Here is a 56,778-nt window from a genome sequence, read left to right on the forward strand (position 1 = left end):
TATCAAGACAAGGGCTGTGACCGGGATCTGGTATCCGATTTCCATGTTATTCTCCTCCCACCGTTTCAGCTATTTCGTCTTCGATGGCGTTGGCCTTGCCCACATACCAGATGAACAGGACCCAGGTGATGGGATAGATGGCAATGGCCACCAGCCAGTAATGGAGCGGAAAGCCCATAATGCTGATCTGGGTTACTGTTGCGCTTGCCAGGTAGACGAGAAGAAAAATGCCGATGACGAAGGCAAAGTATGGAATGCCAATGCCCAGAGCAAATTTGAGTTGTCGTGTCCGAATCCTTTCGATCTGATCCATGATACTACCCCCTATCCTGTTGAAAGTTTGCCGTTACAATCCTTTTACAGTAGGGAAAATGGAGAGACATTTCTTTTCAGGTAAACGGTCAAACTCGTTAGGTCGCGGGTTTGGTCCATGGTGAACAGACGGCAAACGGGTGGTTTTTTCCGGTCAACGGTCAGGGAAAAACGCTTCGGAGTGTGCAGTGAGCAGCGAATCAGACGGTAAACGGTCCATGAACGGTGGTCTGGGGATACCCAGGGGACTTGATGCCGAGCTGTTGATCATGGCCCGTGAGGGCAAATTGGTCGGCATCAGTAGAACCCGTTTGGAGCTGGTGCAGGAGTGGCTTGACCAGGGAATGACCGCTGAACAGACCTGCAAGCGGCTCACCCTGTTCAACCGTGACGTGATCATGGCTGTGCTTGAGGCGCACGCCCTGGAGTATCCTTGGCTCAGGGAATGCACTTTCCTGGAATTCGGTTCCGGTGGCCGCGAGGAGCAGGTTCTCGGATCCGATCAGGACAACGGGTTGCTCATGGCGGTTTCTCCCGATCCCGAAGAACTGGATGACTGCACCCAATCCGTTGTCATTGCCCTGGACGGCGCGGGGCTGTCGCTCTGTGACGGCGGGGTGATGATCAGCAATGAAGAGTGGAGAGGGGACTTTGATGTCTGGTTGGCCAGGTTGACCAACTGGTTGTCCAATCCGGCGGAAAAGGGACCGTGGCAATCCGGCCTCATCCTTGACTTCAAGGCTGTTTTCGGCGCGGAAGAGGACGTCAGGCGTCTGCGTGAACGGTTATGGGAATACGTGCGCGCCAAACCCATTGCCGTTTCCCTGCTCATCCGGGAATTGACCGACTATCGGCTGCCCCTGACCTTTTTCGGGGCGTTCGTCACGGAGAAGGAGGGGCTGTGGCACGGGTTTCTCAACATCAAGAACAGCGTGCTGGCCCACCTGACCAACAGCGCTCGTATCCTGGCGCTCAAATATAATCTGTTTCCTGCCAATACCTGCGACCGTATCCGCGTCCTGGCCGAGGCCGGGCATGTTTCGAAACGGCATGGAGAGGGACTGCTGGACGCCTGGGAATATCTTCAGCGGAAGCGGTTGGAGATCGGGCTTGAGTGCGACCGGGCAGGCGTTCCGCCGCATAACTACGTGAACCCCACGGCCCTGGATGCCGAAGAAAAACAGCGACTCAAAGCAGCTATTCAGGCCGTGGAGAAGTTGGTTCGCCTGGTTCAGGCCGGGACCGGACTGTGAAATAGGCTTTAATATTGCAACACATGTTAGAACGGCAACTTTTCGACGGTGTTAAGTATATAATGTAAGGATACGGATCGTGAATGTTCTGCTTATCAATCTGACCCGATTCGGCGACCTGATCCAGACGCAGCCCGTGATTGCAGGCCTCAGGGAGCGCGGTCATCGGATCGGGCTGGCCTGTCTTGAAAATTTCGTGTCGGCCACATCCCTGCTGAAAGGGGTGGAACGGGTCTTTTCCTTTCCCGGCGCCGGACTGCTTTCCGGGCTGGACAGTGATTGGCGGCTGGCTGTCCGGGATGTTGCGGCGTTCAGGCAGCATGTTTTTGATACGTTTTTACCTGATATTACCATCAATCTGACGCCCTCGGTGGCATCCAGACTCCTGGCGTTCGACCTGACGCCGGAAAGCGGTGTGACCAGGGGATTTACGGTGGACGAGTTCGGATTCAACGCGGACACCTCATCCTGGGCCGCCTTCCTCCAAATGGCCGGAGCCAATCGTGGAGCCAGCCCGTTCAACATCTGTGATCTTTTTCGGCGAACGGCAGGATTGGACCGGGAAGGGAATTCTCTGAATTTGGCCGTACCCGATGAAGTCGCGCTGGCACGGGCTGACCAGTTGTTGGGACAGGCTGTGGACAAGGGAACAGGATTTATTGCCTTGCAGATGGGGGCCAGTGAAGATCGTCGCCGCTGGCCCGTGGAGAATTTCGCGGCTGTTGCCCGCATGTTTCACGAGCGGGACGGATTGATACCTGTCCTGCTTGGCACGAAGGCCGAAACGGCGTTGGGCGGCCGGTTTGCCGGACAGGTTGATTTTCCCTATATCAATTGTATCGGACGGACCTCTCTGGCCGAACTGGCTGGCATCCTGGTCAGGTCCAGGATGTTGCTGACCAACGACACCGGCACCATGCATCTGGCTGCGGGGTTGGGTGTGCCTTTGTGTGCGGTTTTTCTGGCAACGGCTCAGCCGTGGGATACCGGGCCGTATCGTTCCGGCAATATCTGTCTGGAGCCGGACATGGACTGTCATCCCTGTGAATTCGGCAAGCCGTGTCTTCATGGAGAGTCCTGTCGCAGGGCCGTGAAACCCGAAGCCATGTATGCGTATGCGGCCTCGTTGCTTGGTGGCGATAAGGTGGACTCGTCCCTTGGCGCCAGGGCTTGGTGCACCCGAACAGGCGAGGACGGTTTCATGGAACTCGTTCCGCTTTCGGGGCACGACGCAACGGACCGGGCCGCCTGGATCGGCTTGCAACGGGTTCATTTCAGCGCATTCCTCGATGGTCGGGTCAAACCGGCAAGAACAGGTCTAGGCGGGTGCATTCGGCCGGAAATGCGAGCGGAAATATCCAAAACATTGACGAATGCGCGGGACATGCTTTTTCTGCTTTCCCAGCAGGGTATGCTATTGCAAAAGAATCCCCGCCCTCAGGCAAAAAACAAATTTCTGGCTTCCTGGCAGCGTTTGCAGTCCATTTTCTCATCGAATAAGTCGTTGAATATCCTTGGATTGTTGTGGGTGTTTCAGACGCAGCAGCAAGGAGGCGATTTCGGTGCGCTTCTTGATCTTGCCGAACGCTACTCGGCGTTGATGTCCTCTCTGCTTGATGAGTTTTCCTAGACGGCATGGATTTTGAATGATCCGGTCAACACCGGATTAAACGGCAAATATTGTCATACCCTTTGGAGAAGGAGATCAACATGATCATTATTGACGGCAAACAATATGACATTGGTTCGCAGAATTTCGAGAACCTGGAACAGGTTTTCAATAAAGTGGTCGAAGACGGTCACCTTGAGGATCGTATCGTGACCGATGTCAAGGTCAACGAACAACCCTTTACCGAAATCTATCCTCACCAGGCCGAGGACATCGAGATGTCCGAAGTGGAAAGCGTCGAGATCGTGACCATGGCCACTGAAGACATGGCCGTGGAGATTACTCTTGAACTCTACAAGGTCGTGAACATCATGGCTGAGGGCGGCAAGCGCGTGACCCAGCTTTTCCGCCAGGCAGACGATGCCGAGGCCCTGGAGACGTATCAGGATCTCATTGATGTCATTCGTAATTTCCTGAACATGATCGGCGTCCTGCGTGACGAATATTCCCTGAAGGATCATGTTGATTATTTGCAGAATGCCGAAGAGTTGAACACTCTGTTTACCGAAATGGGAACTGTCCTGGAAAACGAGGACTGGATTCTGCTGGCCGATCTGATTGAATACGAATTTCTGCCTGCGGTGGAAAAATGGAAAAAAGTCATCAAGCACATTCGAGACGATATCCGAACCGCGAAGAGATAGATATGAGACAGCGCCGCCAGATGCTGGAAAAAGCCATGTCCATTGGTCAGAAGGAGCTCCAATTGCTGATCAAGGGGGACGTGTTCGAAGCGGAGAAGCTTGCCGAGTCTCGTGGGCAGATTGTTGATGAGGCCGTCAAAGGGTTGTCTCGTGATAATCTGAACGATCTGGCTGACACGCTAAGAGCGCTGAAATCCCTTCATGAAGAAATTACCGGTGAAGCCAAACGGCTGCATAAGAGCTTGAGGCAGGATTTGACCAGCATGAAAAAACAGAATCGTCGTATTGCCGGTTACAGTGTCGGTTCCGGTAATATCCCGAAATTGGCTACTGAACGATTCGTCAGCAAGAAAGGTTGATCTTCGTATACATCCAAAAGACAAAGCCCCGGTCAATGGCCGGGGCTTTGTCTTTGTTGTCAGTATTGTCGGTTTCTACATGTCGCCCCAGAGCAGTCGGCCCGTGGTCGGGTCGGCCTGGGCCGTAGCCGTGAATTCGATGCCGATGCGGGTGAAGCCGGGACGGCCTTCCTCCATGGAGCGGACAAGTCCGGCATACCAGTATGGCTTGAAGGTCTTTTCCCTGAAGTTGAACATGAACAGGTTCATGACCACGGGGGTATCCTGGGTGCACGTTTCAGGCAGCAGTCGGTTGAGAACGTTCAATCCGATGCCGCCGTCGGAGATGTTGATGACAGCATTGGCGTTCTGGTCCTTGCCGCCCGAGGCAAAGGAATTGACACCGATCTGCGGCATGGCGTCTTCGAACTCAAGGTCTGATGATTCCGGGTTTTCCATCCAGAGTTTGACCCTGATGAACTGTTGGTCGGCCACGCGTTTGCGGCTGTATTTGCGTCTGGGAATCATGGCGAAGTCCGTGGGACCGGACAGAATCAGTTGATTTTTCGAACGCCCTGTTCGGTCGGATTCAACAAGCAAGGCGGTGAAGGAGTTCACCTTGCCGTCTCTGGTCTTCAATGGAGCGAATACACAGACAAGGTCATTGCCTGGGCGTGTTTTGATCACGTCGAGACGCTCGATGATTTCGCATTTGATCTTGCCGGATTTGGCCGAGGTTATGACGCATCTTACTGAAACGGTTTCGTCGTCAGGACCCGCCTGCACGTCGATCACAACTCCTTTCTGTTGGAGCAGGTGAGGGATGGCGGATCGGGTTGAATGGATGTTTCGTGCCTTGGGGCGAGCCAGAAGGCGCAGTGCGACGATGAGCAGGGTCAGGGCCAGGAAAGCCAGCAGCCCGGCCCCGGCATAGCGGATGTATTCCGGCGGCATACCTGGAAATAAATCGTTGATCAACTCGGTGATCCGAAGTCCGATGGACGTGAGTGTTTCTTGTATGGGCATGGTGTGGGGTGACTAGAAGTTGACGAACTGCTTCTTGGCTTCAAGAACCTTGCCAAGATAGCGTTTTGTTTCGTCATGGGGAAGCTGTGAGCGCAGGGTGTCGTAAACCTTGGCTGGTGGCAGGCTGTTGATGGTTGAAGCCGCGCGCTTCTTGTTCTTGTCGAATGTTCGCAGAACCGAGCCGGCCCCGCCGTTGTATCCGGCGATCATGCAGTACTCCCGAGACACGGGGTCATTTATATCCGCCAGAAATCGGGTCTGGAGCAGGTGGAGATAGGCCGTGCCGTAGGTAATGTTGGTGGTTGGCCGGAACAGGTCGTCCCGCGAGGGCTGCCCCTGCTTGCCGTGCAGGTAGTTGTAAACGTCGCTTCCTGCGGTGGCAGGGACCACCTGCATGAGACCCACGGCCATGGCCGGACTGATGGCAAACGGGTTGAAGTCCGATTCCACCTGCATAATCGCATAGATCAGGTTTTTACTGACGTTGAATCGTTTTGCCGCACTTGTGACCAGATTCCGGTATTTGCCCGCTCTGATGTTCAGGTGATCCCTGACCATGGGAATGGTCACGTAATGGGCGGTTTTCCCCTTGACGGTGCGGGTCCTGAGGTCATGCCCAATGAGGTGATCGGCAAATTGTTCAGCCCGCCAGGCCCATCGGATATTCTTGTTCTCAGAGTCCTTGACTTCGCCCAGGAGAAACGGGGTGTCGCCGAGTTTGACGGTTTTGGCGGAATAGAGGTCAACGGCGCGCGGGTCGCCAGGGGTGAGCAGGGTGGTGACGATGGCGTTTCGCAGGCTTCCAAGGGGGTTCTCGGTGGCCAAGGTTTCTACGGTGATTTGTCCGGTGTCAAAGTCCACACTGGCACGGGACAGGTAATTGTCCGTGTATTTCACGTACTGTTTTGGTTCGGGAATTCGTACGTTGTCGTCACCCCAGACCCCTGCGATGGATTCGATGAAGGATTCGATCAGTTTTGAAAAATTCTTCAGATCGTTGCCGAGCGCAGCCGGATTGGTGGCATAGCCCACGGCCTTGTCGCGGGCCAGTGCCTCGGCAGCCGCTGCCGGGTTGCCGGTGGCGGCGGCCCGAGCCAGGCGTACGGCATCATACCTTGTGCAGGAGCCCGTAAGGATAAGAAGTATGGTTAGGGCAACGGATCGCAGCATAGTGGATTAATTCTGTTTATAATTGACTGGCACTAAATGACTGCTAATAATTAATATTTATATATTCTAATTTTCAGAAACTCAACCAAGTGCATTGAACTGCACTTCGGAAGCATGAATGCCGAAATATCCGATAATAGAACGTATAGATCCTGATCTCGGAGAATTGCTGGATCGTTTCTTCGATGTCTCGCACAAGGATCTGGAAGCAATGCAGGGAGCGCTTGCCGTCCTGGATTTCGAAGAGTTGGTTCGGTTGGGCCACACTGCAAAGGGAACCGGTAGCGGCTATGGGTTCAAGGGGATGGGCGACATCGGTCATGGGATCGAGCTTGCTGCCAATGCTCGGGATTTGCAGGCGGCAAAGGAGCAGGTTGAGCATTTGGCCCGGTATCTTGATACCGTCCAGGTTGAGTTCAATGACTATCCGGGTGGTAATAAAAAGTAGTTTCCGTTACCCCGGTTGCCGCCGCAGGCTTCAAGCCTACGGCAGCAGCCGGAACGACATGGAACGGTTACAGTAATTCCATGGCGGCATCCACATCCCAGTTTTCGTGCACTACCTTGTTCAGCGCGGCCACAATCTTGGATGGGGCAGTGTGCTGGAAGATGTTTCTCCCCACCGAGAGGCCGGAACCGCCGGCCTGGATCGAATCGTAGACCATCTGTACCAGGTCGCGTTCGCTTTCGAGCTTCGGGCCTCCGGCTATGACTACGGGGACACAGCAGCCTTCCACCACTTTCGAGAATGATTCAGTGTCGCCGGTGTAGTTGACCTTGACAATGTCCGCACCCAACTCCACGCCCACGCGGGCGCAGTGCGCCACTATCTGCGGGTCGTATTCATTTTTAATTTTTGGGCCGCGCGCATATACCATGGCCAGTACCGGCATGCCCCATTCCGACGCCTCGGAGCAGAGAGAGCCCAGGTCGGACAACATCTGCATTTCGGTCTCGTCGCCCAGGTTGACGTGTATGGATACGGCATCCGCACCGAGTTTGATGGCGTCCGTGACCGAGCCGACCAGGGTCTTGGCATTGGGGAACGGGGACAGGACTGTGGATGCGGACAGGTGAATGATCAGCCCGATGTCTTTACCGCCGGCACGGTGGGAACAGCGGGGAATACCCTTGTGCATGAGCATGGCATTGGCACCGCCTTCGGCCACTTGGTTGACGGTGTCGCGCAGGTCGATAAGTCCGTAGATGGGGCCCACAGTGACGCCGTGATCCAGAGGGACCACGATGGTGCGGCCGTTATTGCGGTTCATGATCCTTTCGAGACGAATGGCTTTTCCGAGATGCATGGTGCTGCTCCTTGCTTTTTGGCCGGGTTGCGGCCCAAAATAAAAGAGGCCGCGGATTTCCCCGCGGCCTCTTTGGTTGTGTTTTTTCGTTTGATTAAAACTAGCGCACACCAAGACCGCAGGTGTTTCTGAAATAAAAGCTAAAAAAGAAAAAGAAACGGGCGGTGATGTTGTGCATGTTTTTTGGGTATCCGTTTTCACAAAGCCCTGTCAAGTAAACTTTCCGTGACAGGCCTTGGCTTGTGAAGGGTTTTAGTCTGTTGTCGCCACGCATTTGAGTTCTACCAGGCCGCCCAGGGGGAGTCCGCCCACCTGTATGGCTGCGCGGGCAGGTTTGTGGTCGGTGAAATATTCGGAATAAATGGCGTTGAGGTCTGCAAAGCGGCCCATATCCATGACGAATACGTCGACTGCCAGAACTTTGTCCAGGGAGGATCCTGCTGCCTCGACGATGGTCTTCATGTTTTCCAGGGCCTGTCGGGTCTGGGCCTTGAATCCTTCAGCCAGTTTGCCCTGGCCGGGGATGATGCCGAGCTGGCCGGACACGAACAGCAAGCCGTTGGCAGTGGTTGCCTGGGAATAGGGACCGACCGCAGCCGGAGCGTTTTCGGTATGGATGAGTTTGATTTGCGACATGGATATCTCCTTGCGGTTAAAGGTTTATTTTTCCACCCATAAGTAGGTGGTCTGTATATGCTTCGGCATTTTGCGAACGATCTGGACGGTGCCGGCCATGGCTATGATGGCGAATATGAGTCGACCCCAGAAAATCCCGCTCATATGGCCCCCTATGAGTATGAGGAGCAGGGTGTCTTCGATCAGGGAATGGCACAATCCCATGAGCGTGAGAGAGTAGAAAATGTCTTCCTTGCTCACCTTGCCGTTCCTGGCTTCGTTGATGATCAGTCCGCCGCCGTAAGAAAGACCCATGGTCAGGCCTATGACCGTGATGGCGGAGGCCTTGGGACCAATTCCGATGAAGTTGAGCAGCGGGCGCAAAATCCTGTTCATGAGGTCGATGGCCTTGATGGCGTAGAGAACGCGCATCAGGGCCAACAGGCCAAGGATGATGAACATGATGGAGACCATGTTTTTCACTTGTCCGATGATCCAGGCCGTAATTGACGGGTCGGCTGTTTCTACCGTGAACAGCATCTTGGCTGGGGTCTGGAGGGTGCCGGTGGCGGAATAGATCAGGTGGAGCAGCCAGGCGAGAATAAAGGCCCCTGCCAGACGGGCAACCGCCTGAAACAGGAATCTCGCTCCTGATTTGCGGGAAATGGCGCATTCGACCGGCAAACCGTGCGCCACCAGCATGAGCACGGCGAGGACGGTGGCCTGGGCCGCCGTCAAAGGGGTGTCGCCTGTAAGGGAGGCCAGGACGATCATGCCGGTGTATATGTTGTTGATGATGGCGGAAGCCCAGACAAGGCCCATCTCGGCGGGAAGGCCCACAAGCCTCATGACGGGCTCAAGAGGCCAGGCGAGATACGTGATCAGTCCCAGTTCCTGAAGGATTTTGACCAAGATGAGGATCGGGACCATGACTTTGAACAGCTCCAGGCTGGCGGCGACCGCATCGTGCAGGAGTTCTTTCAGTATTAGAATGATTTTGGCCATTATTCCCTTGCCTTGTGCCGGTTCAGATGCATTGTTCCAGCCAGGTCAGGAGTCGTTTCGCTTGTCCTTCCTGGGAGAACGTCTTGCCGGCATGGGTGTGAAAATCCCGCTTTAATGCCAGAAGGTCCACATCAGCCATGTCCAGCAACCCGGCAATGGCTTGTTGGAATCCTATTTCGTTACTCAATGGTTCAATGAGCAGATTGGTCCATTGAGGATGCCAGATTTCCGTGGGGCCGCCGATGTTGCGCGCTATCGGGACCAAGCCGTTTGCCATGGCTTCCTCCAGGGCGATGCCGAGCGGTTCGCAGCCGGTGGGCAACACGAATATGTCGGCCCGTTGCAGTTGCGCACGCACGTCCGTGACGAATCCTGTCCATTCAACGAGTTCGTCCAGTCCGAGCCTGTGGCAGGCTTGTTTGAGGTTGTATTCGTCTTTGCCTGTGCCGACGATTATACAACGGAATTCGTAGCCGTTTTTGTTGAGTGCGGCTAGCGCTTCAAGCAGATCCATATGCCGCTTGTCTTGGTTGAGCTGACTGGTGGCGATGATTACTTTGGGCGTCCGAACTGTTTCTGGTGGGACGGGATTGATCCGGGTGCCGGGAAAGATATAGTCGAATATACAGGACTGGTAGAGGGGGACGGATTGCAGCAGCCTTTGACGGACATAATCGCTACATGCCAGGAGGCATGGTCGCAATAGCCGTTGGGTCAGTCTGGTTTTGAAATTGTTTTTCACATCGCCGGGAGATCCCAGGTGCTGGATTATGGGGATCCCGGCAAGCCGTGCCGCGACACCAGCTGTCCGCAGATCTTTTGAGATATTGCAGACGACTGCATCTGGTCTTTGTTTTTTGAACAGGTTGAGGAAAAAGGCTATGGAGGCTGGATTGAAGTCGAAGCCGAATGCATGGTCCCAGGCCGAAATCTCTAGGCTGCGGGCTTTGTCTACGAATGGACCGGGTCTTCCGACAATACCGCTCTTGTGACCCATCTGGCGAATGGCTTGTGCCATATCGATAGACCATGTTTTGACCCCGCCCCATTTACGTGTCGAATTGACGAAAATTACGTTCATACGATTGATTTTGTTTTATTGATTGTAGGAGGAGTGGTTTTGTCTCTACGCTGCCGTTGCTATGGCTGTTTTTGGGGTCGGGCAGTTTTTGAAAGCGTATGTATACAATTTTTACAGAGCGGACCATAGGGGATATTTTGCCAAAAGAAAAGGGAGCCCCGAGGGACTCCCTGAATGCCATATGGTGAGGAGGTTACAAGAATGCCTTGGAAACGTTGAAGGCCAGGACCGCCATGCCGAAGGCCAAGGTGGTGGAGCCGATTACGCTGAACGCGGCCCAACCCCAGCTCGATTCACGGGCCATGGTAACCACGGTCACGAAGCAAGGCGCATAGAGCATGGTGAATATGATGAGGGCAATGGCCGAAGCTGGGGTGAACAGGGGGTCGGCCACCAGCTTCATCGCCAGGGGTTGGGAATCCTCCGCATCGACTTCTCCCAGAGAATAGGCTGTTCCCAGGGTGGAGACAATGACTTCCTTGGCCGCAACGCCGCCGGTCAGGGCAATGTTCACACGCCAGTTGAATCCGGCCAGTTGGGAGACTGGTTCAAGAGCGGTTCCCACTCGTCCGGCCGCAGTATGGCGGATGGCCTCTTCGGCTTCGGCGTTGTCGATGTCTGTGACCTGCTCCCCGGACTGGGCAGAGGCCCGTTGGGCTTCATAGTAGGCGAGACGGTCCTCGGGCAGTTGCGGGAAGGTCATCATGGCCCAGATGAGAATGGAGATGCCGAGGATGACGGTACCCGCCTTCTTGGCATATTCCCAGGTACGCTCCCAAGTGTGGATGAGCACGCCCTGCAGGGTGGGCATCCGGTAGGGCGGCAATTCCATGACGAACGGAGTGGATGCGCCTTTGATGACCGTGGAGCGAAGGACTCGGGCCACTATCAGGGCCATGGCCCAGGCGCTCAACGTGATGACCAGCATGACCGTGGCGGAATGGTTCGGGAAAAAGGCCGCGGCCAGCATCAGGAAGACAGGAACTTTTGCGCCGCAGGTCATGTATGGAGCCACGAACAAGGTGGCCAGCTTTTCCTTGGGGCTGCGCAGGGTGCGGGCAGCCATGACGCCGGGGACGGCGCAGCCTCCGGCAATGCCGCCTGAGACGATGAAGGGCAGCACCGAGGTGCCGTGCAGACCGAAGATTTTGAACACGCGGTCGAGCATGTAGGCCATTCTGGCGATGTACCCGGAATCTTCAAGGGCGGAAATCATCAGGAACATCAGCATGATCAGCGGTACGAATCCGAGCACCCCGCCTACGCCGTCGATGATGCCGGAAACGATAAGGGACTGCAGGAGTCCTTCCGGCAGGGCGGCCGTTGCTGCATCGCCTAGCCAACCGAAGAACATTTCCAGCCAGCCCATGGGTATTTCGCCGAGGGAAAAAGTCACCTTGTAGATCAGGTAGACGATGCCGAGCATGATGGCCGGGCCGAGGAACTGGTGGGTCAGCACCTTGTCCATCTTGTCGGAGCGCGAGATGCGGTCGGCGTCCAGAATCGGATAGGAGACCACGTCCTTGATTATGCTGGCGATAAAGCCGTAGCGGTGGTCGGCGATCAATGCGTCGGGTTTGGCGTTGAGGGTTTTTTCCGTGTGTGCCGACACTTCCTTGGCCATGGCCTCTAGCTTGTCGGACAATCCGGTGTTGGCCATGCGTCCTCGGATAATCACGTCTTCGTCCCGTTCCAGATATTTGATGCCGGTCCAGCGGGACGGGACCTTGTCGGTCAGGAAGTTCTCGGCTTCGATGAGTTTTTGCATTTGGTCGAGGACCGGGTCCAGGTCAGGGCCGTAGGTGATGTTCAGGGGAGTCCACTCGCCCTGGTTGTTCCTGGCCAGTTCCAAGGTGGCTTCAAGGAGGTGGGAAGCACCCTGACCGCTGCGGGCCACGGTTTCGACCACGGTGCACCCGGAAAGCTTGGCCAGTCGTTCGCTGTCGATCTGTTTTCCCGATGTGTGCACCTCGTCCATCATGTTCAGGCCGAGGACTAGCGGGACTCCAAGCTCCATTATCTGGACGGCCAGATAAAGGTTCCGTTCCAGGGCGTTGGCGTTCATGACGTCGATGACGGCAGCAGGCCGTTCCTCCACCAGGAAATTGCGGGCCACCAGTTCTTCCTGTGTATAGGCGGTCAGGGAATAGGTGCCGGGGAGGTCCACCAGTTCAATGGAATCGATTCCGGTTTTGATGTGGCCGACTTTTTTCTCGACGGTTACCCCCGGCCAGTTGGCAACATGTTGCCGTGCGCCGGTAAGGGCGTTGAACATGGTGGTCTTGCCGCAGTTTGGATTGCCCGCGATGCCGATGATATATTTACCCATGCGTTAATCCTCCAGCGGGGTGACAGTGATGTGGTCGGCCTCGCTGTTGCGCAAGGTCAGGGTGAAATCCCTCAGCCGCAGGGCCACGGGGTCGCGCAGGGGGGCCTTGCCTATGACGCGGAATTCGGTTCCGGGGATCAGTCCCAGGTCGCGGATACGGCGACCGAGTTCGCCGTCGGCGGATACGGTCTTGATCTTGAGTTTCTGATTGACCTTGGCTTTTCGTAAGCACATGTCTTGAGCCATTGAATGTACCTCAAATTTGTTTTGTTGATAGTTCATATCAACTTTAAGTCTAAAAATTACTTTTTCCCGCTGCAACCGGGCGTGTTCGGGTTGCCCTGGATGGTGGAGCACGATCCGGACTGCCCGCAGCCGCTACAGCCGCATGAGGCATTCTTGGATATGAAGGGCTTCAAAAGCCTTCTGGCTACGAATACGGCAGCTATGATCACTATAGCTGCCACTATGATGGTGTCGAGCATGATTTCACTTCCCTCAAAGTTTTGCCCGGAATATTTGCCGGACAGAAAGGTAATAATGACGTTGAGAATCAATGTCAAGTAGAAGGCGGTACTATTTTGATTAGCAGTTGAAAAGGTGAAAAGCTTGGTATTACTTGTCTTCAGGTGTGTTTTATGATGATATGCCGCTGTCGAGTCGATGCAATGGCAAGATAAGATTCCGTCTTGTCGCTTTTTTTCATAAGCCTATCATGGAGTGAACCATGGATGATGATTCCAGAGATTTTATGCGTTGGATCGACGCCCTGGCAAAGGGGATCATCGCAGGTGCAGCCGCCGGTTACCTCTTCAGCTTCACGGGCATGATGGCCCCGGGCAAGGCCGTGGTGCTCGGCGGCCTGGCTGGTTGTCTCGCCTCAATCACCTTCAAGAACCGTCAGGACGACAAGAAGAACCAGGACAAGTAGGGCTAGCTGTCGAGCGGCTTTATCAGGAAGGTGTTCAGGCAGAGTTGTTGCACTGAAACCTCGGGCAGGGTCGGTTCTGCCTCCCTGAGTCCCTTGAGCCTGCGTTCTACCTCTGTCTTGTGCAATCTGGAAAACTTATTCAATGCGTACTGAACCTTGCGACCGTTGCGCCCAGGCTGTTTAGCACGAAGCAGCTTGCTCAAGTATTTTCGCCAGCATTTCACATTGCCCCAGAGGCCGAGCGGTTCGGGCAGCCATGTGGTGGTGTCCGCATGAGTTGCGGCCATGTCCGCAATGGTGGCTGCTGCATTGGCGTTGATGTTCTGCAGGTAGGGAGCGAGTTTGTCCCGGAGTGCCTGGCCAGTTTTTTCCGGCATGGTTCCCTGCTCGATATGAGCGATCGCTTCGATCGGTGAGGTGACCCTCTGTCCTATGCCGGTCATCAGAGTGGCCGACCCTTCTGTTCCTTCATACGGTTCGTACTGCAGGACGAGTTTGCCCATGAGCATGGCTTCCATGCCGGTGGTGCAATCATGGTGGACTACCGCTGCAGCAGAGGCAATCCACTCCCGAGCCGAGCCGTCTTTGGTTACGATAATGTTCGGACTTCCCACGCGATCTAGATAAAACTGCTTTCCTTCGCCGGGGTGGGGCCGGATGATGATGTGCCGATCCGGGAATTGTTTGGACAGTGTTTTGGCCAGATCAATGAACGCTAGAGCGGTTCTTTCCTGGTGGGCCCGACGAATCTCCAGATAGGCCAGGTGGTCCGAGGAACCGTAAATCTTCCACTCGTCCATTTTGCTAAGCATTTTGACGTAGTAGTCGAAACCCATCTGGTGATTGAACATGGCGAAGCTGGTGTTGATCAGGATGTAGTCTTCGCCGTGTTCATCCTTGATGGCAGGATTTTCGAAATAGGGGGTGAACTTGGGAGCCACAAGATCAAAGGCGGGGTGACCTGTGACGGCAATACGATCTTGTTTTTCAATAGGAACGATGCCGCGCAGGGTGTTCGCTTGTTTATCGCCCCAGACGCAGAGAGTGGTTACGTAGTCGATAACCTTAGCGAAATTTCGTTGCATCTCTGCAGGTTGATCCACAAAGCCCTGGCCTTCGGCGTTGATGTTCAGAACCACGCCGCCTTTAGCCAGGATGCGCTCATTTGTTTTTTTGTGCTGATCCTTGTCGAACCAGATGACCGGATTGTTGTGACCAAGTACATATCTGCTGACCATCCTGTCTCCCACGAGCATGGGCAGTCCTTTGGCTGCAAGATGCAGTGCAAAGTACAGGATGCCGTCCAGTTCCCGGTTGATGGTCTCTATTTGGTATGCGCAGAGCATAGGCACTAGTTTACCAGGCTGTCCAGCCGCCATCCACCAGGATGTTTTGGCCTGTGACATAGGAAGACAAATCGCTGGCGAGATAGAGCAGCGTGCCCTTCATGTCTTCTTCGGTGCCCATGCGTTTCATGGGGGTGCGGGCTATGTAGCGTTTGGTGAATTTTTCGTCCTGGCCGCGGGCGATGCCGCCGGGGCTGATGCAGTTGACCCGGATGTGGGGAGCCAGGGTGGTGGCCAGCCAGCGGGTGAGCTGGGTCAGGCCGCCCTTGGAGGCGGCATAGGCCGCAGGGTTGCCCATTGCGGTGCCTTCGTACAGGGACATGTCCGGGCCGACCACGCCGTAGGTGGAGCCTATGTTGATGATCGATCCATGGCCTGAGGTGCGTAAGAACTGGGTGGCCGCCTGGATCAGGGCAAAGGCGGCTGTCAGATTGGTTTCCAGGGCCGCACGCCATGTGGCGACAGACTGATTTTCGAAATCCGTGACCCATCCGGAGAGGTTGGAAGTGCCCACAAAGGCTGCGCAGTTGACCAGGATGTCCAGCCCGCCCAACTTTTCGACGACCTGTTTGGGGGCCTTGACCACGGCGGACTCGTCAGCCAGATTCACTGTCAGGCTCATGGTCTTGACCTGGAAAGTCTGTGCCAGTTCGGTTGCGGTCGTTTGGACGCGGTCCGTGTCCATGTCCAGGACGGCTACATTGGCCCCGGCCTCGGCCAGGGTGTCGCAAAAGGCGCGGCCGATGTGTCCTGCTCCGCCGGTGATCAGGGCCGTGCGGCCGGAAAGATTCATCAGTTCTCGGATGCTCTTCATTTGTTTCGCTCCATCATGAATTCGGCAAAGGCGAAATCCAGTTCGGTGTCGATGTCCAGTGCGCGCTCGGCGGGGATGATTGCGGCCTTGACCCGGCCCTGAAATACACCGCTGTGTCGGCGGATGAACTCAGGGGTGGTGACGTAGCACACGGTGGTCAGATCGAACACGGCGGGTGCGTCCTGGCGGCGTGAGATGTGTTTTTGGGGAGGCATGGCAATGGCAGCAAACCCGTTTTCATCAAGGGTGACCATATTGAAGGACGGGTGGCGTTCCGCTTCCCTGGCCGTGACCACCACGTCGCAGTCTCCCAGCTCGAAAAGCTCGATACAGTTTTTCACGTCCTCCCCGATTCGCATGGGCGAGGTGCAGGGCAGGGAGACAAAGGTGTCGAAGACGTCCATCTGATCCACGGCGTGTTGCCAGGCCAGCCATTCCGGGCTCGTGTCCTGGGCCAGTTCCTCTGGGCGCTTGAACGGGGCCTCTGCCCCCAGATCCCTGGCAATCCGCGCGATTTGGGTATCGTCGGTGGATACGATGATCCGGTCGAGCATACCCGATTCCTGGCCCGCCCTGATGGCATGGCCGATGAGCGGCAAGCCGCCCAGCGGTTTTATGTTCTTGCCGGGTACGCCCTTGGAGCCGCCCCGCGCAAAGATGAATCCGTAACGTTTCATGGTGTGGAGACCCATATTCCTTTATCCGCGCTTTCCTCGATGGCTTCGATCAGGGCGACCACGGCAAGACCCTGTTCATAGGAGCAGGGGGTCGGGTCGTCGTTGACCAGGGCTTCGAGCTGGCGTTCATACGTGGTGTTCCGGTGGGTGGGGTAGTCCTCGACAACACCGTTGACCATCAGGGTCCCGGCAATGAGGTCCGCGCGCAGGCTGAGCCCGGCACAGGTGATGTCAAAACCCCGGCGGGCAGTGTGGCTCAGATAGTCCATGTGCAGGGATACGGCCGGGCAGTGTCGGGTCTGCATGAGCACGGAAAACTGGTCGTCCGAGTCGATGGCGAGTTCGCTGAAATTTCCGCCGATGGCGGTGGCCCTTTGCCAGCCGCCGAGCAGGAACTGGGCCAGATCGAGTTCATGGGAAAGGTCTCGCAGGACGCCCCCGCCCTTGGCGCGGCTGGCCGAGTAGCTGGCCGAATAGTCGGTGCCGGGCCGCCAGTCGGGCAGGTATTGGCCGACGTGGAATTGGGCATTGAGAATGGTCAGGCCCGCGAGCAGCTCCCGTGTGCGGGTGACAATGGGATGAAAGCGGAGATTGTAGGCCACGAACACGTTGTCGCCGGGAGTGGGCTTGGGGTCGTGGATGGTCTCGAACAGGGGCTTCTCGATCAGGATGCGGCCTGAGAAGTCTGCGTCGAGCAGGGCTTGCAGGTTTGCGGCGTGTTCAACCGTGGCGGTGGAGACGATCGCCAGCCAGGGGGTGTTTTCTTCAAGGGCCGCATCAATGGAGGCGAAGACGGGAAAAGGGCAATCGGTATTCCGGGTCACGCACATGACCTTGTGTCCCATGCTGTCGAGCAGGTGGGCATGACGAGCGCCTATGGAGCCGTAACCGATGATCAGGGCGTGCATGGCTACCCGTTTTCCTTCATGAGAAAGTGCATGTCGTAGTCGCAGTTCGCCTGGTCGAAGTCCTGTTTGCGGCCGATGTCCATCCAGTACTCGTGAATGGGGAAGGCCGCCGTGGTTTCGTCCCGGTCCATGAGCTGGGAGAACAGGGTGGGCATGTCAAGATACTGGTCCGTGGGAATGGCGGCGGCCACGTCCGGGTCCAGAACGTAGATGCCTGCGTTGACGAAGAATTTGTGTGTGGGTTTTTCCTCAAGCCTGGTGATGCGGTGATTTTCCACGCTGACCACGCCGTAGGGAACCTGGATGTCGAAGCTGCGCACAGCCATTGTGGCTTTGGCTTTCTGCTCCCTGTGAAAGGCCAGCATTCCGGGGAAATCCACTCTGGTCAGCAGGTCGCCGTTCATGACGAAAACCGGGGCGTCCGGTTTTTCGGGCATGAGGCCCACGGCTCCGGCCGTGCCCAGCTGGTCCTTTTCCCGCAGGTAGCGGATATCAACGCCGAACTTGGAACCGTCGCCGAAATAGTCTTCGACCATTTCTGCCCGGTAATTGACAGAGATATAGAATTTTTCGAAACCGTATTCCGCGAATTGGTCGAGGATGGTCTTGAGCAGCGGTTTGTTGCCCACGGTCAGCAGCGGTTTGGGGCAGTCTTCCGTCAGGGGGCGGAGCCGCTGGCCCAGGCCGCCGGCCATGAGCACCACCCAGTTGTCCCGTTTGATCGGGGTGACCAGGTCCATGAGGGTACGCAGCCCGACAAGGCAGCCTTGGTCGTCCAGGAGCGGAACCTGCCGGAATTCCATTTTGCGCATGGTGGCCAGCAATGTCGCCTGGTCTTCGTTTTCACTGGCCGAGAAAAAGCTGGTCTGCATGATGTCGCCGGCCGGAGCGTCCAGTCCTTTCCCGGCCAGGAGGCCACGCCGGATGTCGCCGTCGGTGATGACGCCCTTGAGAAAACCGTTTTCCTCGGCCACCAGGACGATCTGCAACGAGGCTCGGTTCAGGGTCTCGGCTGCGTCCCGGACCGTGGCGGTGGGGGATAGTACAGCTTTTCTCCAATCTTTCATGGGCTCTATTCCTTGTCCTTTGGCAGACTGTATTCAATGTCGAAAAAGGTTTTCGCCGTGGATGGAACTCGTTGCTTTATTTCTTCGAGGATGCGTTTGCTCGTTCCCTCTTTTTCATAGGGGTTAACCACGTCTTTGACAACTCGGGTTGTGGCGGCTTCGATGGCGCGTTTGATCCGTTTGACGATGGTGTCGGCTTCAGCAGGACAGTTGAAGATGGACCCGGCCTGTTCGCGCCCTTTTTGCCTATTGCCGACGTTGACCGTGGGCACTCGAAGGCTCGGGGCTTCCAGAATGCCGGACGAGGAGTTGCCGACCACGGCCACGCAATGTTTCATGGCGGAAAGATAGCGGATCATGCCGAGGGAAGGTGTGACCATGGTCCTTTTGGGGAAGGCCTCGGCAAGCCTGGCGGCGCGGGCGTCAATGGCGGACCCGCCCCGGTCGGCGTTGGCGCCGGTGATCAGGGCGGTGATGGTGTCATTTTCCGCGAGCAGGGTTTCCAGGGCTGAAAAGAATTCTTCCAGTTGTGCTTTCTGGCCGAGTTCGAGCGTGGCCGGATGGTAGGTCACCAGCAGACAGGCGTCCCCCATGACGAATCCGAGGTCCGCTTCCAGTTCGGCCTTGTCCATGAGCTGGACGTTCTTGATGTTTTCCACTCCCAGCGCACCGACGTTGAAGACGGTGTCCGGCTGTTCACCCAGTTGGATGACGCGGTGCCGGTATTTTTCGCAGGATGTGAAGTGGAGGTGGGACATCTTGGTGATGGCGTGCCGGTAAAAATCGTCAACGGCCCCTTCGGTGAGTTCCCCACCGTGGATGTGGGCAATGGGGATCCGCAGCAGTGAGGCGGCTGCGGCGCAGGCAATGCATTCGTAACGGTCGCCCAGGAGCAGGAGCAGATCCGGCTTGAGTCTTCCGAGGGCTTCGGTGCATCCGGTAAGGGCTTCGGCCATGGCCGTGGCAATGCCCTGAGCCGTATCATCCTCCAGGGCGAGGGGAACGCGGGCGTGCACAGTGAAGCCGTCGGCCAGGATGGCGTTGACGGTGTTTCCATGGCGTTGGGACAGGTGCGAGCCGGAGACCAGAACGAGCAGTTCGGTGTCTGCATCCGCTTCCATGCGGCGCATGAGCGGGGACAGCAGGCCATAGTCGGCACGGGTGCCGGTGAATACACAAATCTTCATAGTTCAATAACCTCACCGGGTTGGAAGGCGCGGGGAGCGGTCTTGTTCATGATCTCGTCCCAGCGCATGGGGGAGATGCCCCCCTGTCCGGTTCGTTTGGGGGTCACGTTGGTTTCGGAAAATGGTTCGCCTTGGGCAATGGGGACGGCGGCCACAAGGAACCGCCGGGCGATATTGATGTTTTCCCTCTCACTGGCGCTCGGCTCTTTGGTGCCGCTGCCCAGTCCCGTTTCAATGTCGCGGATGCCCGCCACCATGGCCTTGAGTTCTTTTGGGTCCAGAGACGCCGCATGGTCCGGGCCTTCCATGGACTTATCCAGGGTGAAATGCTTTTCGATCACGCGTGCGCCCATGGCCGCAGCCGCAATGGGACAAACGATTCCGAGGGTGTGGTCGGAGTATCCCACCTTGCAGTTGGGGAACGCTTTGGCCAGGGTGTTCATGGCCCGCAGGTTCGCATCCTCGATGGGGGTGGGATACTGGGTGTTGCAGTGGAGCAGGGTGATCAGCCGCTCCTGCATTCCGGCTTTGGTCAGAATCTCGACAGCAGCATCGACTTCTTCCAACGTGGTCATGCCCGTGGACAGGATGATCGGCTTGCCTTTGGCTCCGACCTTGCGCAGGTACGGCAGGTTGGTGATCTCGCCGGAGGGAACCTTGACGGTCGAGATGCCGAGTTCAAGCAGCATGTCCAGGCTGTCGCCATCAAAAGGAGTGGAGAGAAATTCGATGCCCTGCTTCCGGCAGTGGGCGATCAGCATCTCATGGGCCTCTGTGTCCAGTTCCAGCTTTTTGAGCATGGCGAGTTGGGATTCGTCCGCGTCTGAGGTGCTCTTCTGGTAGCTGGCCTTTGTGGCCGAGTCAGTGACGATTTCCTTGGCCTTGAAGGTCTGGAATTTGACTGCGTCCGCACCGGCTTGGGCGGCTGCGTCGACCAGGCGGCGGGCCAGTTCCATGTCGCCGCTGTGGTTTACGCCCGCCTCGGCAATGATGAAGATCGGTGCCTGGTTCATGCTTACACCCCTATTCTCGGTCCACTGGGCAGGTTGACGGCGCGATCGCTCAGGAAGCGGGCGTTGGGCAGGCCGTCAGCGGCATGGCGGGCGTACATGGGCAGGTCTGGCATGAGTGTCCACAGGGGGCGGGTCATGACGTCCCGGTCATTGGAAAGGGCCAGGAAGGCGTCCCGCTGCTGCTTGTCGTCGAAAAGGACCGTGTTCAGCCAGAAGTTCGAATCGCATCCTTCGGGGGCGTCCACAAAGGTCATACCCGGCTTGTCCGCGAAAAAGTCGCGATAGGCGGCGGCAATGCGTTTCTTGTCGGCCAGGAGGATATCCAGCCGTTCCATCTGGGCGCAGCCGATTGCGGCATTGATGTTGGGCATACGGTAGTTCCAGCCGATTTCGTCGTGCCGGAATTCCCAGCGGTGCGGGGTCTTGGCAGTGGTGGTCAGGTGTTTGGCCCTGATGCCCATGTCTTCGTCATTGGCCAGGATCATGCCGCCGCCGCCGGTGGTGATGGTCTTGTTGCCGTTGTAGCTGAGTACGCCGAGTTTGCCGAAGGTGCCGAGGTGCTGTCCGTCGAGGTAACTGCCCAAGCCTTCGGCTGCGTCTTCCACCACCGGGATGGCGTGCTGTTCGCAGATGGCGCAGATTTCTCGAATGCGGCAGGCATGGCCCACGATGTGGACCGGCACGCAGGCGCTGATGCGTCCTTTGGCCGGGTCGTGGTTTGCCAGGAAGGTGCGCAGGGCGTCCGGGCTCATGCCCAGGGTGTCGCGGTCGGAGTCGAGAAAGATCGGTTTTGCCCCGGCGTGGGTGATGGCGTTGGCCGTGGCGATGAAGGTCAGTCCCTGGGTCAGGACCAGGTCGCCGGGCAGGACATCCACCATGCGCAGGGCCGCGGTCAGGCCGCAGGTTCCGTTGACCACGGCCACGGCCCTTTTGGCGCCGGTGAAGTCCCTGGTCATATCTTCGAACCGGGTCACGTATTGCCCCACGCTGGACACGAATGTGGTGTCTATGCAGTCTGCGAGGTATTCCTTTTCGCGTCCGGCAAAGACAGGGGCGTGCAGCGGTATGAACGCTTCAGGCTCGTTGTAGAGTTGTCTGATGAATGCAATGGTGTCTTCCACGGTCATTCCTAGATGTTGTAGATATCGGCTTTGTAGCGTCTGAGATTTTCGGGATCGGCGAACCATTGGGCCGTCAGTTCGAGGCCGCGCTTGAAACCGTCCAGGCCGCCGAATTCCGGCTCCCATCCGCAGAGTTTGCGGACCTTTTCATTGCCTGCGAACAACCTTTCGACCTCGCTCTTTTCCGGTCGGACGCGCCCCTGGTCGCAGACGATCTCGATGTCGGCGTTCATGACTTCGGCAATGGCCTTGGCCGTGTTACCGATGGAGACTTCGAACCCGCTGCCAACGTTGACCACTTCGCCCACGCATGCGTCGGAGGCGGCCACGGCCTCGAAGCCGCGCACGGTGTCGTCCACATAGTTGAAATCGCGGGTGGGGGTGAGAGCGCCGAGCTTGATCTGTTTAGCGCCGTTGGCAATCTGGGTGATGACCGTGGGAATGACGGCGCGGGCGGATTGCCGGGGGCCGTAGGTGTTGAACGGGCGGATGATGGAGATCGGGGTTTCAAAGGCGTTGTAAAAACTCATGGCGATCTGGTCCGCGCCGATCTTGGTGGCCGAGTAGGGGGATTGACCTTGCAATGGATGGTCCTCGGTGATGGGCACGAACCGCGCCGTGCCGTAGACCTCGCTGGTGGAGGTGACCACGACGCGTTCCACGCCGAGATCTCTGGCCGCCTGGACAATATTCAGGGTACCCTTGACGTTGGTGTCCACGTAGGTGTCGGGGGAGTGGTAGGAATAGGGTATGGCGATGAGCGCGGCCAGGTGCATGACCACATCGCACCCCTTCATGGCCTCGCGTACGCCGTTGGGGTCGCGAATATCTCCGGCGAAGATTTCCAGGTTGTCCCGGATTTCCTTGGGCGATTCGTCGAGCCAGCCCCAGGAATTGAACGAGTTGTACAGGACAAAGGCACGCACCGAGTGGCCTTGGCGGACAAGGTGTTCGACAAGATGTGATCCGATGAAACCGTCCGAGCCGGTGACCAGTATTTTCTTTTTGTTGAGATTCATGTTGCTCCAGCGGTGTTGACCGGGAAAATGGCGAATGATGATGCTCTGCTATATATATCCAGTCCGGGGCTATGGCAAGGCAGGGAGAGGGGGAAGCCGGGATGAGCTGTTCGGGAATCATTCCATCTTGAAGGCAAGCAGGCGCAGGGCTTCGTCCAGACACTCTTCAGGCAGGAAGGTCTCCAGGCATTCAATGGTTTCGCAGGTGTTCTTGTTGCAGGACCGGCAGGGAAGCCCCTTGTCCACGCTCGAATGTTTTTCGGTTTTGGGGCACCAGCCGAAACCAGTGGCGCCGTGAATGGACAGTGACGGGGTATCCACGGCCACGGCAAAGTGCCGGGGGGCCGAGCAGTTGCCCACGTGCAGGGCTGCCTTGGCCTGGACAGCCGCCATTTGGCGCAAGGTGAGCATCTCCCTTGAGACGATTGCGCCGTCGCCGGCAATTTCGGCTACCTTTTGGGCCACTTCCAATTCACCTGGACCATAGAGAATGAAGAACTTGAGGACCGGGTGCTTTTCGCGCAGGAGCTTGATCAGTCCGGCAAAGTGTCTCTCGGGCCACTTGCGGGTGATACGGCGGTGGCTGGGGTCAATGGTGACGAACCGGTGCGGCTCCATGCCCTGGGCCTTGATAAAGGCGTCGGCCCACTGCTTCTCTTCGTCCGTGAGGTATATCTTGGGCAACTGGCCGTCCCAGTGTATGCCGAGCGGGCGCATGATGCTCGCCTTCAGCATGGCCGCATAGCCGTAGATGACGTCGCTGAAATGCGTGTATAAAAATCTGTTGTACCAGGCCGTTTCCTGGGTAAGCTTGACCTCGGCGTTGGAAAACATGAGTACGTACCGACACCTGGGCAGTCGCTGGAAATCCACGATGAGATCATAACCTGATCTGCCCACTTGGGCATACCATTTGAATGCTGCCAAAGGGTTCTTGAGTGCCTTCTTGTCAATGGCCCAGACATGGGAAAGATGCGGGTTGTTCTCCACCACAGGCAGACATTTTTTTTCCGTGAGAAGGTGAATCTCCGCTTGAGGAAACCGTTCCTTCAAGAGCTGGATGGACGGCGTCGCAAGCAGGACGTCGCCGATCTGCCTGAGTTGGCAGACGAGTATCTTTTTGGGGTGAAGGTTTGAGATGTCTTTCATTAATTATATTGGTTATCGAGTGATGGGATATGCTGCGTGGTTTCTTGTTCCGAAAACACTCTCTGCAGCGGGTTGCTCTGCATTCCCGTTTGTGGATGGAAGTATGTATACATACTTGTCCACGCGGACAAGCGGTCTGTCATGGTATTCCTTGAATCTGTTGACATCACTCAGGAACAGGGAGGCTATTCGCTGTTGGTTGCGCCTCATGTCAAGATTGATTTCTTTGTCCTTACGATTTCTTCTTTTCTTTTCCCCGGTAAACACTTCGATAAGTACTTTTTCGATGAAATTGGGTTGCCATGGTTCATAGACCATGCGGATAGGCTGATCCGCATCCAGGGTCGGTTTCAGTATGGCATAATCGCGCGATACTTGAATCAGAGTGTTGGTCGGGGGGATTTTCATGATACTGAAAATGGTGAATGCTGCAAAGAGGATGCTGATCAAGGCAACGCCGATACGGGGGCGACGGTCTTTGAGTTTGAGGAGAAACCACATGAGTAGCAGGATTCCGTATGGGGAGTAGATCGGCCATTTGCGGGAGCCGAAGGGCATGGCCAGTTTTATGGGCAATATGCTCGACACCATGTAGAGCATCAGGAATACGCCAATGAAATACAGCGCGGCGATTCCCCAGAGTCGTTTGTCCTTTTCCCTGAAGGCGAATAATCCAGCCCCGAATGTCAGGATTGCTACAGGGAGTAATCCTTTTATCTTGATGAGATCGCTGAACTGCATCAGGTATTTCTTCAAGGGAATAAAGAGGTCGTTCTGGTTGCCGTATGAAGAGGCGAAAAGCAGGCCGAGACGTCCCTTGGGGTTGCCTGAATCCCACCAGAACCAGCCCCATTCCGCAAAGCACAGGCCAGCGGCAACAGCTGTGAAAATCAGAACTGCGCGGAAGTTTCTTGTTGGCAGCCAGATGAGCATAACGGCTCCGGGGTAACTGTAAATCATGGTCACCCGCGCTCCCCAGCCAAGGAAGAAAACAATACCGGCGAGCACGAGGGTCGATGTTGAACGGGTCTCAATCCAGCAGAGGATGAGCCAGACCATGATCGCTATATAGGCCATTTCGAAGACACCGGGCCAGAGTTGGCTGCCCGAGCGTGCCATGAGAGGGAGTAGCACTGTCAGGAGGGCGCTACTGAGGCCGAGCCTGGGACCTTGGAGACGTTCCCCTATCAGGTAGATAAATACCGCGCCGATTGAAGAGAAAAGGATTGGCAGGATCGCAGAGACGGCCGGGTGCGGGCCGAATAGTTTTATCAGACCGGCAAGTGGCAGAACAATGACCCAACGCATGGAGTGATTGTACCAATGCGTGACTCCAAGCCCTTCTGCTATGCGGTGTGCCTGCATCCATCGTTCGGCATTGTCACCGCCCAGGTCAAGGTACTCGAGCGTCATGATTCGAACTACGACGCTGAAGAGGAAGAGGAGCATGAGCGCCAGAGAGCGGTTATTTTCAACCCAGTCCATGAATCTAGTCATTTTTTCCTCCGGCTGTATCTGCTTCGATTGCGACATGCAGATGGATCGGCTAGGTGCGGTATTTTATTTCTCGGCAACAATGAGGAGCGATCCGGAAAACTGGCGCAGAACAGGTGTGTGTTCTATGCATTTACCTAGGCTTGATACGAAACCGATCAGTGATTCTGGTGTCGCGGGGTGGAGCCAGTCAAAAGGGGTTATATCGATTTTGTTGAAGCCGACCCCCTGGAGCGTTTTTTTCAGGGATGAATGGACAAAGGCGGTTTCATTTTCCGAAATATGGGAAAACAGGTGCCGGAACCTTCGTTCTATAAAAATTTGGGGGTTGAGCATGTTCGGTTCAGCAAAAGCGATCTTGCCACCAGGCTTGAGCAACTCATGAATTTTCGGGAAAGCCTGTTCTATTTCAAGATGGTGGAGAATTGATGAGCCGATGATGGCGTCAAATGCTCCATCCGTGCCGCATTCCTCGAAAGGAGAGCAGATAAAACAGACTTCTGCCTTTCCGAAATCGCGTTTTTTAGCTTTTTCCAGCAGATGAGGCGACAGGTCGCATGCAAGAATATCTGCACCGTATTTGGCGAATTTTTCAGTGAAGTTGCCTGTGCCGCAGCCGATTTCAAGTACTCTCATGCCTTTGGCCAAGCCGGCACCTTCTGCAATGAGCTGCGCACGTCTTTCAGCACGTATTTTTCCGGCCAGGCTTCCCCATCCCCAAATGGCTTCACTTTCGCCTTGGGCTATTTTTTCCCCATGCGCGATTTCGTTCTTCTTCCGAACCTCGAAATCGGTTTTGCTTGATGTTCGAGACTGTGTGTTTTTATTCATCGGGGAAAACCTGTCTGCAATCGCTTGTTGATGGCTTGCATCGGTTGATACGGATTTGGGAATCTATTTGAATTTTCTGAATGCCGCCATACACATGCGCAGCATGACCAGGGCGTTTTTCAGCCTGCCGGTCATCTTGGTTTCGCCGTGGACGCGCTCCATGTATCGCACGGGCAGGTCCTGGTGCTTGAGTCCGAGCCGGGCCGCACCGAAGATGAGCTCGTAATCGCCCCATCGGTCGTTGATGCCCCAACTGCCGAGCAGGTTCCTCAGCCGCAGCCAGTCTTTGCGCCACAGCACTTTGGTGCCGCACAGCGTGTCGGTGACGGATTGGCTCAGGATGTACGAGAAGAGCATGCTGAACGCCTTGTTGCCGAAGATATTGGCGAGGCGCATGGCCTCGTCGCGCATGGGATAGATCGAGCGGGTGCCGTTGATGAATTCGCCCTTGTTGGTTGCCATGGCATTGTAGAATTTGGGCAGGTCTTCGGGCGGTACGGTCAGGTCGCCGTCCAGAATCATGACGATGTCCTGTGTGGCCGCGTTGAAGCCGGTCCAGACGTTTTCAGCCTTGCATATGCCAGGGCCGTTCACGAGCTTGATGTCCTTGTCCGGATGTTCTTTCTGCATACGTCTGACCACGTCCGGGGTGCCGTCGGTGGAGTTGTCGTCGCAGAAGATCAGTTCGGTGTGCTTGCCCATCTTCGGCGTGCGCAGGACAGCGGCTTCAATGTTGTCTGCCTCGTCCTTGCACGGAACGATCACGGAAACGCCGAAGTCCTCCACGCTTTTGGCCGGGAGCGGACGGGCCACCATGATATTCATGAGGCAAAGATGGTTGATGAGCGGCAGCCCTGCAACGTATTTGTTGATCAGTTCTGAAACGACCGGGACCTTGTAGGGGAGAAGAATTTTGCGGGTGTGCTGGGTTGCCTCGAAACCGGCCAGGGTGACGAGTTGCTCGATGTGTGCCTTGGACAGCCAGTTCTGCGGCGTGCTCGGCCGCTTCATGTTCCATTTCTCGGCGGCCTTGAGCAGCGGTTTCCAGATGAAATTATACCAGGTGATGATGATGCGTGTCTCGGCATGGCAGGCCGGATGAAGCTTCTCCATGGCGGTCTGCACGTCGAACATGTTGTTCACTGCATCCACAATGAGGATGTAGTCAAACTGCTCTTCCGCTTCGAATGCTTCGGGTACGCACTCATGGAATGTATACTCCGGGCGGGCCTTGCGGGCCACGTCCACGAGTTGCGGTGCGGATTCAATGCCCACACCGTATGCGGGTTCGGTCCAAGTCAGATACTGTCCGGCATCGGCGTTCACCGCCAGCACGCGCTTGCCGGGTTCGACATAAAACGCGACGAGTTGGCGGAGCTTTTCATAGAAATAGCCTTTGCGCCCGGACAAGTCGTTGACGCGCTCTTTGGCACGGGCGTCGTAAACGTCGATGTATTCCTGTCTGTGGTCGGTCCTGCATTGCTCGTACAAGTCGAATATACTGGTCATGCCGGTGTCCTTATTTGGCGTCCCTGGTACGCCATCCTTCGATGACTTCCTGGATGATCGCCTTGATGTCATAGGTGTATTTCCAGTCCGGGTAATGTGACTTGAATTTGCGGACGTCACTGACGTACCAGATATGGTCCCCGATCCTGTTCTCGTCGTTGTATGTGTAGTTCATCTTCTTGCCGGTGAATTCTTCACACATTCCAATGGCTTCGAGCATGGAGCAGTTGGAGTGCCTGCTGCCGCCGGCGTTGTATACTTCGCCCGGACGCGGGTTCTGGTGGAAATGCCAGAGCATGTTCACAAGGTCAGAGGAGTGGATGTTGTCGCGGACCTGTTTGCCCTTGTAGCCGAACACGGTGTAGGGCCTGCCGGTCATGCAGCAGCGGACGAGGTAGGAGAGAAAACCGTGCAGCTCTGTGCCGGAATGGCCTCCCCCGGTCAGGCAGCCCCCCCGAAACACGCCGGTGTTCATGTTGAAGTACTTTCCGTATTCCTGCACCAGCAGATCGGCTGCGGCCTTGGAAACGCCGAACAGGGAGTGGGTGCAGCCGTCGATGCTCATCTTTTCGTCAATGCCGTGTTCGGCGAATGCATGAGACGGGTCCAGTTCCCAGCGGGTCTCTTCTTCCAAAAGAGGAAGGAAATTCGGGGTGTCGCCGTAGACCTTGTTGGTGGAGGTGAAGAGGAATGCGGCCTTGGGGCAGTGTTTGCGGGTGGCTTCCAGCAGAACGAGTGTGCCGGTGGCGTTCACGGAAAAGTCGGTGATCGGTTCACGGGCAGCCCAGTCGTGGGATGGTTGTGCAGCCGTGTGGATGACCGCGCTGATATCCCCGGCGTACTTGGAAAACAGAGCGTCCACGGCAGTTTCGTCACGGATGTCGATGTTCTCATGGGAGTAGTTGGAAAAGTCGCTTTCCAGTCTGAGCTGGCTCCACTTGGTGGAGGCTTCCTCTCCGAAGAAGTATGAGCGCATGTTGTTGTCCACGCCAATCACGTCAAATCCTTTCCCAATATAGAAGCGGACCGTTTCAGCGCCGATAAGCCCGCATGAACCGGTTACAATGACTACTGCCATGAATGGTTTCTCCTCGTATTTGTTCTCTTCCGCAAAACCAGTATCTCGTTTGAAGGGGGGGCCATGCCGTCATTATGGTTTTCGAGTAGCGAAGCAGACCGGCCGTGAAAGGATGGAATAAAATTATCCTTTGTTGAGATATGGCAGGGGGCTAATGATAAATTGTAGTATTCCAAAAGGTTGTTATTTTTCGTAGGCTCATGTTTCATGTCGCCCAAAGTTGCAACAAAATTTATTCACCCATTATAAGCAAGTTGGTCAAGGGAAAAAAGGGAACGGATGGATAGGTTCGTTTGGGTTCATTGTTTCCTTTTTTCTGTTGGACCGAGTTGGCGTTTTGATTTGAGCGAGGAGGGTTCTTCATGTGGTGTCGGCTCGGCCTCTTCTTTTTAACGGTCGGAGTTGACGTGTTATTCATGAGCATATAATTGGTTCCTATGGTTATCAAAAATAAAATCACATCTATTTCCAAACTTATTGATATCGTTTCCGAACTCAAGGCCGAAGGCAAGAAGGTTGTGCACTGTCACGGCGTTTTTGATCTCTTGCACATCGGACATATCCGGTATTTCCGCCAAGCCGCTGAATGGGGTGATGTACTTGTCGTGACCGTCTCTCCCGACAGGTTTGTGGACAAGGGACCGCATCGCCCCGCGTTCGGCGAAGTACTTCGGGCCGAGGGAGTGGCCTCCCAGGACGTCGTTGACTTCGTGGCTGTCAATGAGTGGCCCACCGCCGAGGAGTTGCTGCGGAAACTGCGGCCTGACGTCTACGTCAAGGGGTCGGATTTCAAGTCCATTGACTCTGATCCGACCGGCAAGCTGCGGCTTGAAGCGGATGTCTGTGCGGAGATTGGGGCCGAGTTGAAGCTGACGCAGGATATCGTGTTCAGTTCCACCAACCTGATCAATAGGTTCATGTCTTCCTTCTCGGATGACGTGCAGGAATACCTCGACATGTTTCGGTCGCGTTATACCATCCATGATTTGGAAAGTGTGCTGGATCGGATTTCCAAGCTCAAGGTGACCGTGATCGGTGATACCATCCTGGACGACTATCAGTACTGTTCTCCGCTTGGTGCATCCTCCAAGGAGCCCGTCATGGCCTTCAGTCATACCGGTGGTGATGTGTTTGCCGGTGGCGTTCTGGCTATCGCCAACCACCTATCGAATCTGGTGGAGCGAGTGGAGATGTTTACGGTGCTCGGCGAGACTGATACTCAGGAAGAGTTCATTCGGGAAAAGCTTAATCCCAATGTCGAGCCGCATTTCGCTTATCAGGAAGATGCTCCCACATTGCGGAAGCGTCGGTATATCGAAGGCTATAGCATGGTAAAGCTCTTTGAGATTTACCATATGAACGATTCCGGCCTGGATCAGGACAGGGACGAGATAATGCGAAGCAGTCTTATGAAGGTTGCCGAGGGAAGCGATCTTGTCGTAGCCGCCGACTTTGGGCATGGGGCGATCAGCCTCAAGACACGCGAGGCTTTGACCAAGGCCAAGTATCTGGCGGTCAACACTCAGGCCAATGCGGGCAATAGGGGATATCATACCATTTCGGCCTATGGACGATGCGATTTTATCAGTTTGGCTGAGCCGGAGCTTCGCTTGGACGCCCGCGACAGGGTGACTGGAGTCATTCCTTTGACTAGTGATGTCAGAGCGCAACTTGGCGCATCCATGATAGCCGTTACACGAGGCAAAAAAGGGTCATACGTTCAGACGAGTGAAGGGGTGGGGGTTCTGGTTCCCGCCTTCGCCAACAAAGTGGTGGATAAAATCGGTTCCGGGGACGCCTTCTTTTCTGTGGCCTCCCTGGCTGCAAGTCTGGGCGATGTCTCGCCGGAAATCGTTGCCTTCCTCGGCAACGTGGCCGGAGCCATTGCCGTGGGCATTGTCGGTAATGAAAAGTCTGTGACCAAACAGGCCATAATGAAACATGTGACCTCGCTTTTGAAATAAAATGACGTTTAATAGATTCGATACATCCCGGCTGAAGGTGTTGCCCCTGGCGCAACGTCAGCATGACCTGCACATTGACGTTGTCAGGGCCCTTGAGCCGGTGGACGGCAAGCATCCGCAGCTTGCCGCTGTGGCCGCGCGCATCCGTGCGGCCAAGGAGAGTGGCGCATCGGTCATTCTGATGATGGGAGCCCATGTCATTCGAGCAGGAGTGCAGCGGTTCATCATCGACCTCATGGAGCGGGGGTATATATCCTGTCTGGCCGGCAATGGGGCATGTGTCATTCATGATTACGAGTTTGCGCTTATTGGTCAGACCACGGAGAGCGTGGCCCGATACATCCGGGATGGACAGTTCGGCCTGTGGCAGGAGACCGGGCGGATAAACGACGTAATCAACCAGGGAATCAAAGAAGACATGGGCGTTGGCGAGGCCATTGGAAAGGCGATCGCTGAGGGTGATTTTCCGCATAAGTCCACAAGTCTGTTTGCCGCAGCCCATCGGCTCGGCATCCCTTTTACGGTGCATGTCGGTATCGGTTCTGACATCGTTCACGAGCATCCCAACTGTGACGGTGCGGCGTGGGGGCAGGCCTCCTATACGGATTTTCTTTACTACACCTCTGTGCTTGAGAATATCGAGGGCGGTGTGGTCATGAACTTCGGCAGTGCCATCATGGCCCCGGAGGTCTACCTCAAGGCCCTGGCCATGGTCCGCAACGTGGCGGCCCAGGAAGGGCGGGAGATCAGGCGGTTCACCTCACTTGTATGCGATCTGCGTCAATTGCCCGCAGATATCTCTGCCGAAGCCCCCAAGGGCAGCCCGGATTATTACTTCCGACCGTGGAAAACCATGCTGATTCGTACGGTTGACGATGGTGGTGAAAGCTTCTATGTACGCGACGGGCATAGTCAGACCGTGCCGGAATTGTGGAGCTCTGTGCTAGCCAGCACCTGAAGTGCCGATGTTTGCTCATGGGGTTGTAATCACCTTATCTAGCAGGTAGTTATGAAAAATTGGACCGGATATGTGGACGAACTTGCAGCGGTGTTGAATGCTCTTGTGGTTACGGACAGCGCAGGTGTCGAGATCGATACGAATGAAGGCTTTGTTCGTCTCAAGCGGATGGTGGAAGCGTGCGGCAAGGACCGTCGGCGTGTCTATTTCGTAGGTAATGGGGCAAGCGCCTCCATGGCCAGCCATTTTTCCACTGATCTTGCCAAGATGTCCGGCGTTCCTACCGAGGTCTTTACTGACCCAGCCTTGATCACGGCCACTGGGAACGACATGGGGTACGCTGAAAGTTTTGCCTTTCCGCTCAAGCAGCGTATGGTCGAAGGTGAAGTCTTGATCGGCATCAGCAGTTCCGGCAATTCGCCCAACGTGGTCGAGGCGGGCAAGGTTGCTCGACAGCTTTCCGGTTATTTTGCGACGTTTTCCGCCATGTCGCCCGACAATGCCATTCGGGGTATGGGTGATCTGAATTTTTATATTCCCGCCAAGACTTACGGGATGGCCGAATCGGGTCATGCAGCCATGCTGCATCGTCTTGTCGATCTGTTCAAATGATGGACCGTTTTGCCTCTGAACTTGTTGTCTTTTTTCAACAAAAAATCAGAAAAATTGTTTTTTTGTTGTGTTATCCTTTGTATAAATTTTGTGCCAGTCGGGGTCAGGCTTGTCCGGATTTTACTTGGACTGTACAACTGTGCTAAAGGTCGCCCCCAGCGCATTTCAACTTTGGAATTAGTGCTGCTTAGAGGCAGCGAATACTAAATACGGAGATTATTCATGTCTGATATCAAAACCATTTTTGTTACCGGTGCCGGCGGCTACGTTGGTTCGTTGTTGGTGCCTGCTCTTCTCAATGAAGGATACGCCGTCAAGGCTCATGACATTTATTGGTACGGAGATGACGTTTTCGACGGCATCAGCGACAAGTCAAAGCTTACCGTGATCAAAGGCGATTTGCGCAATGCAGATTTGCTGAAAGAGACCATTCCCGGTGCTGATGCGGTCATTCATCTTGCTTGTATTTCCAACGATCCTTCCTATGAGCTTGACCCGGATTTGGCCAAGTCCATCAACTACGACGCCTTCCTCCCCCTGGTGGATATCGCCAAGGAATCTGGCGTGCAGCGGTTTATCTATGCCTCCAGTTCTTCCGTGTACGGCATTAAGGAAGATGCGGAAGTGACCGAAGATTTGCCGCTCGAGCCGCTGACCGATTACTCCAAGTATAAGGCAATGTGCGAGGAGTACCTGAACGCAGCCGCCTCCGACGCGTTCATCGCGACCACCATTAGACCTTCCACGGTTTGTGGTTACGCTCCGCGCTTGCGCTTGGATTTGACCGTGAACATCCTGACCAACCATGCCATCAATAACGGCAAGATCACGGTCTTTGGCGGACAGCAAAAGCGCCCCAACCTGCATATTCAGGACATGGTGGACGTCTACCTGTTCATGCTCAAGCAGGACGCGGCCAAGATCCAGAAGAAAATCTACAATGTTGGTTACGAGAACTTCAAGGTCATGGAGATCGCCGAAAAGGTGAAAGCCACACTGGGCACGGATGTGGATATCGTGGTCACTCCCACGGACGACAACCGTTCCTACCATGTCAACTCCGACAAAATCAAAAACGAGCTTGGTTTCGTACCTCAGCACACCATTGAGGATGCTATCGTCGAGTTGAAGGAAGCTTTTGAAAAGGGGCTTATTCCCAACTCCATGACGGACGACAAGTACTTCAATATCAAGCGGATGCAGAACCTGAACACCAAATAGGGACTTTACGTGAAAGATTCCATCCGGATTATTCATGAAGCCTCCATGGCCGCGCCTCTTGATGCGCGGTCCATGGAGTTGCGGCGCACGGTCGTGAACATGCTAGAGTGTGCCCAGCGTGGCCATATCGGCTCCACCATGTCGCTTATCGAGATCATGCGCGTGCTGTATGACGATATCCTGCGTTTTGACCCAGCCAACCCTGGCTGGATGGACCGTGATCGCTGCATCCTGAGCAAAGGACACGGCTGTCTGGCACAGTATGTCATACTGGCGGACAAGGGGTACTTCCCCAGGGAACGGCTGAACGAGTTCTGTGCCTGTGACGGTTTGCTCGGTGGACACCCCAGCGCCAACAAGATTCCCGGCATTGAGGTTTCCACCGGTGCGCTCGGCCACGGCTTGCCCGTAGGGCTGGGTATGGCCGTTGACGCCAAGGTCCGTGGACGCGACAATCGTGTTTTCGTGATCATGGGCGACGGCGAATGCAACGAGGGTTCTGTATGGGAAGCCGCCTTGAGCGCCGGGAAGCGCGGGTTGGATAATCTTGTTGCGATGGTGGACTACAATAAATACCAGTCCTACGGCGAGACAAGTGAAGTCCAGGAATTGGAGCCGTTTGCTGCCAAATGGGAAGCCTTCGGTTTTCATTGTATCGAAGTCAACGGACATGATGTGAATGCCCTCAGAAAAGCGTTCAGTCGTGATGTTGTTGTTCCTGGAAAACCCACTGCAATCATTTGCCATACGGTCAAAGGCAAGGGTGTCGACTTCGCCGAAAACAATCTGGCCTGGCATCACAAAAGCAAGCTCCCTGCAGACGACATCACTGCCATGCGGCAGTGCCTCGAAGGATAATCCATGCGCAAGAAATGTCTTGAAATGGTCCATGAACTCGCTCGCAAGGATGAGCGTGTCGTTTTCATAGGTTCTGATCTCGGGTTCAAAACCTTGGACGATTTCCGTGATGAATTGCCCGACCAGTTCTTTGTGGAGGGCATCAGCGAGCAGAGCGTGGTTGGCATGGCCGCAGGCATGGCCCTGGAAGGACGCATCCCCTACGTCAATACCATTGCAACCTTCATAGTCCGTCGTGCCCTGGAACAGGTGGCCATGGATCTCTGTTTGCACGATCTGCCGGTACGCCTCATCGGCAACGGCGGCGGATTGGTTTACGCGCCACTTGGTTCCACCCATCTGGCCGTGGAAGATATAGCTCTTATGCGAGCGTTGCCGAACATGACCATTGTCTGCCCGGCCGATGCCGAAGAGATGGAGCGGTTCATGGATGTGTCCGTGGATTGGCCGCATCCGATTTATATTAGGCTGGCCAAGGGATACGACCCTGTCGTTACTGATCCAGATGTGCCGTTTGTTATCGGCAAGGGGCAGATTTACGCCGAAGGTGCCGATGCGCTTCTGGTTACAACGGGCATCGGCCTTAGGATCTGTCGGGAAGCCGCAGCCTTGCTCCAGGAGAAAGGTGTCAACGCCACGGTCCTGCATCTCCCCACACTCAAGCCGTTGGATACCGAGATGCTTCTGGACTGCATTTCCAAAGTTAAGGTAGTGGTGTCCGTGGAGGAGCACACCGTCATAGGCGGACTGGGCAGCGCCGTGGGTGAAACCATGCTTGAAGCCGGATTCTGTCGTCCGTTCAAACGCGTGGGGGTGCCTGACGTGTTCCCGGATCATTACGGTACGCAGAATCAGATCATGGAACGATACGGCATCTGGCCTGAACCGCTTGTTGAAACCGTTACCGGGCTGCTCAAGGTCCAGGGATAAGCTATGCGCATCGGGGTGGACCTCGATAACACCATCATATCCTATGACGCCCTCTTTCGTCTTTTGGCGGATGAGGGCGGCTTTCTTGCAGACGATGGCATACGGAGCAAGAAAGAGGTCCGCGACACCATGTGGATTCAGGAGAATGGTCATCAAAATTGGACTGATATCCAGGCCTTGGCCTATGGCCCACGTATTGGTCAGGCAGAAGCTTTCCCCGGTGCGCTTGCCTTCTTCGAGTTCTGCCAACGGCAGGGTATTGATACCTGCATCGTGAGCCACAAGACAGAGTTTGCGGCCAGCGACCCGGACAGGACCTGCAATCTGTGTACTGCGGCCATGAGTTGGCTCGAAAAAAACAGCTTTTTTTCGGCGGCAAGTTCCCTGACTGAAGACAAGGTGTATTTCGCCTCCACTCGGCAGAAGAAGGTGGATATCATAAAGGAACTTGGCTGTGATATGTTCATCGACGATCTGATCGAGGTCTTCGTGGAACCGGGATACCCCGGGCAGACTGAACAAATCCTGTTTTTTCCTAAGGGGGTCAGGCCGGAAGCATTTACCGGCACGTTGTGTACCCACTGGGATCAGATGATCGCCAGACTTGACAGCAATGTGCTTGATCCTGCTCTTAAGCCGCTGGTTGAAGCTGCGTTGGATGTTGAAATAACCGGGGCATCGGCCATCGGTGGTGGTCGAAACAGCCGTGTATTTCGTATTGAAACGGAGCATGGTCCCTTTGCTCTCAAGCACTACCATGACCAGCATCGGTTGGATGCTGAATTTGCAGCTTTTGCCTTTTTGCAGGGACAGGGTGTGACCCTGGTGCCTGAGCCTGTAGCCTTGGACAGGGATAATCGGTTTGCTGTGTACAGTTTCCTGCAAGGGGGGGGGGTTTCAGAGGTCACAGACCAGGATATCCATGATTGCATTGCTTTCATCAAAACTCTCCGGGAATTATCCGGGGGTGTAGGCGCTGGCGGTTTTGGTCCCGCTGCGGAGGCTTTTTTCAGGCTGATTGATATTGAAAAGAATATTCGAGACCGGGTGGCGCGGTTGGCTGGTCGGGCGCGTATCTCCGAGATGGAAAGCAGGCTGGAGGCATTTCTGCAGCAAAGATTCTTGCCTGCAGTGGAAGAAATGACCGCTCGTGCGCGGGCCGTGTATGCTGATATGGGCCTGGCCGTTGATTTTGAGATTCCTGCTTCGAACTGGATTCTCAGTCCATCGGATTTCGGATTTCACAACGCCATTCGTACTGAGTCAGGCCTGGCATTCCTTGATTTCGAATACTTCGGGTGGGATGATCCGGCCAAGCTCATCTCGGATTTTCTGCTTCATCCGGGCATGGACGTATCACTTGATTTGCGTGAGTCCTTTGGCCGTGGGGTACTCGCAATCATGGATGATCCGGCCCTGGAGCGCAGGCTCGGTGTTCTGTTGCCTCTTTTCGGCCTCAAGTGGTGCATGATCCTGCTTAACGAATTTCTCAAGACTGACTTTGACCGGCGTCGGTTTGCCGGTGCTACTGATGCTCGTTCCGAAGTACTTGAAGCGCAACTTGCAAAGGCGGAGCGTATGCTCAGACGAGCTAGAGCATACGCGCAAAGTGAAATCATTTTGATCAGAAAAGGATAGTGATCATGGGTAAATGGCAAAATTTCATCACGCCGCTGCATACCAGCACTTCCAGAAAGTATCTTGACCGTATGGTGGACGAAAAGGTCCACTGCATGCTCAAGGCCAAGGAATACGAGGCCGATTACTGGGACGGTGATCGTCGTTACGGCTACGGTGGGTATCGGTACAAGGCTGGCCACTGGAAGCCGGTGGCCGAGGCCATGATCAAGGCTTACGACCTCAAGCCGGGTGCGCGAATTCTCGACGTGGGGTGTGGTAAGGCCTATCTTCTTTATGAATTGTTTCTCCTCGGCATGGAGGTGCACGGTTTTGATATCTCCAAGCACGGCCTGGCCGATTCCATGGAAGAAATTCGGGACAATCTGTTCATCCATCGTGCCCAGGCTCCCTATCCTTTTGATGACAACGAGTTTGATCTGGTTATCTCGATCACCACTTTGCACAACCTGGAGATTTTCGATTTGGAGAAAGCCCTTGGGGAAATCGAGCGGGTGGGCAAAAACCACTATATCTGTGTGGAGAGCTATCGCAACGAACTGGAACAGTTCAATCTCCAGTGCTGGGCGTTGACCTGTGAATCCTTCTTCAGTAAGCCCGAGTGGGAATGGGTTTTCAATCATTTCGGGTATACGGGCGACTACGAATTCATCTACTTCGAATAGGAGGCAATCGTGGGCAATATTTACACCCCGATGAAGATATTTCATTTCAAGGACAAGGTGGATTCCTTGCCGCAGGATAAGGATAGCATCCTTGCCCCCTTGCATATCAGGATCAAGCCCATCAATGGCTGCAATCACAAGTGTCGCTATTGCGCCTATCGCGCTGATGCTTTGCAACTGGGCAAAGACATGCGTATCTCGGATTCCATTCCCAAAGACAAGATGATGGAGATTATTGAAGATGTCATTGAAATGGGTGTCAAGGGTGTGACTTTCAGCGGCGGCGGGGAGCCTTTGTTCTATCCCCATCTGGTGGATGTCCTGCGTCGTCTGGTGGATTCACCGGTCAAGTTTGCCACACTGACCAACGGTGGGCTGCTCAAGGGCGAGGTGGCCGAGCTGTTCGCCATGCACGGCTCCTGGGTTCGTGTGTCCATGGACGGTTGGGACAACGAGAGCTATACCCGTTATCGAGGCGTGGCAGACGGCGAGTACGACACCATTCTGGCCAATATCGAAGCTTTCAAGCGGTATGATGGCCCGTGCCGTCTCGGCGTCAGTTACATCGTGGACGAAGACAATGTGAATCATATATTTGATGCTGCCAAGCGTGTCCGTGATTTCGGCGGAGACTCCGTCAAGATTTCTCCTTGTATCCTCGAGAACGAAGGCGCAAAGAATAATGCCTACCACGAGAAAATATGGGATACGGCCCGTGAACAGATCGACCGGGTCATGAGTGAACTGGCCGGTCCAGATTTTGAGGTATTTGACGCATATCATAAGCTGGATGAACGGTTCGACAAGGAATACACTTGGTGCCCATATATTCAGGTCCTGCCGGTCATCGGTGCGGACTGCAATATATACTCCTGTCAGGATAAGGCTTACAATCTGGACGAGGGACTTATTGGTTCCATCAGTGACGTGAGCTTCAAGGAATTCTGGATGAATGATAAAGCTAAGTTCTTCAAGGTCGACCCGTCCAAGGTCTGCGGCCACCATTGTGTAGCCAACTCCAAGAACAAATTGCTGCTCGATTACCTGGATGCCGACGAAGAGCATCTGGGATTCGTCTAGCCCGACTTTACGGAGAGATTTGTGAATACCTGCTGCCTGTGCAATTCTACTCGCTTGGAAACCTTGGTTCATGTATACAGCCAGCCTCTGGGCAATCGCTTTCTGCAATCACCGGATGAGGATGAGTATACCCATCCCAAGCAGTTGGCATGCTGCTTGGAATGTGGGCTGGTCCAGCTCGTGTCTCCAATTCCCGCTGAAGACATGATGCCCATATATAACTGGATTACCTACAACGAACCGGAACCTCATTTGGATAAGACCGCGGAGATTCTGTCTGCTCTGGACGGTATTGGCCCGGATTCCGTTGTTGGCGGCATCAGTTTCAAAGATGACACTACGTTGGCGCGAATGCAAAACCTCGGCATTTCAAATGTATGGCGAATCGATCCGGAACGCCATCTGGGTGTGAACCGTCCAGGTGTCGGGGTGGAAACCGTGCAAGATCGTTTGCCCAAGTTTTTGGATTCCGGTTTAGCTGAATTCAAAGAGAGCGCGGATATTCTCGTTTCCCGTCATATCGTGGAGCATTGCCATGATTTGCAGGGGTATCTGCGTGGTCTCAAGGCACTCATCAAGCCCGGTGGATATCTTTTTCTTGAAGCGCCTTGCTGTGATGAACAGTTTGAACTTCTGGATTACGCCCCCTTGTGGGAGGAGCATCTTCAGTACTACACCCCGGCTCTTTTCAAGGGGCTTTTTGATGCCTTCGGTTTTGAGCTGGTTCATTACGAACGGGTAGAGTATCCCATGGAGGACTCACTTGTCGGCGTAGGCCGTTTGATTGGCGAAGAGCATCCTTTTGCAACATCGGCTGATATCCTGGAAAAGGAAATTGCTTCGGCCCGAAAGTATGGTCGGGAGTTTGAGCAACGCAAACAGGCTTGGCAGCAGTTTCTGGCATCCTATACCGCAGAGGGAGGCAAAGTTGCCGTTTTTGGTGCGGGGCACTTGGGCTGCACGTTTACCAATCTATTCGAGTTGGGCGAGTACATCGATTTCTTCGTGGACGACAATCGGGACAAAGCGGGCCTTTACATGCCTGGCTCCCGTTTGCCTATCAAGCCCTCGCCATCGTTGACTGAAGAAGCTGTTACCCTTTCGCTGATGTGCTTTAATCCGTCTGTGGAGCAGAAGGTTATTGCCAATAATGCTGTCTTTACCAATGCCGGGGGGCGTTTTGCCTCTATTTTCCCCAAGAGCGATATAGCACTTGATCCCGAAAAGGGGTTTGCATGAAATACAAAGTACTGAGTGAAGAAGTCCTCTATTCGGAAGATAGGTATCCTTACGTGACTGGTGCGGATCTGGACACCCTTGTGGAATTGGCTGCAGAAACCAAACGTAAACGGATTCGTCTGTGTACGCATTCGGATGGAGATTCCAAGCTTCAGGAAATGTTTATTGTACATGAAAAGAGTGCCTATGTTCGACCGCATAAACACACGGATAAGGACGAGTGCCTGCACGTTCATCGAGGTCGTGCGGATATGATCTTTTTTGATGGGGAGGGAGCTGTGACGGATGTCATAGCCCTTGGCGAAATAAGTGGGCCGGATGCGTTTTCCTGCCGTGTTCCTGCGGGGGCCTATCATATGCTGATCATTCGGTCTGACGTTCTCGTTTTCTCTGAAGCCACCACTGGACCTTTTGATCGGGATAACATGATCTTTGCAGATTGGGCACCGGAAGCAGAAATGCCGGAATCATGGGAATATGTGGCCGAAATCAGTGCTCGGATTGATAAGGGGGAAACCCAGTGAGCACACATGCATTTGTCGTTGGCGGAACCCATGGGGCAGGGCGTGCCCTGGTTCGACAGCTTTCCGAACAAGGCGATATGGTTTCGGTCATAGGTCGGAGTGCGCCGCCTTTGAAGGATGCCGGAATGCCTGGTGTGAACTTCTATCAGGCCGACGTTTGTGACCTTGAACGTATGGCGGAAGTGATCGATCAGGCCGCTCAACTCGCCCTTATTCAAAAGTTGGTTTTTTTCCAACGCTTTCGGGGTGATGGTGACGACTGGGAAAAAGAGATCGCAGTCAGCCTGACGGCCACCAAGGATATCATCGATCTGATTGTGCCGCATATGCCTGAGGATGGGGACAAGTCCATCGTGGCGGTCAGTTCCATCGCCAGTCGGTTCATTGCCTCGGAGCAGCCGCTGAGCTATCATCTGGGCAAGGCAGGCATGGACCAAATTGTCCGCTATTACGCCGTGGTTCTCGGTCCTAAGGGGGTCCGGGTTAACAGCGTTTGTCCCAGCACCATGATCAAGGAAGAGTCCCAACATTTTTATGAAGCCAATAAGCCACTCACGGATTTGTATGAAAAGCTCACGCCACTGGGGCGCGTGGGCACTGCTGAGGAGTGTGCCAATGTGGTGGAATTCCTCCTTTCGCCAAAAGCTTCATTTGTTACAGGGCAGCACATGATGCTTGATGGAGGCCTATCCCTGCAATGGCCCGAGGGATTGTGCCGCGAGATTGCCGGAATCAATGTCAACGTAACCCGTAAGCCGGATATCAAAAAATAATGAAAGATTTTTACACACGTACGGATTGTCGACTCTGCCGTTCTGAAAGCCTGGAAACAGTGCTTGAAATTGGGTCCACCCCGGTGGGCGATGACTTTGTGACTGCTGAAAACAGCATCAGGCATCAGCCAACATTCCCCTTGGAATTGTCTGTCTGTCGCAATTGTGGCTTGTTGCAGCTTCCCGGTGTTATTAACCCGGAGCTTATCTATTCCGACTATCTCTATGAGACTTCCGCGTCGCTTGGATTGGAAGAGCATTTTATTAACTATGCCAAACGGATGGTGGACAAGGTTCAGCCCAAAGCTGATGCTCTTGTCGTGGACATCGGTTCCAATGTGGGGTGTTTGCTCCATGGTGTGAAGAGCCTTGGTTATTCCGTCCTTGGCATTGAGCCCGCATCTGCTCTGGCAAAGAAGGCCACGGATTCTGGTGTGGAAACCTGGCCCATGTTCTTCAACCGTGAAACCGCATGTATGATCAAGCGGGAGAAAGAACCTGCCGGAATCATCACTGCCAACAATGTTTTCGCCAATATTGACGACCTCACCGATATGATGGAGGGGATTGCCGAGTTGTTGGACCATGACGGTGTATTTGTTTTCGAGACAGGCTACATGCTCGACACGGTCCAGAATACGGTCATAGACAATGTCTACCATGAACATCTCTGCTATTTTTCGGTGTTGCCTCTTATTCCCTTCTTCTACAGCCATGGTCTGGAACTTGTGGATGTGGAACGCATTCCCACCAAGGGCGGCTCGATTCGTGGCATGGTTCAGCGTAAAGGTGGTCCGCGCGTGGTGGCTGAAAGTGTGACCGGATTGGCCAACTTGGAGCGCGAACTCGGTTTTGAGGGTATGGCACCCTTCAGTAATTTCGTGAAACGTGTAGAAGAAATGAAACGTGAACTCCTTGCTCTCATCGACGACCTCAGGGCACAGGGCAAGACCGTGGCGGGCTATGGCGCGTCCGTTGGGGTGACCACCATGCTCTACTATCTCGATCTGAAAGATCGCCTGGATTGTCTGTACGATGATAATCCTGTCAAATTTGGAACTTTTAGTCCGGGTCTTCATATACCGGTGCATGACTCATCCAAGATTTACGAACATAGGCCCGACTACATTCTAAACATAGCATGGCGTTACGCCAATCCGATCATGAACCGTCATGAAGCTTATCTGGAGAACGGCGGTCAGTTCATTTCCATGCTGCCGGTCGTGTCCATTATCAACAGGGAAGACAGGTAAGTCGTGTCTATTCGCAAGATTCTGGTCCTTGGTCATTCCGGTTTTATTGGTCAGTCTCTGGTCGCGAACCTCAGGAAACAGAATCCAGAGGTGGAAACCGTGGGGTATTCCGCCCCGGATATTGATTATGAAAAGAAAGAGGATTGGGAAAAGATTGCCACGCAGTTTGGCAGTGATGTGGCCGTAATATTTTTAGCCGCAGTGAAACGACAGGAAGGCGACAATCTGGCATCTTTCCAGCGGAATATGTCCATGATTCATAACCTGGCTGAGGCCGTGGAGACCACCCCTGTTGGCAAGCTCATCTATTTTAGCTCCGGCGCGGTGTATGGTGAGGATGTGCAGCATCCGATCATGACCGAAGACACCCCGGTGCAACCGACTTCCTTCTATGGCATTTGCAAGTTCACAGCCGAGCGAATTCTGCGCAAGGTCTGCCCGGAAGGGACGCTGGTCTGTTTCCGTCCGCCCACAGCCTATGGAGGAGGGGATCTGCCCCAATACGGCCCGTCCGGGTTTGTCTACAAGGCCATTCGCAATGAAGCCATCACCTTGTGGGGCGATGGCACAGAGAAACGGGAATTCATCTACATCGATGATCTGGTGGAGTTGACCCGTCGTGCGGTTTTCGATGCATTCAGTGGCGTACTGAATATTTGCGCTGGGATCAGTTACACTTTCCAGAACGTGCTTAAGGAAGTGGAGCAACTACCTTCCGGCCTGCCGGAAATTGATCAGCGAGAGCGTACCAAAGACAAAGTGGATAATGACTACGACAACAGCCTACTGCGCCGGGTGTTCCCAGACTTCAGGTTCACCCCCCTGTCCGAAGGCATCAAATTGACATACGAAGTCATGCGCAAACGCATTTAAAGATTATTTTCTGATAAAGCAGAGATATTGCTGTCCCCGGCCAAAGAACGGGGCAAATTTCGACAGGGTTGGGAATGTACCGCTTGCAAGATATTCCCCGACTCCAGCATTGAAGTCTGCCAGACTGGCCGCTGTTTCCATGGAGAAAGCGGCCACTTCTTTTTCAAGCTTTGTCAGCTGTGCGCGAATGGTCTCCAGCAGGCTTGCTTTCTTGGTTTTCTCAAACGCTAATTCTGTTTTGGTAATCTCTTCGACCAGCTCTACAATCCGCATGTTGTCGGCTTCATTTCTGGCTGGGAACAGGTATCGGTAGTCCATAAAGTTGTGGATGTTTTCCCTGAACGACCGGATGCCCATTTGATTGTTGGAAAGCGAGCGGATGGGGACTTCCTTGTACCACGTCCAATCAAGCAGGAAACGGGGCGAGGATCCGTGGACATCGAATTCGTCATCCAAAGTCTTGATGGCGGTTTCGATAGAGAAAAAGTCGCCGATGAACGGCTGGAGAACTTGGTCAAGAATCCAGTCTTCATGGGGACGGGACATGCCTGCCAAGGACTCAAGGTCTTTCTTGAACACGGGCAGGAGCTGAGAGACCTGTTCCTTGATGTGTAATTTCTGATCTACAATAATGTTGGCTTGAAGTCTTCGAAGGGATTCGGCTAGGGCAGAGACTTCATCAATGCAAGTAATGATCAGGATGCCACCTGGCGCCACGAACCGGGCCACTTGCCTGAGGATACCTGCCGGATCGATTTGCCAAGGGATGGCCCCCTCGCACATAACCATGTCAAAACGCATATCCGTATCAAAATTCTCGATCAGGTCTTCTCGTACTACAATTTTTCCTGCGCATCCAGACAAGCGTTCCTGCGTTTGAGCCAAGCCGGTGGGATTGGCGTCCACCAGCATATACAACTTTGGGTCTAAACTTGCTGTATAAAGCGCATTGTGGCCGCTGCCCGGTCCAAACTCCAGGACACTCTTTCCTTTAACAAAGCTTGGAATAAGGCCCATATGGCGATACAAGGCTTCGCGGCGTGCGTAATGAGCCTGCATGTCAGTCAGGTCTTGAGACACCGGAGATATGTTGTGTTCTCCGTAGAAATCGAGAAATGCTCTTTTGGGGTCAGACATATTTGTAGTATAATCTCGGCTTATTCAAGCCAGTTGGGATGTTGTTTTAGGAAGTCTGTGCCGATGCGTCCAAGATAAGGAAGTCTACCTGTTTTTTCAAAGGTGGACCAAAACTGTTTCTGCATTTTTTCATCTTCAGCCGTATCGGTCCATGAGCCGTCGAGTCTGGCAACCATTTCCCTGGTGGCGTCCAGGATTTCGTCATGGGTATTGTCATGAATGACAATACCGAGGGGCGTCAGTTCTCTTGGAGTGCACATAAAGCCGATTTGATCAAGTAATTCGCTCATCTTCAGATAGCGTTCCTCTTTTACGTGCCAGTACTTTTTGGGAATAAAAAGTGAACCTGGCTTGAAAAGGGGGACAGCGCTTACCGGGAGGAAATTGACATACAGAACAGGGAGTCTGAAGCAACAAGAGGCGATGGAGTCAAGACCTGTTCCCGTGCTGAAAAAGAAACTGCATTTTGCAGATAGGTATATATCAAGTAATTCGGATCGCTTACCTGACAAACTGTAATCCAGTATTTGGGGGTGCTTTGTTTTCAACTTTTGGCTGACAACGCTGCCCATGCGGATCACTTTGTAGCTGCTCGCAAGGTATTCCATGGCTGGAATGAAGGTGTCGATGTCAACATTTCGGTAATTGTCCATATCAGTAGGTTCATTGATATGAACTAAATAAGAGTTGTCACGGGCAAGGACAGGAACAAAAGGTTTGTTTGTATCTATCCCCAGTTCTTTGCACTGGCATTCTGCTTCATCGATTTCATCCTGGGTGAAGAAAAGGTGCTGCTTAGTTCGTTGTGTATTTTTTTCAGTGTCATATCCCGTGATCCGGTGCAATTCCATTGAACTGACACCGAGTCCTCCCAGCTTGTGGCAAATATCAAATAGGGGGAGAAACCAGTTGTTGATGGGGAGAACCCGTTTTTGCATCTCCAAAAGGACGCTGTTGCTCGGGTGATCACGATGAATAAAGACTCTAAATTCTTTAGGGTATAAACCGAGATCTATGGCGCAACAGATTTCTTCTTGGTTTCCGGCCATTTGTCCGACACGTTCTACTCGTAGCGCATATATTTTGAAAGGGATTGGAGAGATCTTGTTGTAAAGCGCAAGCAGTAGGGCGACCGGCAGCAGGAATGGCCAGAAAAGTATCCTATAGGGCCGAAGATCGATACGGTAATCAGGTTGAGGCTGTGAAGCCATTCTGCGTCTCTCTTTGGGAGTATTGATGGAAAATCTGTCTATTTGAATACAGTGCAACCACGGCAGCGATCAATTCTATCTCGCGTTCCTGCTTCATGGTGCATCCGGATATGTTTAAACAATTCTCCGTTCCAGATTTCGGAAAGAGTCTGATCAGGTACTGTTCCCATAGGGGTTTCTGCATTGTAGTCCACACAGCACATCGGGACGACGCCGTTGTTCAAAACAACCATGTTCTTGAACGGATGGATGCATTTGGTTGTGATGACTTTTTTAGCTTCCCCTTCACCCCAGTTATGGCAAGGACAGTAAACGATTTTATCTGTGTCTAAAAGGTATTGTTCCCAATACGTTTTGTACTCGGAAAAAGTTTGATTGTTGCCAGGAAAATCAAGAAATCGGAGACTGATTTCAAGATTTTTGTTCAGGGATTTTCTTTCCTCGATTAATCCATGGATATTGGCGACAACATCTGCATGATTCAAGCCGATACGATTTCCCTCATAGGAGGCAGCATCCATGGAGTCGAGAGAAATAGCAATCCAATCCATGCCCGCTTTGAGCACATCATATGCGGCCTTGCGTGTGAGCAAAGAACCATTTGAAGAAAAACCTACATGTGGCAATCGCAACTCTTTGCATTTCGCAATGCGTTCAGCAATTTTTTTGTCGAGAAAAGGTTCACCATCCATGTAAAGCGAGATCACTTCCAGGTTTGGCATAAGATCAAGAGCCTGCGTGATGATCGTCTCAAATAGAGCATCATCAATGGGGCCCTTTGTTCTTTTCCATTGATCAATGGTGCAGACTGAGCACCGGGCATTGCAACCATGATATGTTTCAATTTGTAATTTCATCAGATTATATGGGGGGAGCTTCCGCAGTGATCAAAGAAAATAGTGCGTCAGCTCAAATGCTAAAATGTTGATTTGTTTTAACAAGAGGACAAATAGATGGTGTCATCTTGTTCTGCGCTTAGCTAGCATAGGGAAACATCATTACGCAAGCCGCTTTGGGAGGCATATCCCATGTCCTTTATGCATTCTCTTTTGGGTCGAGTTGCCAAATTAAGAGCATATTCAGTCAAAACGGTTCCGCAGTTATTATTCTGTTGGTTTTGTTAATACGTTTGCCTTCATGCCTGAGGTTGCAAATACAATCAAGCCCATGAGTGTTGGCGGGATGAAGTTGAAGGCCCTGACGGTCAGGGCTATGGCCAGGGCGTCTGTCTTGGGGAGGCCGCTCCAGGTCAGGATGGCTACCATTGCTCCCTCGGTCATGCCGATGCCGCCCGGCAGACCGGGGATACTGAGTCCAAGGTAGACGGCGCCGTAGACGCCCAGTACCTGGGCTGCGGTCAGGTCGAGTTCCATGAGCCAAAGCGGGATGAGGCCGAGGTAGATGAAATTGCAGGCCCACAGGAGCACGGTTGATCCCAGGGGGGGCAGCATGGCCCGGCCTTGCATGGCCTGATGTATGGCGAGGGAAGTTTTCCTGACGGATTCGCGGAGGGTATCATTCGGGATAAACCGCAACTCCAGGCCGTACTCAGGCATGCGTTGGACCATGTATATCAGCAGTCCCCAGCACAACAGGACAACCGCGATCAGGGGGAGACCGTACAGGCCCAATCCGAAGACCACGGCTGTGGCCAGGGCGGTGACTGCAAGGACGTTGATGTCGAGGAACCGCTCCAGAAAGATGATGCCCATGGATTGCGAAAAACCCAGCGGCGATTTGCGCTTGAAGTAGACGGCCTTGGCTATTTCGCCGAGTTTGGCGGGCAGGATGTTGTTGATGGCGATGGCCAGAAGCGTGCCGAGCATGCTGAGGCCGGTTCCGAGTTTCCCTCTGGAGAGCTGGTTCAGGCGCAGGCCCATGAGCCCATAGATGGGGAACGTGGACCCAAGAACGATGATCATTCTGGGAAATGAGCAGTGCGAAAAGGTTTCGGCCAGTTCCTGCCAGTCCACATCCGTGAAAAGATATACCACGCACGCGGCCAGGATGAGCAGCTGCAGGATTGTGAAGAGGATTTTTGTTTTCATGGCTGTGTTTCAACTCGGAATTGCAGGCATATATCTATGCTGTTCGGCCTTGTTTTGCAAATGGGAAGGCCATGAAAAAGGGGTTACGGCACCGCCGCAACCCCTTTTTGTGAACGGGGATCAGGTCGAGCTAGAGGATCTGGCTCAGGAAGAGCTTGGTCCGGTCGTGTTCGGGGTTGGTGAAGAAGTGCTCGGGCGTGCCAACTTCCACGATCTTCCCTTCATCCATGAAGACCACGTGATCGGCCACCTCGCGGGCAAAGCCCATTTCATGGGTGACCACGACCATGGTCATGCCTTCCTTGGCCAGGGTTTTCATGACGTCCAGGACCTCGCCGACCATTTCCGGGTCGAGCGCCGAGGTCGGCTCATCAAAAAGCATGACCTTGGGGTTCATGGCCAGGGCGCGGGCAATGGCCACGCGCTGCATCTGGCCGCCGGAGAGCTGGGCGGGATAATTGTCCGCCTTGGCGTGGATGCCGACCTTGTTGAGCAGGGTCATGGCCGTTTCCTTGGCTTCCTTCCTGCCGCGCTTGCGGACTGAGGTCTGCCCGATGGTGACGTTTTCCAACACGGTCAGGTGCGGGAAGAGGTTGAAGGATTGGAAGACCATGCCCACTTCCATGCGGACCTTGTTGATGTTGGTCTTGGGGTCGAGGACGTCCACTCCGTCGATCATGATGTGACCGGCGTTGGCGTGTTCCAGACGGTTCAGGCAGCGCAGGAAGGTGGATTTGCCGGAACCGGACGGGCCGATGACGACGACCACCTCGCCCGGATTGATGTGGTAGGACACATTGTGCAGGGCCTGGACCTCATGAGGGACGAAGAAGGTCTTGTATACGTTTTTGACATCTATCATTATTTAAGCCTCCGCTGTCCTTTTTTCGAGGTATTGGACGAACATGGACAGAGAGAATGTGATGACCAGGTACATGATCGCGCAGACGAACCAGAGTTCGTATGGCATGAGGCTCGTGGTGACAGCCTCGCGGGTGGCTTTGGTCAATTCGGGGATGGCGATGACGCCGAGCAGCGAGGAGTCCTTGATCAGGCTGATGAACTGTCCGGCCAGGGGAGGAAGGATACGCTTGAAAGCCTGGGGCAGGATGATCTTGCACATGGCGACGGATTTGGTCATGCCCAGCGAGCGAGCCGCTTCCATTTGCCCTCTGTTGATGGACTGGATGCCTGCCCTGACGATTTCCGCCACGTAGGCCCCGGCGAAGATGGCCAGGGATGCGATGCCGAACCACAGAGACGGAACCTGCGGCAGGCCGGCCAGCGCCAGCAGGTTGTTGATGATGGTTCCGAGTACGAAGTACCACATGATGATCTGAACCAGAAGTGGTGTGCCTCGGATCAATTCGATGTAGGTTATGGCGGACCACTTGAGGAATGGGTTGATCGAGACGCGGGCCAGTCCGGTAAAGAGGCCCAACAGGATGCCGAGGATGATGGATACGAAACTGACCTCGATGGTGATCAGCAAACCATGCATCAACATGCCCATTTTCCCTTCTTCGAAAACCCCTATGGTGTCACCCATGAAAATGGTGTCGCCTTGGCTGACGCGGATGTCCGATCCGGGAACGGTGTAGAATTCGGAATCCCCGCCGCCCTGGACGATGACAACCGAGTCGCCACCCTTATGGGTGATGGAAGTGACTTCCCCTTCGATCTCAGCCTTTACTTTGACGGTGTCAACATAATAGAAATATTGGGGAATCCTGTTCCATCGCCAGATGTAGTTCGTCTGAGTGGTGGCCCAGTAGAAGCCAAAGCAGACGCAGGTGAGTGCGACGGCGTAGAAGGCTTTCCAAATGATCATCTTGTCGAACCTTTTTCGGGGTACGACCATTTCAGTATCAGTCATTATTTACTCGATGGGATTGGTGCGCGAAAAAAAACGGGGGTCGCACCAGGCGACCCCCGTAAGATCATTCAATGCTTATTGGATTTCGTCGTACCAGTCGTTGGAACCGAACCACTTGGTGTAGATGCGTTCGTAACGACCGTCGTTCTTGATCTGGACAATGAAGTTGTTCAGCCAGTTCAGGAAGTCCGGGTCACCCTTGTTGATGGCCCAACCGAGCGGCTCGTAGGTGAAGGGTTCGTCCAGGAATTTCATGCCGGCTTCCTTGCCGCGTTGGGCAAAGAAGATGGAGGTCATGGGCAGGTCGTAGACGGTGGCGGTTGCCTTGCCGTTCAGGGCTTCCAGCATGGCCTGGTCTTCCATTTCAAAGGACTTGTAGGTGGCTTTGGGGAAGAGGCGTTTGGCAGCCTGCTCGCCGGTGGTGCCGAGCTTGGAGGTGATGATGACGCCTTCCTTGTTCAGGTCTTTCCAGGACGTGATAGTGTCAGCATCCTTGGCGGAGATCAAAGCGGTCTGACCGACGACGATGTAGGGGTTGGCGAAGTTGACCTTCAGGTTGCGTTCCTGGTTGATGGTCATGCCGGAGGCGATGAGGTCGTACTTGTCGGACAGGAGGCCGGGAATGATGCCGTCCCAGGCGGTGTTGATGATTTCGAGCTTGACGCCCATGGATTTGGCCATTTCCGTAACCATGTCCACGTCGAAACCGACCACATTGCCTTTCTTGTCGGTCATTTCAAAGGGCATGTAGCCGGCTTCGAGACCTACGCGCAGGGTGCCGCTTTGGACGATTTTTTCAAGGGTGGAAGCTTTCTGAAGCTCGAGACGGACATTGATGTCCTCTTTGGGAGCGGTGGCAGCAGCATTTTCAGCAGGCTGTTGGCTGCATGCAAACAAGAAGACCAGCGTGGTCATCACTGCGATCAGGGTAAAAATCCGTTTCATCCTTTCCTCCAGGTGAAATAAGGTGGTTGATATTTGTCAGCTTTGAAACGTCGTCCGGGTTAAAACGACATCCAATCCTTTGGGTTCTAGACAACCGTCTCCCTGATTGCACATTTTTGTTCTCAGAGCGACAGTTCTCTATAGCTGCAACGGGATAAAAATTCAAGAAAGTTTTCCGTAGTTGCTGCTTGTATTGAAATGAGAAATGTCAGAGACATGTATTGTGAATTCTTGCCATTCCGATCGAGAGTCTTTTTTTCGGCGTGAAGTGCAAGCCCTGCTCAAGGAGTCGGAGTCTGGCGAATATTTGCGTTGAACTACTAGGTCATATATTTCGATTCAATTCGAGAGTCTTTTGGTGTAGGTTGATATTGTTTGAGAAAAGACGTCGTATGCCCCAATTCAGGTGTATAGAGGGAATTCAGATGCCAACGGAAAGAATTTTGCTCGTGGAAGATGATGCCGTAGCCCAACTTGATATTCAAGCCGCTTTGGGGCGGGTCGGCTATACCTTGATAGGCATGGCCAGCAGCGGCGAACGGGCTGTCGAGCTTGCGGATTCACTCAACCCGGACATGGTTTTGATGGATATCCGGCTTGAGGGCGAGATGGACGGCCTGGAAGCGGCAAGCGAAATTTCCCGCCGGTTCGACATTCCGGTCATCTACCTGACGGTTGCCATCGACGATGAGACCCTGCATTGGGCCAAGGTGAGCGGGCCGTTCGGGTATCTGCTCAAGCCGGTGGACCACCACGAACTTCGGTCGGCTATCGAGGTGGGGCTGTACAAGCATCAGATGGAACGGGAACTGCGCAAGGCGAAGCGGGCCGCTGAGGCGGCCAGCCGAGCCAAGACCTCTTTCCTGGCAACGGTGAGCCATGAGTTGCGGACGCCCATGAATGGCGTGCTCGGCATGACCGAACTGCTGCTCATGTCCGATTTGGGCGATCCATATCGCGAGAGCGTTCAGCTCATCAAGGAATCTTCTTTGGCGTTGCTGTCGGTGCTCAATCAGATCATTGATTATTCGAAGCTTGAGACCAGCGCTCTCAAAATGCGCATAATCGATTTCAGGCTGGAGGACATGGTGTCCGGAGTGCTTTCCCAGTACCAGCGTTCCTCCAAGGCCAAGGGCGTAAACCTGAAGTACTCCATTGATCCGGCCATCCCGGGTTGGGTCCGGGGAGATTCCACCAAGCTGCGTCAGGTGCTCGGCAATCTTGTCAACAATGCCGTCAAGTTCACTGCATCGGGCCAGATTCTGGTGGATGTTTCTCCCGCCACCAACGGTGATGTCAGACGGGCCGTCAACAATGACGACGAGTTGGCGGTGCAGATTCTGGTACAGGATAGCGGCATCGGTATCCCCTCTGATAAACTTGAAGACATTTTCGAGAGTTTCAAGCAGGCCGAAGATCATCTTTTCCATACTTCGGGAGGACTTGGCCTGGGGTTGGCCATCGTCAATCGCTTGACCTTGTTCCTGGGAGGCTCTGTCCGTTGTTCCAGTGTGGAGGGCAGGGGGAGTATTTTCTCTGTTGTCATTCCCCTGGAAAGAAGCCGGTACGAGCTGCATGCCCCTTCGGCAATGGTTCTTGGCGGGGAATCTCCGCTCAAGGGAGCAAACATCCTGGTGGCAGAGGACGATTTGATCAATCAGCGGTATATCGTCCGGTTGTTGGAGAAGATGGGCTGTGCGGTCGTCCTGGCCGAGGATGGATTGCAGGCAGTGGAGGCGCTCAAGGAACGGCGGTTTGACATCGTCTTCATGGATGTGGAGATGCCGAACATGAACGGTATCGAGGCTACCAAGCTCATCCGCAAGGTGGATACCGGATGCCTCAACCCAAAGGTTCCCATCATCGCCTTGACGGCCCACGCCATGTGGGGAGACCAGCAACGGTGCATTCATGCGGGGATGGACGACTATGTTTCCAAGCCGGTTGACATTGACACCATCGCCGCAATCATACAATCAACTCTGGAGAAGGAATAAAAAAAGTTTAGACAGGGTTTCCCCTTGGAGAATAATTACATATGAGCGATAAAAACGGTACGGTCCCCCTGCTTGATGGCGGCATCTACAAGGTGTTTTTCATCATCCTTTTCTTGTTTTCCCTGTATCTTGGGTTTGCCCTTATCGAGCCCTTCATGCACACGCTCATCTTTTCCACCGTGCTTGCCGTGCTGTTTACGCCGGTCTTCACCTGGGCGTTGAATCTGTGCAAGGGGCGACGTACCCTCGCTTCTGCCCTGACCGTAGGCATCATCGTTTTTGCACTGCTCCTGCCCATGACCTTCCTGATCATGGCCTTGATCAGTCAGGGCGTTGAGTCGTTGGTGGCATTGAACGCCTGGATCGTGCAGGGAACCTACAAGACCTTTCTCAGTATTGAAATGATGGACAAGTACATTGCCATGGTCCATGAAGCGCTCCCGTTTCTGCGTATTGACGAAGTTGATATCCAGGCGGGTGTCCTTCAGTATTCCAGGGAATTTGCCCAGAGCATGTTGGCCTTCGGCACCAGTCTGGCCCGAGACGGCGCAAAGTTGATACTGCACTTCCTGCTGATGGTTTTCATCCTGTTCTATTTCATGCGCGACGGAACCAAGATGGTCGCGTATATCAAGCACCTGTCGCCGCTCAGGCCGCGGCAGGAGGACTATATCATCGAAAGCCTCAAGCGCGTGGCCCGGGGGGTGCTCATGGGCTGCCTTCTGGTGGCTCTGCTTCAGGGATTTGCCGGGGGTATAGGACTGGCCGTGGTCGGCATTCCCGCCTTTTTCTGGGGCGGCATGATGGCCCTTTCCTCCTTGATTCCGGTCGTGGGGACCGGGTTGGTATGGGTACCATCCGTGCTGTATCTCTTCTTTGTCGGTGATTGGAAAATGGCTCTGTTTCTGTCTTTGTGGTGCGGCATATTCGTGGTCGGCATCGACACGATTCTGCGGCCGATATTCATGCGTGAGGCTGCCCGCGTGTCGACCTTCTACATCTTTCTCGCCATCCTTGGCGGCATTTATTCCTTCGGGATGCTGGGTATTTTTTATGGTCCCCTCATCCTGAGTTTCGTCATGGTCATGTTGCAGATCTATATTGAGGAGTATGCTGAGGATCTCAAGGATATCGATGACGGAGCCTGCGAATGATGACCAGATTGATCCTTTCCTGTGTCCTTGTTGTCGTGTTGCTGGTGGTCGGAGGCTGTGGCCCTGAAACCCCAAGGCCGCTCCCTGTCTTTGAAAAACCGACTTTTGTGCCTCTTGATGACGACGCGGCCAAGAATCTGTCGGTGCATCTCTCCACCCGTTTGCAGGGATTCGATTCATGGTCGGCCTTGCGGCCCGGTCTTGAGGACAATCTGAGGTATATCCGGTCACGCCCGCAGGACGCGGTTTGCGTTAACCAGCCCGGATTGACGTTGACCTGGGGACAATTGGCCTCGTCCGTGTCGGAGTTGCTGGATATGCTTGAAGAGGTGGGAAGCGACCCGTCTCTGGTGGCCGAACGATTCCAATGGCTCAAGCTTGAGCCGGGAACGCTGCTCACCGGGTATTACGAACCATGGCTGGCAGCCTCACTGACCCCGGATGAACGGTTCAAGTATCCGCTTTACGGTGTGCCTGATGATCTCCTGGTCGTTGACCTGGGACGTTTTCATCCTCGCTGGAATGGCCAGAAGCTGGTCTATCGGCAGGGGGAGCATGGCATCGAGCCGTATCATGACCGGGAAGCCATCGACGCGGGCGGCGTCCTGAACGGGCAGGAGATAGCCTGGACCGATGATCCCGTGGATGTCTTTTTCCTGCAGATACAAGGGTCGGGCAGACTCGACCTGCCTGACGGCTCCTCCAAGCATATCCTTTATAGTGGCAAGAATGGGCTTCAGTACGTCTCCATAGGGCGTATACTCATCGAAAGAGGGTACATTCCCAAGGAAGAGATGAGTATGCAACGTATCCGCAGCTTCCTGAACGACAACCCGGACATTGCCAGGGAGATCCTCTTCACGAATCCGAGCTATGTCTTTTTCCATTTGGCGGACAAGGGGCCTTTCGGTTCCATCGGGTCGATCCTGACGCCCAGGGTCAGCGTGGCAGTTGATCGGAATATGATTCCCCTTGGCAGTGTGGTGGCGCTCAAGACGGCTTTGATGAATTATGAAACTGGTGCGGTTGATCCCTTCCTCTCTTTGATGTTGGCCCAGGACACAGGGGGTGCCATACAGGGGACGCGCATGGATTTGTTCTGCGGCTCCGGCGAAGAAGCCGAATCCCTGGCCGGTCACCTTCAGGAAGGGTCGGAAGTGTTCATGCTGGTCAGCAAGCGGGTGCTTTCAGCACTCCCCGGCAATGGCAATTGAGCTTCATGACACATATTACAAAGGCGGAGGTGGTTGATGCAGTATGTAGCATTTATTGAAGAGGAGAAACGCGGATATTCCGTGACTTTTCCAGATATCCCGGAATGCACGACCTTCGGCGATAATCTTGATGAAGCTGTGGATCACGCGCATGAAGCCCTTGCAATGTTCGTTGAATCTCTTGTTGGGGCGAATGAACCTCTTCCCCCGCCCTCAAAGAAGAAGGAATTGCTCGCTCAACTTGAAGGTAAGGAGATAAAAGCCATCAATATCTCTGTTGAAGGTGATGGGAGCGACTTTGAAGAGTTCGAAATGGTCATGCATGCCCATCTTTTGGGCCGAATTGAGAAGTATTGCCGTCAATATGGCATTTCCCCGGCTGATTTTTTGGCCGCAGCGGCGAGAGAAGCCATCAAGTCCGACATTTTCTCTGAATAACACATCTGAAAACGTCTTCTTTTAGTCAAATTTAGGTTTTGTCCCCAAGAATCGAAAAAAGGATTTATCCTGTCTTTCTTGGGGGCTAGCACCCTTTTGTCGTGTCCATAATTATTGATTTACAAAATTGTTAAAAGTTATTAATATGTTGTGGTTGCAGCGTTAGTGTTTTTGATCTAGGGTGACCTTTCGGGAGTTGCTTAGCTGAAAATGTACAAGGCGGCAGCAGATAGTTCATTGGAAATTGCATTATTGTCAAATATTGTGCTTGAGAGCCTGCAGAGATCGAGATCCCACTCAATCCGCAGGCTTTTTTACCCATGCTGCTTGTTCCCGTGGATTTACTGATTCTTTTGAAAGAGTTGATGTTTTCGTTGGCAGTCCGCGTCCATACTGTCTTGTTTGCGCGGGCAGGGATTTTTAACTGTGGAGTGATCATACCATGTGCCGTTTGTTTGCGCTCACAAGTCGTGACCCGGTGTCACCCATGCGCGCCATCGAGGCCCTCAATGTTATGAAGGAAGGGCATGATGGTTCAGGTGTAGGGTTGTTTCTCAGCGGTCTTGGCGGACCGTGGGAAGAAATGAAGGAAGATCCCATCCTGTCCGGTATCTTTACAGAGCCAGGACTTGCCAGGGTTTTCGACTATATGGCCAAGAAAGGATTCCGGTCCAAGTATTCTGTTATGTTCAAACCGGACAACGAGCCGCCGGTCGGAACTCCCAAACGGGGAACTTACGCCTCCATTTCCTATCAGATTCCGAATGAGTGGAGGGGGAGGCCCCAGGAGCAGATCGATTCCGGCCTGGTTCAGATGCGTCTCGACCTTCGGGCCATGGGCGAGGCTGAGGGCGACATCATGGTTTTTTCGTTCTGGCCGGACACCATCATGATCAAGGAAGTTGGCGACCCTTTGGCCATAGGCGAATATCTCCAACTCGATCGAAGTCCGTTGCACGCCCGCCATATCCTGGCCCAGGGGCGGCAGAACACCAACTACGCGATCAATCTCTATGCCTGTCATCCCTTTTTCATCGAGGGTATTTCCACCATGACCAATGGCGAGAATACCGCTTTCGTGCCCATCAAGGAATATCTCATGTCGCGTGGGGTCACCGGGTATCAGGGGTATCAGTCGGATTCAGAGGTTTTTACCCATATCGCTCATTATTCCACCAAGAAGCTTGGCCTGGACATCAGTGCATACAAGCATGTGATCACGCCCATGAGCGATGACGAAATGGCCGATCACCCGGATAGGGAATTGCTGTCCAATT

Annotated in this window: 58 protein-coding genes (2 of these 58 cut by a window edge); 25 read left to right on the top strand and 33 right to left on the bottom strand. The window is 54.2% G+C overall.

Going from position 1 to position 56,778, the window contains the following annotated elements:
- Window positions 1-45, bottom strand: partial view of a cation acetate symporter gene (locus DWB63_RS05915; protein WP_128327896.1) — the 5' end (the start) only. 1,530 nt of this gene lie to the left of the window's left edge; the window shows 45 of its 1,575 coding nt (coding positions 1-45); it begins with the start codon at window positions 43-45; its stop codon lies off the left edge, out of view.
- 1 nt (window position 46) lies between these two features.
- Window positions 47-313 carry a sodium/substrate symporter small subunit gene (locus tag DWB63_RS05920; RefSeq protein WP_128327897.1) on the bottom strand — a complete coding sequence of 89 codons (267 nt, stop codon included), beginning with the start codon at window positions 311-313 and terminating at the stop codon, window positions 47-49.
- Between the two features lie 187 nt (window positions 314-500).
- On the opposite strand from DWB63_RS05920, the gene DWB63_RS05925 reads away from it, so the two are divergent.
- The 4 genes from DWB63_RS05925 (at window position 501) to DWB63_RS05940 (ending at window position 4,237) form a co-directional block, all read left to right on the top strand.
- The gene (locus DWB63_RS05925; RefSeq protein ID WP_241648658.1) at window positions 501-1,565 is read left to right on the top strand and encodes a putative nucleotidyltransferase substrate binding domain-containing protein; all 1,065 of its coding nucleotides are present in this window, start codon (window positions 501-503) and stop codon (window positions 1,563-1,565) included.
- 79 nt (window positions 1,566-1,644) lie between these two features.
- On the top strand, window positions 1,645-3,195 hold the full coding sequence (locus DWB63_RS05930; RefSeq protein ID WP_128327898.1) for a glycosyltransferase family 9 protein: 1,551 nt from the start codon (window positions 1,645-1,647) through the stop codon (window positions 3,193-3,195).
- A gap of 80 nt (window positions 3,196-3,275) precedes the next feature.
- Complete coding sequence (locus DWB63_RS05935) at window positions 3,276-3,878, top strand: hypothetical protein (RefSeq protein WP_128327899.1); 603 nt, start codon at window positions 3,276-3,278, stop codon at window positions 3,876-3,878.
- Window positions 3,879-3,880: 2 nt separating this feature from the next.
- Window positions 3,881-4,237 carry a hypothetical protein gene (locus tag DWB63_RS05940; protein ID WP_128327900.1) on the top strand — a complete coding sequence of 119 codons (357 nt, stop codon included), beginning with the start codon at window positions 3,881-3,883 and terminating at the stop codon, window positions 4,235-4,237.
- Window positions 4,238-4,312: 75 nt separating this feature from the next.
- On the opposite strand, the gene DWB63_RS05945 is transcribed toward DWB63_RS05940, so the two are convergent.
- Complete coding sequence (locus DWB63_RS05945; protein WP_128327901.1) at window positions 4,313-5,242, bottom strand: hypothetical protein; 930 nt, start codon at window positions 5,240-5,242, stop codon at window positions 4,313-4,315.
- A gap of 12 nt (window positions 5,243-5,254) precedes the next feature.
- A complete protein-coding gene (gene mltC, locus DWB63_RS05950) occupies window positions 5,255-6,412 on the bottom strand; it encodes a membrane-bound lytic murein transglycosylase MltC (protein ID WP_128327902.1) in 1,158 nt (385 codons plus the stop codon).
- Between the two features lie 118 nt (window positions 6,413-6,530).
- Between mltC and DWB63_RS05955 the strand changes: the two genes are divergently transcribed.
- On the top strand, window positions 6,531-6,860 hold the full coding sequence (locus DWB63_RS05955) for an Hpt domain-containing protein (protein ID WP_128327903.1): 330 nt from the start codon (window positions 6,531-6,533) through the stop codon (window positions 6,858-6,860).
- A 67-nt stretch (window positions 6,861-6,927) separates the two neighbouring features.
- Here the strand turns inward: DWB63_RS05955 and DWB63_RS05960 are convergent, their stop codons facing one another.
- The 7 genes from DWB63_RS05960 to DWB63_RS05990 all read right to left on the bottom strand — a co-directional run bounded on the left by DWB63_RS05960 (window position 6,928) and on the right by DWB63_RS05990 (window position 13,312).
- Window positions 6,928-7,719, bottom strand: coding sequence for a 2-amino-3,7-dideoxy-D-threo-hept-6-ulosonate synthase (locus tag DWB63_RS05960; protein WP_128327904.1), 792 nt, complete (start codon window positions 7,717-7,719; stop codon window positions 6,928-6,930).
- A gap of 252 nt (window positions 7,720-7,971) precedes the next feature.
- On the bottom strand, window positions 7,972-8,355 hold the full coding sequence (locus DWB63_RS05965) for a Rid family detoxifying hydrolase (RefSeq protein ID WP_128327905.1): 384 nt from the start codon (window positions 8,353-8,355) through the stop codon (window positions 7,972-7,974).
- Between the two features lie 24 nt (window positions 8,356-8,379).
- On the bottom strand, window positions 8,380-9,339 hold the full coding sequence (locus DWB63_RS05970; protein ID WP_128327906.1) for a nucleoside recognition domain-containing protein: 960 nt from the start codon (window positions 9,337-9,339) through the stop codon (window positions 8,380-8,382).
- A gap of 22 nt (window positions 9,340-9,361) precedes the next feature.
- A complete protein-coding gene (locus tag DWB63_RS05975; RefSeq protein WP_128327907.1) occupies window positions 9,362-10,420 on the bottom strand; it encodes a glycosyltransferase in 1,059 nt (352 codons plus the stop codon).
- Window positions 10,421-10,613: 193 nt separating this feature from the next.
- A complete protein-coding gene (gene feoB, locus DWB63_RS05980) occupies window positions 10,614-12,749 on the bottom strand; it encodes a ferrous iron transport protein B (protein ID WP_128327908.1) in 2,136 nt (711 codons plus the stop codon).
- A 3-nt stretch (window positions 12,750-12,752) separates the two neighbouring features.
- Window positions 12,753-12,995: a FeoA family protein gene (locus DWB63_RS05985; protein ID WP_128327909.1), complete on the bottom strand. Its 243-nt coding sequence runs from the start codon at window positions 12,993-12,995 to the stop codon at window positions 12,753-12,755.
- Between the two features lie 56 nt (window positions 12,996-13,051).
- Window positions 13,052-13,312, bottom strand: a complete 261-nt coding sequence (locus DWB63_RS05990) for a FeoB-associated Cys-rich membrane protein (protein WP_241648659.1) — start codon at window positions 13,310-13,312, stop codon at window positions 13,052-13,054.
- 164 nt (window positions 13,313-13,476) lie between these two features.
- Between DWB63_RS05990 and DWB63_RS05995 the strand changes: the two genes are divergently transcribed.
- Complete coding sequence (locus tag DWB63_RS05995; protein WP_128327911.1) at window positions 13,477-13,680, top strand: hypothetical protein; 204 nt, start codon at window positions 13,477-13,479, stop codon at window positions 13,678-13,680.
- Window positions 13,681-13,682: 2 nt separating this feature from the next.
- On the opposite strand, the gene DWB63_RS06000 is transcribed toward DWB63_RS05995, so the two are convergent.
- The 14 genes from DWB63_RS06000 to DWB63_RS06065 form a co-directional block, all read right to left on the bottom strand.
- The gene (locus DWB63_RS06000; protein WP_164879790.1) at window positions 13,683-15,026 is read right to left on the bottom strand and encodes a surface carbohydrate biosynthesis protein; all 1,344 of its coding nucleotides are present in this window, start codon (window positions 15,024-15,026) and stop codon (window positions 13,683-13,685) included.
- A gap of 10 nt (window positions 15,027-15,036) precedes the next feature.
- Entirely contained in the window at window positions 15,037-15,840 is an 804-nt protein-coding gene (locus tag DWB63_RS06005; protein ID WP_128327913.1) for an SDR family oxidoreductase, read from the bottom strand.
- Window positions 15,837-16,517, bottom strand: a complete 681-nt coding sequence (locus DWB63_RS06010) for an acylneuraminate cytidylyltransferase family protein (protein WP_128327914.1) — start codon at window positions 16,515-16,517, stop codon at window positions 15,837-15,839. Before DWB63_RS06010 ends, DWB63_RS06005 begins: the two co-directional genes overlap by 4 nt.
- Complete coding sequence (locus DWB63_RS06015) at window positions 16,514-17,425, bottom strand: Gfo/Idh/MocA family oxidoreductase (protein WP_128327915.1); 912 nt, start codon at window positions 17,423-17,425, stop codon at window positions 16,514-16,516. Before DWB63_RS06015 ends, DWB63_RS06010 begins: the two co-directional genes overlap by 4 nt.
- 2 nt (window positions 17,426-17,427) lie before the next feature.
- Window positions 17,428-18,492, bottom strand: coding sequence for a nucleotidyltransferase family protein (locus DWB63_RS06020; protein WP_128327916.1), 1,065 nt, complete (start codon window positions 18,490-18,492; stop codon window positions 17,428-17,430).
- A 5-nt stretch (window positions 18,493-18,497) separates the two neighbouring features.
- A complete protein-coding gene (gene neuC, locus DWB63_RS06025; protein ID WP_128327917.1) occupies window positions 18,498-19,679 on the bottom strand; it encodes a UDP-N-acetylglucosamine 2-epimerase in 1,182 nt (393 codons plus the stop codon).
- Window positions 19,676-20,692 carry an N-acetylneuraminate synthase gene (gene neuB / locus DWB63_RS06030; RefSeq protein WP_128327918.1) on the bottom strand — a complete coding sequence of 339 codons (1,017 nt, stop codon included), beginning with the start codon at window positions 20,690-20,692 and terminating at the stop codon, window positions 19,676-19,678. Before neuB ends, neuC begins: the two co-directional genes overlap by 4 nt.
- A 2-nt stretch (window positions 20,693-20,694) precedes the next feature.
- Window positions 20,695-21,819: a LegC family aminotransferase gene (locus tag DWB63_RS06035; protein WP_128327919.1), complete on the bottom strand. Its 1,125-nt coding sequence runs from the start codon at window positions 21,817-21,819 to the stop codon at window positions 20,695-20,697.
- Window positions 21,820-21,821: 2 nt separating this feature from the next.
- Entirely contained in the window at window positions 21,822-22,832 is a 1,011-nt protein-coding gene (locus tag DWB63_RS06040) for an NAD-dependent 4,6-dehydratase LegB (RefSeq protein ID WP_128327920.1), read from the bottom strand.
- A 117-nt stretch (window positions 22,833-22,949) separates the two neighbouring features.
- Window positions 22,950-23,981, bottom strand: a complete 1,032-nt coding sequence (locus tag DWB63_RS06045) for a glycosyltransferase family 9 protein (RefSeq protein ID WP_128327921.1) — start codon at window positions 23,979-23,981, stop codon at window positions 22,950-22,952.
- A 12-nt stretch (window positions 23,982-23,993) separates the two neighbouring features.
- Window positions 23,994-25,478 carry a glycosyltransferase family 39 protein gene (locus DWB63_RS06050; protein WP_164879791.1) on the bottom strand — a complete coding sequence of 495 codons (1,485 nt, stop codon included), beginning with the start codon at window positions 25,476-25,478 and terminating at the stop codon, window positions 23,994-23,996.
- 63 nt (window positions 25,479-25,541) lie between these two features.
- Window positions 25,542-26,306, bottom strand: a complete 765-nt coding sequence (locus tag DWB63_RS06055) for a class I SAM-dependent methyltransferase (protein WP_128327923.1) — start codon at window positions 26,304-26,306, stop codon at window positions 25,542-25,544.
- Between the two features lie 63 nt (window positions 26,307-26,369).
- Window positions 26,370-27,815, bottom strand: a complete 1,446-nt coding sequence (locus DWB63_RS06060; protein ID WP_164879792.1) for a glycosyltransferase family 2 protein — start codon at window positions 27,813-27,815, stop codon at window positions 26,370-26,372.
- Between the two features lie 10 nt (window positions 27,816-27,825).
- Window positions 27,826-28,893, bottom strand: a complete 1,068-nt coding sequence (locus DWB63_RS06065) for an NAD-dependent epimerase/dehydratase family protein (protein WP_128327925.1) — start codon at window positions 28,891-28,893, stop codon at window positions 27,826-27,828.
- 437 nt (window positions 28,894-29,330) lie between these two features.
- Between DWB63_RS06065 and DWB63_RS06070 the strand changes: the two genes are divergently transcribed.
- From DWB63_RS06070 to DWB63_RS06135, 14 genes are all read left to right on the top strand, one after another.
- Window positions 29,331-30,857, top strand: a complete 1,527-nt coding sequence (locus DWB63_RS06070) for a PfkB family carbohydrate kinase (RefSeq protein ID WP_128327926.1) — start codon at window positions 29,331-29,333, stop codon at window positions 30,855-30,857.
- A 1-nt stretch (window position 30,858) separates the two neighbouring features.
- Window positions 30,859-31,815, top strand: a complete 957-nt coding sequence (locus tag DWB63_RS06075) for a hypothetical protein (protein WP_128327927.1) — start codon at window positions 30,859-30,861, stop codon at window positions 31,813-31,815.
- 51 nt (window positions 31,816-31,866) lie between these two features.
- The gene (locus DWB63_RS06080; protein ID WP_128327928.1) at window positions 31,867-32,427 is read left to right on the top strand and encodes an SIS domain-containing protein; all 561 of its coding nucleotides are present in this window, start codon (window positions 31,867-31,869) and stop codon (window positions 32,425-32,427) included.
- A gap of 222 nt (window positions 32,428-32,649) precedes the next feature.
- Window positions 32,650-33,648, top strand: coding sequence for an SDR family oxidoreductase (locus tag DWB63_RS06085; RefSeq protein ID WP_128327929.1), 999 nt, complete (start codon window positions 32,650-32,652; stop codon window positions 33,646-33,648).
- Window positions 33,649-33,657: 9 nt separating this feature from the next.
- A complete protein-coding gene (locus DWB63_RS06090) occupies window positions 33,658-34,506 on the top strand; it encodes a transketolase (protein WP_128327930.1) in 849 nt (282 codons plus the stop codon).
- 3 nt (window positions 34,507-34,509) lie between these two features.
- The gene (locus DWB63_RS06095) at window positions 34,510-35,436 is read left to right on the top strand and encodes a transketolase C-terminal domain-containing protein (protein WP_128327931.1); all 927 of its coding nucleotides are present in this window, start codon (window positions 34,510-34,512) and stop codon (window positions 35,434-35,436) included.
- A 129-nt stretch (window positions 35,437-35,565) separates the two neighbouring features.
- On the top strand, window positions 35,566-37,074 hold the full coding sequence (locus DWB63_RS06100) for an aminoglycoside phosphotransferase family protein (RefSeq protein ID WP_164879793.1): 1,509 nt from the start codon (window positions 35,566-35,568) through the stop codon (window positions 37,072-37,074).
- 5 nt (window positions 37,075-37,079) lie between these two features.
- Window positions 37,080-37,739 (top strand): class I SAM-dependent methyltransferase, encoded by a 660-nt coding sequence (locus DWB63_RS06105; protein WP_128327933.1) that lies wholly within the window; start codon window positions 37,080-37,082, stop codon window positions 37,737-37,739.
- Window positions 37,740-37,748: 9 nt separating this feature from the next.
- Entirely contained in the window at window positions 37,749-38,819 is a 1,071-nt protein-coding gene (locus tag DWB63_RS06110) for a radical SAM protein (protein WP_128327934.1), read from the top strand.
- A 21-nt stretch (window positions 38,820-38,840) separates the two neighbouring features.
- A complete protein-coding gene (locus DWB63_RS06115; RefSeq protein WP_128327935.1) occupies window positions 38,841-40,058 on the top strand; it encodes a class I SAM-dependent methyltransferase in 1,218 nt (405 codons plus the stop codon).
- The gene (locus DWB63_RS06120; protein ID WP_128327936.1) at window positions 40,055-40,582 is read left to right on the top strand and encodes a WbuC family cupin fold metalloprotein; all 528 of its coding nucleotides are present in this window, start codon (window positions 40,055-40,057) and stop codon (window positions 40,580-40,582) included. The genes DWB63_RS06115 and DWB63_RS06120 overlap by 4 nt, the downstream gene beginning before the upstream one ends.
- The gene (locus DWB63_RS06125; RefSeq protein WP_128327937.1) at window positions 40,579-41,355 is read left to right on the top strand and encodes an SDR family oxidoreductase; all 777 of its coding nucleotides are present in this window, start codon (window positions 40,579-40,581) and stop codon (window positions 41,353-41,355) included. The genes DWB63_RS06120 and DWB63_RS06125 overlap by 4 nt, the downstream gene beginning before the upstream one ends.
- Complete coding sequence (locus tag DWB63_RS06130) at window positions 41,355-42,608, top strand: class I SAM-dependent methyltransferase (protein ID WP_128327938.1); 1,254 nt, start codon at window positions 41,355-41,357, stop codon at window positions 42,606-42,608. The genes DWB63_RS06125 and DWB63_RS06130 overlap by 1 nt, the downstream gene beginning before the upstream one ends.
- A 3-nt stretch (window positions 42,609-42,611) precedes the next feature.
- Window positions 42,612-43,481, top strand: a complete 870-nt coding sequence (locus DWB63_RS06135) for an NAD-dependent epimerase/dehydratase family protein (RefSeq protein ID WP_128327939.1) — start codon at window positions 42,612-42,614, stop codon at window positions 43,479-43,481.
- A gap of 3 nt (window positions 43,482-43,484) precedes the next feature.
- Here the strand turns inward: DWB63_RS06135 and DWB63_RS06140 are convergent, their stop codons facing one another.
- From DWB63_RS06140 to DWB63_RS06170, 7 genes are all read right to left on the bottom strand, one after another.
- Entirely contained in the window at window positions 43,485-44,618 is a 1,134-nt protein-coding gene (locus DWB63_RS06140; RefSeq protein WP_128327940.1) for a class I SAM-dependent methyltransferase, read from the bottom strand.
- Window positions 44,619-44,638: 20 nt separating this feature from the next.
- Window positions 44,639-45,829: a TIGR04372 family glycosyltransferase gene (locus DWB63_RS06145; RefSeq protein WP_128327941.1), complete on the bottom strand. Its 1,191-nt coding sequence runs from the start codon at window positions 45,827-45,829 to the stop codon at window positions 44,639-44,641.
- 38 nt (window positions 45,830-45,867) lie between these two features.
- Window positions 45,868-46,686: a radical SAM protein gene (locus DWB63_RS06150; protein WP_128327942.1), complete on the bottom strand. Its 819-nt coding sequence runs from the start codon at window positions 46,684-46,686 to the stop codon at window positions 45,868-45,870.
- 246 nt (window positions 46,687-46,932) lie between these two features.
- Window positions 46,933-47,877, bottom strand: coding sequence for a lysylphosphatidylglycerol synthase transmembrane domain-containing protein (locus DWB63_RS06155; RefSeq protein WP_128327943.1), 945 nt, complete (start codon window positions 47,875-47,877; stop codon window positions 46,933-46,935).
- Between the two features lie 130 nt (window positions 47,878-48,007).
- Window positions 48,008-48,739, bottom strand: a complete 732-nt coding sequence (locus DWB63_RS06160; RefSeq protein WP_128327944.1) for an amino acid ABC transporter ATP-binding protein — start codon at window positions 48,737-48,739, stop codon at window positions 48,008-48,010.
- Window positions 48,740-48,742: 3 nt separating this feature from the next.
- On the bottom strand, window positions 48,743-49,753 hold the full coding sequence (locus DWB63_RS06165; RefSeq protein ID WP_128327945.1) for an amino acid ABC transporter permease: 1,011 nt from the start codon (window positions 49,751-49,753) through the stop codon (window positions 48,743-48,745).
- 75 nt (window positions 49,754-49,828) lie between these two features.
- The gene (locus DWB63_RS06170) at window positions 49,829-50,698 is read right to left on the bottom strand and encodes a transporter substrate-binding domain-containing protein (protein ID WP_128327946.1); all 870 of its coding nucleotides are present in this window, start codon (window positions 50,696-50,698) and stop codon (window positions 49,829-49,831) included.
- Between the two features lie 425 nt (window positions 50,699-51,123).
- Here DWB63_RS06170 and DWB63_RS06175 point away from each other — a divergent pair, with 425 nt between their 5' ends.
- Genes DWB63_RS06175 through DWB63_RS06190 form a run of 4 tightly spaced genes read left to right on the top strand, consistent with a single transcriptional unit; the run spans window position 51,124 to window position 55,501 of the window.
- Window positions 51,124-52,695 carry a hybrid sensor histidine kinase/response regulator gene (locus tag DWB63_RS06175; RefSeq protein WP_128327947.1) on the top strand — a complete coding sequence of 524 codons (1,572 nt, stop codon included), beginning with the start codon at window positions 51,124-51,126 and terminating at the stop codon, window positions 52,693-52,695.
- A gap of 41 nt (window positions 52,696-52,736) precedes the next feature.
- Entirely contained in the window at window positions 52,737-53,849 is a 1,113-nt protein-coding gene (locus DWB63_RS06180) for an AI-2E family transporter (protein WP_128327948.1), read from the top strand.
- Entirely contained in the window at window positions 53,846-55,063 is a 1,218-nt protein-coding gene (locus DWB63_RS06185) for an MltA domain-containing protein (protein ID WP_128327949.1), read from the top strand. The genes DWB63_RS06180 and DWB63_RS06185 overlap by 4 nt, the downstream gene beginning before the upstream one ends.
- A 36-nt stretch (window positions 55,064-55,099) precedes the next feature.
- Window positions 55,100-55,501, top strand: coding sequence for a type II toxin-antitoxin system HicB family antitoxin (locus tag DWB63_RS06190; RefSeq protein WP_128327950.1), 402 nt, complete (start codon window positions 55,100-55,102; stop codon window positions 55,499-55,501).
- Between the two features lie 130 nt (window positions 55,502-55,631).
- Here DWB63_RS06190 and DWB63_RS17225 read toward each other — a convergent pair whose 3' ends face one another.
- The gene (locus DWB63_RS17225) at window positions 55,632-55,823 is read right to left on the bottom strand and encodes a hypothetical protein (RefSeq protein ID WP_164879794.1); all 192 of its coding nucleotides are present in this window, start codon (window positions 55,821-55,823) and stop codon (window positions 55,632-55,634) included.
- Between the two features lie 120 nt (window positions 55,824-55,943).
- On the opposite strand from DWB63_RS17225, the gene DWB63_RS06195 reads away from it, so the two are divergent.
- Window positions 55,944-56,778, top strand: partial view of a glutamate synthase gene (locus DWB63_RS06195; protein ID WP_128327951.1) — the 5' portion only. The gene runs 302 nt beyond the window's last position; 835 of the gene's 1,137 nt are visible here — the first part of the coding sequence; its start codon is at window positions 55,944-55,946; the stop codon falls past the right edge of the window.

Origin of the sequence: Pseudodesulfovibrio sp. S3 (assembly GCF_004025585.1) — a bacterium.
In the GTDB taxonomy this organism is placed as follows: Bacteria; Desulfobacterota; Desulfovibrionia; order Desulfovibrionales; family Desulfovibrionaceae; genus Pseudodesulfovibrio.

Bases quoted from the DNA above. Each gene is read 5' to 3' on its own strand.
- DWB63_RS05920 (WP_128327897.1), bottom strand. From the start codon at position 313: ATGGATCAGATCGAAAGGATTCGGACACGACAACTCAAATTTGCTCTG.
- DWB63_RS05935 (WP_128327899.1), top strand. From the start codon at position 3,276: ATGATCATTATTGACGGCAAACAATATGACATTGGTTCGCAGAATTTC.
- DWB63_RS05940 (WP_128327900.1), top strand. From the start codon at position 3,881: ATGAGACAGCGCCGCCAGATGCTGGAAAAAGCCATGTCCATTGGTCAG.
- DWB63_RS05945 (WP_128327901.1), bottom strand. From the start codon at position 5,242: ATGCCCATACAAGAAACACTCACGTCCATCGGACTTCGGATCACCGAG.
- mltC (WP_128327902.1), bottom strand. From the start codon at position 6,412: ATGCTGCGATCCGTTGCCCTAACCATACTTCTTATCCTTACGGGCTCC.
- DWB63_RS05955 (WP_128327903.1), top strand. From the start codon at position 6,531: ATGCCGAAATATCCGATAATAGAACGTATAGATCCTGATCTCGGAGAA.
- DWB63_RS05960 (WP_128327904.1), bottom strand. From the start codon at position 7,719: ATGCATCTCGGAAAAGCCATTCGTCTCGAAAGGATCATGAACCGCAAT.
- DWB63_RS05965 (WP_128327905.1), bottom strand. From the start codon at position 8,355: ATGTCGCAAATCAAACTCATCCATACCGAAAACGCTCCGGCTGCGGTC.
- DWB63_RS05970 (WP_128327906.1), bottom strand. From the start codon at position 9,339: ATGGCCAAAATCATTCTAATACTGAAAGAACTCCTGCACGATGCGGTC.
- DWB63_RS05975 (WP_128327907.1), bottom strand. From the start codon at position 10,420: ATGAACGTAATTTTCGTCAATTCGACACGTAAATGGGGCGGGGTCAAA.
- feoB (WP_128327908.1), bottom strand. From the start codon at position 12,749: ATGGGTAAATATATCATCGGCATCGCGGGCAATCCAAACTGCGGCAAG.
- DWB63_RS05985 (WP_128327909.1), bottom strand. From the start codon at position 12,995: ATGGCTCAAGACATGTGCTTACGAAAAGCCAAGGTCAATCAGAAACTC.
- DWB63_RS05995 (WP_128327911.1), top strand. From the start codon at position 13,477: ATGGATGATGATTCCAGAGATTTTATGCGTTGGATCGACGCCCTGGCA.
- DWB63_RS06000 (WP_164879790.1), bottom strand. From the start codon at position 15,026: ATGCTCTGCGCATACCAAATAGAGACCATCAACCGGGAACTGGACGGC.
- DWB63_RS06005 (WP_128327913.1), bottom strand. From the start codon at position 15,840: ATGAAGAGCATCCGAGAACTGATGAATCTTTCCGGCCGCACGGCCCTG.
- DWB63_RS06010 (WP_128327914.1), bottom strand. From the start codon at position 16,517: ATGAAACGTTACGGATTCATCTTTGCGCGGGGCGGCTCCAAGGGCGTA.
- DWB63_RS06015 (WP_128327915.1), bottom strand. From the start codon at position 17,425: ATGCACGCCCTGATCATCGGTTACGGCTCCATAGGCGCTCGTCATGCC.
- DWB63_RS06020 (WP_128327916.1), bottom strand. From the start codon at position 18,492: ATGAAAGATTGGAGAAAAGCTGTACTATCCCCCACCGCCACGGTCCGG.
- neuC (WP_128327917.1), bottom strand. From the start codon at position 19,679: ATGAAGATTTGTGTATTCACCGGCACCCGTGCCGACTATGGCCTGCTG.
- neuB (WP_128327918.1), bottom strand. From the start codon at position 20,692: ATGAACCAGGCACCGATCTTCATCATTGCCGAGGCGGGCGTAAACCAC.
- DWB63_RS06035 (WP_128327919.1), bottom strand. From the start codon at position 21,819: ATGACCGTGGAAGACACCATTGCATTCATCAGACAACTCTACAACGAG.
- DWB63_RS06040 (WP_128327920.1), bottom strand. From the start codon at position 22,832: ATGAATCTCAACAAAAAGAAAATACTGGTCACCGGCTCGGACGGTTTC.
- DWB63_RS06045 (WP_128327921.1), bottom strand. From the start codon at position 23,981: ATGAAAGACATCTCAAACCTTCACCCCAAAAAGATACTCGTCTGCCAA.
- DWB63_RS06050 (WP_164879791.1), bottom strand. From the start codon at position 25,478: ATGACTAGATTCATGGACTGGGTTGAAAATAACCGCTCTCTGGCGCTC.
- DWB63_RS06055 (WP_128327923.1), bottom strand. From the start codon at position 26,306: ATGAATAAAAACACACAGTCTCGAACATCAAGCAAAACCGATTTCGAG.
- DWB63_RS06060 (WP_164879792.1), bottom strand. From the start codon at position 27,815: ATGACCAGTATATTCGACTTGTACGAGCAATGCAGGACCGACCACAGA.
- DWB63_RS06065 (WP_128327925.1), bottom strand. From the start codon at position 28,893: ATGGCAGTAGTCATTGTAACCGGTTCATGCGGGCTTATCGGCGCTGAA.
- DWB63_RS06070 (WP_128327926.1), top strand. From the start codon at position 29,331: ATGGTTATCAAAAATAAAATCACATCTATTTCCAAACTTATTGATATC.
- DWB63_RS06075 (WP_128327927.1), top strand. From the start codon at position 30,859: ATGACGTTTAATAGATTCGATACATCCCGGCTGAAGGTGTTGCCCCTG.
- DWB63_RS06080 (WP_128327928.1), top strand. From the start codon at position 31,867: ATGAAAAATTGGACCGGATATGTGGACGAACTTGCAGCGGTGTTGAAT.
- DWB63_RS06085 (WP_128327929.1), top strand. From the start codon at position 32,650: ATGTCTGATATCAAAACCATTTTTGTTACCGGTGCCGGCGGCTACGTT.
- DWB63_RS06095 (WP_128327931.1), top strand. From the start codon at position 34,510: ATGCGCAAGAAATGTCTTGAAATGGTCCATGAACTCGCTCGCAAGGAT.
- DWB63_RS06100 (WP_164879793.1), top strand. From the start codon at position 35,566: ATGTGGATTCAGGAGAATGGTCATCAAAATTGGACTGATATCCAGGCC.
- DWB63_RS06105 (WP_128327933.1), top strand. From the start codon at position 37,080: ATGGGTAAATGGCAAAATTTCATCACGCCGCTGCATACCAGCACTTCC.
- DWB63_RS06120 (WP_128327936.1), top strand. From the start codon at position 40,055: ATGAAATACAAAGTACTGAGTGAAGAAGTCCTCTATTCGGAAGATAGG.
- DWB63_RS06130 (WP_128327938.1), top strand. From the start codon at position 41,355: ATGAAAGATTTTTACACACGTACGGATTGTCGACTCTGCCGTTCTGAA.
- DWB63_RS06140 (WP_128327940.1), bottom strand. From the start codon at position 44,618: ATGTCTGACCCCAAAAGAGCATTTCTCGATTTCTACGGAGAACACAAC.
- DWB63_RS06145 (WP_128327941.1), bottom strand. From the start codon at position 45,829: ATGGCTTCACAGCCTCAACCTGATTACCGTATCGATCTTCGGCCCTAT.
- DWB63_RS06150 (WP_128327942.1), bottom strand. From the start codon at position 46,686: ATGAAATTACAAATTGAAACATATCATGGTTGCAATGCCCGGTGCTCA.
- DWB63_RS06155 (WP_128327943.1), bottom strand. From the start codon at position 47,877: ATGAAAACAAAAATCCTCTTCACAATCCTGCAGCTGCTCATCCTGGCC.
- DWB63_RS06160 (WP_128327944.1), bottom strand. From the start codon at position 48,739: ATGATAGATGTCAAAAACGTATACAAGACCTTCTTCGTCCCTCATGAG.
- DWB63_RS06165 (WP_128327945.1), bottom strand. From the start codon at position 49,753: ATGACTGATACTGAAATGGTCGTACCCCGAAAAAGGTTCGACAAGATG.
- DWB63_RS06170 (WP_128327946.1), bottom strand. From the start codon at position 50,698: ATGAAACGGATTTTTACCCTGATCGCAGTGATGACCACGCTGGTCTTC.
- DWB63_RS06175 (WP_128327947.1), top strand. From the start codon at position 51,124: ATGCCAACGGAAAGAATTTTGCTCGTGGAAGATGATGCCGTAGCCCAA.
- DWB63_RS06180 (WP_128327948.1), top strand. From the start codon at position 52,737: ATGAGCGATAAAAACGGTACGGTCCCCCTGCTTGATGGCGGCATCTAC.
- DWB63_RS06185 (WP_128327949.1), top strand. From the start codon at position 53,846: ATGATGACCAGATTGATCCTTTCCTGTGTCCTTGTTGTCGTGTTGCTG.
- DWB63_RS06190 (WP_128327950.1), top strand. From the start codon at position 55,100: ATGCAGTATGTAGCATTTATTGAAGAGGAGAAACGCGGATATTCCGTG.
- DWB63_RS17225 (WP_164879794.1), bottom strand. From the start codon at position 55,823: ATGGGTAAAAAAGCCTGCGGATTGAGTGGGATCTCGATCTCTGCAGGC.